Source organism: Mycobacterium sp. 23, assembly GCF_048287075.1.
Taxonomy (GTDB): Bacteria; Actinomycetota; Actinomycetes; order Mycobacteriales; family Mycobacteriaceae; genus Mycobacterium; species Mycobacterium gordonae_B.
The window spans coordinates 4,211,850-4,269,520 of record NZ_JBLVUX010000005.1 but is presented as its reverse complement, the minus strand read 5'-3'; the positions used below and the strand labels follow the sequence as shown (position 1 = coordinate 4,269,520).

The following is a 57,671-nucleotide window of genomic DNA, read 5'->3' as shown; positions in this document are numbered from 1 at the left end:
GGGCGGCACGGCCGGCGCCGGCGGCATCGGCGGTGTCGGTGGCGACGGAAGCAGTGGCGGTGGCCGCGGCGGAGACGGCGGCGCCGGTGGCGACTTGGCCAGAATCGCCAGCGGCACCGCGGGCGCCGGCGGGCAGGGCGGGGACGGCGGTCGCAGCGCCGCCGGCCCCGGTGCCGCCGGCGGCAACGGCGGCAACGGCGGCGACGGCGGCGCTCTCGCCGGCGTGGGCGGAGACGGCGGACACGGAGGCGCCAACGCTGTCGGCAGCGGCGGCGCCGGCGGGCACGGCGGAGCGGGCGGCACCGCGCTGGTCGGCGGCGCCGGCGGCGACGGTGGCATCGGGGGCGACGGAGGCTACAACTTCGGCAACGGTGCCAGTGGCGGCAGCGGTGGTGACGGCGGCAGCGGGGGCACCGGGACCAACGGCCCCGGTGGCGTTGGCGGCGACGGCGGCGACGGCGGCCTCGGCGGACCAACCGCCCGAGGCGACTTCGCCACCGGAGGAACCGGAGGCAACGGCGGCGCAGGAGGCGGGGGCGCAGGAGGGCCGGGCAGCAATGGGGGCCCCGGCGGGACGGGCAGGGGCGGCAGAACCACGGCAGGAGGAACCGGGGGAACCGGGGGCGATCCGGGCCCCGGGGGCATCCCGGTGCCCGGCTGATCGCCCGCACCGCGACCACGCTCAGCAAATTGACGGTAATGCAGGTTTAGCTGCGCAAACGACCGTCAATATCCATTCCGGCAACGGCATTCAGAGTGGAATGGACGGGCAAATGCGAATACTCACCGGGTTCAAGACTGCTGTTTCGACATTGACCGTGCTGAGCGCTGCGACACTGACGCTGGGTACGGGCATGGCCGTCGCAACCGGCCCGGTGCCGATCAGTTCGACACTGCGGAACTGCGACGGCAGCGCCGTCAAGACCGCGGTCCAGGCGCCGCGTGTGGCGCTGGGGCGCGGCGTCGTCATCTTCCGCCCGTCGGGTTCGACGGTTAGCGCGGACGTCAACCTGGTGATCTCCAACCAGCCCGGAATGCACTACGACGTCGGCCTCATCCAGGTGCCGCGGCCGACGTCGGCGACCTGCGGCCCCGGTGACCCGGGCACGACTTTCACCGGCGTCGACACCGACCCGATGGGTCAGGCGAACGTGACCATCAACGCCCCGCTGCAGCAGGGCACCACCGGAGTCTGGGTCATGGTCACCACCCCGAACCCGCATAACCAGGCCCCAGGCGAGTACTACACCTCGGAGTTCGTGGCTCCCGTCTAAATCGGGCGAACGTGTAATACCGTCGCGGCATGACCGATTACGAGCCGGAGGCCGTGGATCGGCTGCCATTCTCGACGCCGGAAAAAGCGCACCGTTACCGGACCGAGGACTACGCCGGTGCCGTCGGCCTCAATTGGTACCGCACCGATCCCACGCTGCAATTCACCATGGCGTACTACCTCACGCCCGATCAGCTGACGACGGTGGAGCCCCATTTGAGCGGGATCGGCGATCTGATGGGCGGACCGGTCGCGCGCTGGGCCGAGGAGACCGACCGCAACCCGCCGCGGCTGGAACGCTACGACCGGTGGGGCCACGACGTCAGCCGGGTGGTGATGCCACCGTCGTTCACGGCGGCCAAGCGCGCGGTGCTCGACGCCCAAGGGGGACTGCGCGATGCGTGTCGAAGCGCGGGTTTCCGTTCGTCGCTGGCGATGTTCGCGTCCAACTATCTGCTCAATCAGGCCGACATCGGAATGGGCTGCGCGCTGGGCACCGGCGGCGGCATGGTGCAGTCGCTGGTGGCCGCGTATGCGCCGGCCGACGTGCGCGATCATGTGCTGGCCAAGTTCGACTCCGGCGAATGGGCCGGCGAGACAGCGCAATTGCTGACCGAACGCACGGGTGGTTCGGATCTGGGCGCGTTGGAGACGACGGCACGACGCTGTGGTGACGCCTGGTTGCTGAACGGGTTCAAGTGGTTCGCGTCGAATTGCGCGGGCGAGGCATTCGTTGTGCTGGCCAAGCCGGAAGGCGCACCCGACTCCACCCGCGGCGTCGCCAACTTCCTGGTCCTGCGCACCCGTCGGGACGGCTCCCGCAACGGGGTGCGGGTGCGGCGCCTCAAGGACAAGCTCGGCACCCGCTCGGTCGCCTCGGGCGAGGTCGAGTTCGTCGACGCGGAAGCGTTCCTGCTCTCCGGTGAGCCCTCGGGAGACTCAGGACCGTCGGACGGCAAGGGGCTGGGCCGGATGATGGAGCTGACCAACGCGGCGCGACTCGGCATCGCGCTGTTCGGGCTGGCCAACGCGCGGCGCGCCCTGGTCGAGTCGCTCTGCTACGCGCGGCAGCGGCGCGCCTTCGGTGGCACGCTGCTCGACAAGCCGCTGATGCGCCGCAAGCTGGCCGAGCTGATCGTCGACGTCGAAGCCGCTCAGGCACTGGTGTTCGATGGCACCGGAGCGGTGAACCACCGGCAGCCGCGCGGCACCCGGCAACGCATCGCGGTGCCGGTCACCAAGCTCAAGGTGGCCCGACTCGGCATCACCGCGGCATCGGACGCGATCGAGATCCACGGCGGCAATGGGTACATCGAAACATGGCCGGTGGCAAGGCTTTTGCGGGACGGTCAGGTCAATACCATCTGGGAGGGACCGGACAACATCCTGTGTCTGGACGTGCGCCGCGGCATCCTGCAGAGCCGGGCTCACGAGGCGTTGTTGACTCGGTTGCGCGACGCGGTGTCGGTCTCCGACGACGACCCGACGACGGGGCTGGTGGCCGACCGGATCGACGACCTGGAAGCGGCCGTCACCGCGTGGGAGAAGCTGGACGGGGCGGTGGCCGAGGCGCGACTGTTTCCGCTCGCCCAGTTCATGGGTGATGTGTACGCCGGCGCGCTGCTGACCGAGCAGGCGGCCTGGGAACGCGAGACGGTTGGCGGTGAGCGCAAGGCACTGGTGGCGCGGCTGTATGCCCAGCGCTACCTCGCCGATCGGGGGCCGCTGCGTGGCATCGACATCGAGGGGGACGAGGCGCTGGACCGCTTCGACGAACTGGCCGAGGGGGCCCTCCACCTTCGCGAGCAGGCTGGCTGAACTACGGCCCCGACCGTGAACTGCCCGACGCTCCACCGGCGTGTCGCGCCGCGGGATGCACAGTCGGCGGTGGTCCCGCTCAGGCCCGCCGCGAGGCGGCATCGATTGCCGAAATCCCCGCCAACGTGGGACTTCGGTCCCTATTGCGCCGCACGGTTCCAATGGTCCGATGAATCGGAATTCGCCAACGGTGTCGGAGGTACGGCGATGAACAGACAGCTAACCGTTCAGGCCGCAGGGGACAACACGCCCCAGGCTCCGGGGGATATCACCACGTCGTGGCGCGCCGACCTCGGAGGCGCGTCGGCGTCCGTCGCCGATGTGCTCTCAGCCGAGGATGTCGAGTCGCTGCCGCCGGGCTACGGCATGCTCGTCGTGACACGGGGTCCCAACACCGGATCGCAGATCCGGTTGGACCGCCCCGTCATGTCGGCCGGTCGGCATCAGCTCAGCGACATCTATCTCGACGACATCACCGTCAGCCGCAGACACGCCGAATTCCGCAGCGAGAAAGGCGAATTCCGCATCGTGGACTGCGGCAGCTTCAACAGCAGCTACGTCAACGGCCAACCGGTGGAGTCAGCGGTGCTCAGCAACGGCGACGAGATCCAGATCGGAAAGTACCGGCTGGTGTTCATCAGGAGCAGCTAGCGGCGGGCGCCTCCCGCAAGCCCCGCCCACCTAGACCGGAATCAGGCCGTGCTTACGCGCCAGCCGCGACCAGTTCTGCTTGTCCCGCAGCAGGTGCATCGACCTGCGCAGCAGCAACCGGGTCTGGTGTGGGTCGATCACCGCGTCGATGAACCCGCGCTCCGCGGCGATCCACGGAATCGCCATGTTGAGGTTGTAGCCCTCGATAAAGTCCTTTTTGATCTGCTGCACTTCGGGCGCGGTGGGGTCCGGGAAGCGCTTCACCAGCAACTGCGCCGCACCCTCGGCGCCAATCACCGCGATGCGCGCGGTGGGCCAGGCGAAGTTGAAGTCGGCGGTCAGCTGCCGCGACCCCATCACCGCGTACGCGCCGCCGTAGGACTTGCGGATCGTGATGGTCACCTTCGGCACGTCGGCCTCGACCACGGAGTACAGGAACCGGCCACCGCGCTTGATGATGCCCCGCTTCTCCTCCTCGGCGCCCGGCAGGAAGCCGGGGGTGTCCACCACGAACACCAGCGGGATCTGGAAGGAGTCGCAGAACCGGATGAACCGGGCCGCCTTGTCGGAGGCCTCGTTGTCGATGGCCCCGGAAAGGTGCATGGGCTGGTTGGCGATCACGCCCACCGGACGCCCGTCGACCCGGGCGTACCCGGTGATGATGGCCGGCCCGTGCTGCGCGGCGACTTCCAGGAAGTCCCCGTCGTCGAAGATGCGCAGCAGGATCTCGTGCATGTCGTAGGCCGCGTTGTCGGAGTCCGGGATGATCGTGTCCAGCTCCAGGTCGGTCGGGGTGACCTCGGGTTCCAGCCCGGGGTTGATGACCGGCGGCTTGGTGAAGCAGTTCGACGGCAGGAACGACAAGAAGTCCCGCACGTACTGGAAGGCCTCGGCCTCGGAGTTCACCACCTGGTGGATGTTGCCGTAGCGGGCCTGCGCGTCGGAGCCGCCGAGTTCGTCGAGGGTGACGTCCTCGCCGGTGACCTCGCGGATCACGTCGGGACCGGTGACGAAGAAGTAGCCCTGGTCGCGCACCGAGACCAGCAAGTCGTCCTGGATCGGCGAATAGACCGCTCCCCCGGCACATTTGCCGAAAATCAGGGAGATCTGCGGCACCACGCCGGACAGCGCCTCGTGCCGCTGGCCCAGCTCCGCGTACCACGCCAGCGAGGTGACCGCGTCCTGGATGCGGGCCCCGCCGGAGTCCTGGATGCCCACGATCGGGCAGCCGACCATGGCGCACCATTCCATCAGGCGGGCGACCTTGCGGCCGAACATCTCGCCGACGGTGCCCTGGAAGACGGTCTGGTCGTGCGAGAACACCCCGACCGGACGGCCGTCGATCAGCGCGTGACCAGTGACCACCCCGTCGCCGTACAGCGCGTTGGGGTCACCCGGGGTCTTGCACAGCGCCCCGATCTCGAAGAAGGTGCCGGGGTCGACCAGTGCGTGCACGCGGGCCCGAGCGCTGGGGATGCCCTTCTTGTCGCGCTTGGCGGCCGCCTTCTCGCCGCCCGGCTCCTTGGCCAGCTCCAGGCGAGCTCGTAGCTCGGCCAGCTTCTCGGCGGTCGAATGCACGACGATCGGAGCCGGCTCCGGAGCCACTTCAGTCACTTACTTCCCCACCTAACGTTTTCCGGCGTCGAGCGTCTGCTGTTCGATGTCGTCCAGCGCGCGGCTCATGTGTTCGCCCACCTTGGCGATGATCGGCTCGTCGATGGCCTGGATGTGCTCACCACCGATCGGCACGACCTCGAGGTCGGCGACGTACTCACCCCAGCCGCCATCCGGTTTGCGGATGCCGTACCGCGGCTCGAACATGATCGCGTCGTCATGGTATCGATCGGCCATGTAGAGGGTGACGTGGCCATCGAACGGCTGGATCTCGGCGGTGTCGATCGCCCGGTTGTCCAGGTACGACGTGCGCTGGTGCTCGATGATCCCGGCCGGGATCTGCACGCCGCTCTGGCTGACGGCGTCCAGCACGAATCGCACCTGGCCGTCGTCGTCGAGTTCCTCGAGCTGCTCGTAGGGGATCGCCGGGATGGTGACGTTGAACGTCTTCTCGGCGAACTTGGCGTAGCGGTCCCAGCGCTTGCGGACCTCTTCCTTGGTCTGCGGGATCTCCTCGCCGGCACGCACCGCGTCGATCAGGCCGACCCAGCGCACGTCCTTGCCGAGGCGCTTGAGCCCGATCGCGCAGGCGTAGGCCAACACCCCGCCCAGCGACCACCCGGCCAGGATGTACGGTCCGTCGCCCTGCAATTCGACCAGTTTCGGAACGTACTGCGCGGCACGTTCTTCGATCGACCCCTCGACACGTTCGAAGCCGTACATTGGCGTGTCCGCCGGCAACCGGTTCAACAACGGCTCGTACACCACCGTGGAGCCGCCGGCGGGGTGGAACACGAAGACCGGCGTCCGCGAGCTGCCCTCCTGGCGCGCCCGCAGGGTGCGCACGAAGCCGTCGATCACGCCGGCCTCCAGGTAGTTCCGCACCTTCTCGGCCAGCGCCTCGATGTTCTCCGAGCTCTGCACGTCCTCAACCGTGATCGGCCCTTCAGCGCGCTCGGAGAGCCGCTCGGCCATCTTGGCGGCCTTCTCGTCGTCGAGCTTGGGCAACGGGTTGAAGATGCCCCCCGCGGATTTGCCGGTGACGATCGCCCAGGTTGCGAAGACGACGCGCTCGGCAGCGTCCCGCGGCGGGACGTCGGAGTTGAGCGCCTTGGCGACCGCCTCCTGACTGAGTGCACCTGCCGTGGGCTTCTCCCCGTTGCCGGCGGCGCCGTTGGTGCCGGGTCCGGTGGGATTGGTCGGCGGCGGGGGGATCGGCACGTCCGACGGCGGGGGTGCCTCGGACACGGGCTCGGCCTGAGTCTGGGGCTCCGCCTGCGGGTCGGGCGCCGGCGCCACCAGGCTGGCCGGCGACGCGCCGCTGAGCAACTCGGCCTGCGCCCGCGCGATCTCCTCGGCGGTCTGCGTCTTCTGGTACTCGTGCAGCTGCTCGACCTCGTCGCGGTGCTCGATCGCGTACTCGATCAGCTTCTCCACGGCGTACAGGTTCGCGTCGCGCACCGCCGTCAGCTGGATCGGCGGCAGGTCGAAGTCGTACTCCACGCGGTTCTTGATCCGCACCGCCATCAGCGAGTCCAGGCCGAGCTCGATCAGCGGCACCTCCCAGGGCAGGTCCTCGGGCTCGTATCCCATGGCCGCCGCCACGATGGTGCCCAGCCGCTCCGCTATCGTCTCGCCGGAATCGGCAGACCACCGGCCGACGTCCGACGGCAGGTACCGGTTGGTCAGGCTGTCGGTCAGCGTCTCGGCGTCGTCCTCTTCGACGACCGCCACCGACGTGGACTCGGAAGCCGCGATCGCGGTGCCGGCGCCCACAGCCACCGGCAGTACCGCCTCGGAGCCACCGCGAGCGACCAGCGCGTCGTAGACCAGCGTGAAGGACTCCTCGATGCGGGCGTGCACCTGCACCGAAGCACCGCCCGGATGACGCGTCAGCGTCGTCACCAACCGGGCGCCCTCGCCCGGCACCGCGCGCTGCTCGGAGGCCGTCAGTACAGCGTCCGGCAGCACCGCCGCAGCGGCTGCTTTGACCAGCGCGACGAGATCCGGCGTCTTTTCCCGCGGGGAGTACTCCCACACGTGGCGACCGTCGGGCAGGGCGACGTGCGCGCCCGGCATCAGTATCGAGCCGTCCCCGGCGAAATGCGCGTCGAGCCAGTGCTCTTTGCGCTTGAACCGGGTCGGCGGGATGTTCGCGTAGTCTTCGGGCCCTTGGGCGCGGGCGAACAGCGTGCGCACGTCCAGGTCGTGGCCGTGCACGTACAGCTGCGCCATGGTCGAGATCATCGACTCGACCTCGTCCTGCTTGCGGGCCAGCGTCGGGATCAGCTGGGCGTCATGCAGACCGGCCGACGCGGTGGTGAGACCGACCTGCATCAGCGCCACCGGGTTGGGCGCCAGCTCCAGGAAGGTGGTGTGCCCGCTGTCGACGGCGTTGCGGATGCCGTGGGTGAAGTAGACGCTGTGCCGCAGCCCCTTCTTCCAGTAGTCGACGTCGTGGATCGGCTCGCTACCGGGCTTGATGTAGCGGCCCTCGTGCACGGTCGAGTAGATGCCGCAGGTCGGGCTCATCGCCTTGATGCCCTGCAACTCGGCGGCCAGTTCGCCCAGCAGCGGGTCCATCTGCTGGGTGTGGCTGGCGCCCTTGGTCTGGAACTTGCGGGCGAACTTGCCCTCGGATTCCGCGCGGGCGATGATCGCGTCCACCTGCTCGGGCGGGCCGCCGATGACGGTCTGGGTGGGTGCGGCGTAGACGCACACTTCGAGATCCGGGAAGTCCGAGAACACCGTCTTGATCTCGTCGGCGGAGTACTCCACCAGCGCCATCAACCGGATGTACTCGCCGAACAGCATCGCCTCGCCCTCACCCATCAGGTGCGAGCGCGAGCAGATGGTCCGGGTCGCGTCGCGCAGCGACAGACCGCCGGCGAAGTACGCCGACGCCGCCTCACCCAGCGACTGTCCGACCACCGCGCCGGGCTTGGCGCCATGGTGCTTGAGCAGCTCGCCGAGGGCGATCTGGATCGCGAAGATGGTGACCTGGGTGGTCTCGATGCCGTAGTCCTGCGAATCGTCCAGGATCAGCTCGAGCACCGAGTAGCCCAATTCGTCCTGAACCAGCGCGTCGACCTTCTCGATCCACTCGGCGAACACCGGATTGCGCAGATAGAGGCTCTTACCCATCTTGCGGTGCTGCGCGCCGAAACCGGCGAGCACCCAGACCGGGCCGTTGGTCACCGGGCCGTCGGTGCTGAACACGTTCGGCCGCTGCTTGCCCTCGGCAATCGCGCGCAGGCCCTTGATGGCCTCTTCGTGGTCGTGAGCCAGCACCACCGCACGGGAGCGGCCGTGGTTGCGGCGCGACAGCGAGCGGCCGATCGACTCCAGCGACGACGCCTGTCCTTCGGGGCTTTCCATCCAGTCCGCCAGCTCGGCGGCGGCGGCCTTCTTGCGCGAGGTCAGGAACGCCGAGATCACCAGCGGGATCGTGGGTGCCGGAAGTTCTTGCGCGGCAAGCTCTTCCAGCGCCGCTTCCTTGAGCGCCAGCGCCTCGTCGGTGACGCCGGGCAGCTCGTACTCGTCCTCGGCGGCGGGGGCGGGGGCGTCGTCGTCGATGATCTCGCCGTACTCGTCGAAGCGCAGCGAGTGCCCGACCCCTTCGGTCAGTTCGCCCCCGGCGGATACCACGGCCGCCTGCGGCGCGGCCGCCAGCTCCTCGGGCTCCCGCTCGATCACGTCACGCGGCAAGACCTCACGCACCACCAGGTGCGCGTTGGCGCCGCCGAAGCCGAAGCTCGACACCCCGGCCAGCGCGTAGCCGCCGTAGCGGGGCCAGTCGGTGGCTTGGTCGACCACCTTCAGCCGCATCGCGTCGAAGTCGATGTAGGGGCTGGGCCCGGCGAAATTGATGGACGGCGGCAACTTGTCGTGCTGCAGCGCCAGCACCACCTTGGCCATGCTTGCCACGCCGGCGGCCGACTCCAGGTGCCCGATGTTGGTTTTGATCGCACCGAGCAACGCGGGCCGGTCGGCGGGACGCCCCTTGCCGACGACACGGCCCAGCGCCTCCGCCTCGATCGGGTCACCGAGGATGGTGCCGGTGCCGTGCGCCTCGATGTAGTCGACGTTGCGTGGGTCGATCCCGGCGTCCTTGTAGGCGCGGCGCAACACCTCGGCCTGCGCGTCCTGGTTGGGGGCGATCAGGCCGTTGGAGCGGCCGTCGTGGTTGACCGCGCTGCCGGCAATGACGGCCAGGATCTGGTCGCCGTCGCGGCGGGCGTCGTCGACCCGCTTGAGCACTAGCATGCCGGCGCCTTCGGAGCGGGTGTAGCCGTCGGCGTCGGCGGAGAAAGACTTGATCCGGCCGTCCGGCGCCAGCACGGCGCCGATCTCGTCGAACCCGAGCGTCACCGCGGGGGTGACCAGCGCGTTGACGCCGCCGGCCACCACGACGTCGGCCTCGCCGTTGCGCAGCGCCTGCACGCCCTGGTGGATCGCCACCAGCGAACTCGAGCAGGCGGTGTCGACCATGACCGACGGACCGCGGAAGTCGAAGAAGTACGACACCCGGTTGGGGATGATGGCACCCGAGTTACCGGTGATCGCGTACGGGTGCGCGACGGTCGGGTCGGAGATGGCCAGGAAGCCGTAGTCGTTATTGGTGACACCGACGTAGACGCCGACGGCCTCGCCGCGCAGGCTGGACGCCGGGATGCGGGCGTTCTCGAGCGCCTCCCAGGTCAGCTCCAGCGCCATCCGCTGCTGCGGGTCGATGTTGTCGGCCTCGGTCTTGGCCACCGCGAAGAACTCGGAGTCGAAGCCCTTGATGTCCTTGAGGTAGCCGCCGCGGGTGCGGGCCTTGGCGACGCGCTCGGCCAGTCGCGGCTCTTCCAGGAATTCCGACCAGCGCCCTTCGGGCAGGTCGGTGATGGCGTCGCGGCCTTCCATCAGCGCCGCCCACGTCTCGTCCGGGGTGTTCATGTCGCCCGGCAGGCGGGTCGACAGGCCGACGATCGCGATGTCGACACGCTCGGCGGGGCCGGTGCGCGTCCAGTCGATACCATCCGAGTCGTCCTCAGCCGCTTCCGGCTCGCCCTCGATGATCCGGGTCGCCAGCGACTCGATGGTCGGGTGCTGGAATGCCACCGCCACCGACAGCGTGACGCCGGTCAGGTCCTCGATGTCGGCGGCCATCGCGACGGCGTCGCGCGAGGCCAGACCGAGCTCCACCATCGGTACCGATTCGTCGATGGAGTCCGGCGACTTCCCGACGGCCTTGCCGACCCACTCGCGCAGCCATTTGCGCATCTCGGGGACCGTCATTGCGGCGTTCTGCGAGGGTGAGTTCTCCTGGCTTACGTCAGACATCAGCTACCTTGTTCAGTCGATCATTCAGAAGTGGCGAAGGTTGTCGCGGAGTTGACGCCACTGCGCAAACTGCCGTCCAGGTAGGCCGTGCGGCAGGCGCGGCGGCCGATCTTGCCACTGGAGGTACGGGGAATCGAGCCGGCCTGGACCAGCAGCACATCGCGCACGGTCACCCCATGCCCGACGGCGATGGCCGCGCGGATGTCGTCGGCGATCGGCTGGTACTCGAGCTTGTGAGTGCCCGCGGCACGCTCGCCGACGATCACCAGCTGCTCGGAGGTGTCTTCGGCGTCGAACTTCAGCCCGGCGTGCGGGTCGTCGTAGACCTTCTGCGGCAACTCGTTGGCCGGTACCGAGAACGCGGCGACATAGCCCACCCGCAACGCCTTGGTGGATTCCTGCGCCGTGAACTCGAGGTCCTGCGGGTAGTGATTGCGGCCGTCGATGATGACGAGGTCCTTGATCCGGCCCGCAATGTAGAGGTGCCCGTTGTGGTAGGTGCCGTAGTCACCGGTGCGCACCCAGAGGCCGTCGTCGGGAGCACCCTCGGCGTGCGACTCGCTGACCCGGGACTTCAGGATGTTCTTGAAGATGTTGGCGGTCTCTTCTTCCTTGCCCCAGTAGCCGATGCCCAGGTTGTTGCCGTGCAGCCAGATCTCGCCGATCTGCCCGTCCGGCAACTCGCTGGCCGTCTCGGGGTCCACGATGACGGCCCACTCGTCGACACCGATCTTGCCCGCGCTGACCTGCGCGACAGCTTTCGGTGAGTCGGCGGACACCTCGACGAAGTGCTGCTTGTTCAGTTCGTCGCGGTCGACGTGGATGACGGTGGGCGACTCGTCCATCGGGGTGGTCGAGACGAACAGCGTCGCCTCCGCCAGGCCGTAGGACGGTTTGACCGCCTCGGGCTTCAGGCCGTAGGGCTCGAAGGCCTTGAAGAACTTGCGCAGCGACGACGGCGACACCGGCTCGCTGCCGTTGAGGATGCCCTTGACGTTGCTCAGGTCCAGGGGCGGCTCGTCGTCGCGGGGCAGACCGCGCACCGCGGCGTGCTCGAAGGCGAAGTTCGGCGCGGCGGAAAACGTTCCGCCGGTTTCCCCGGGCTTACGCGCCAGCTCGCGGATCCAGCGGCCGGGGCGGCGCACGAATGCGGCCGGCGTCATAAAGGTGAAGCTCTGGCCGAGCACCGAGGTGAGCAGCACCGTGATGAGGCCCATGTCGTGGAAGAACGGCAGCCAGCTGACCCCGCGGTCGCCTTCCTGTCCCTCCAGCGCGTTCAGCACCTGCACCACGTTGGTGGGCAGGTTCAGGTGCGTGATCTGCACGCCCGTCGGGGTGCGGGTGGAACCGGAGGTGTACTGCAGGTACGCGGTGGTGGTCTCGTCGGCATCCGGCTCCTGCCAGGTGGAGGCGACCTCGGTGGGCACGGCGTCCACGGCGATGACCCGGGGGCGTTCCTTGGCCGAACGCGCGCGGATGAACTTGCGGACTCCCTCTGCGGATTCGGTGGTGGTCAGGATCGTCGAGGGGGTGCAGTCGTCGAGCACCGCATGCAGGCGGCCGACGTGACCCGGCTCGGAGGGGTCGAACAGCGGGACGGCGATCCGGCCGGAGTACAGGGCGCCGAAGAAGGACACCATGTAGTCCAGGTTCTGCGGGCAGAGGATGGCGATGCGGTCACCCGGCTGGGTGACCTGCTGCAGGCGGGCGCCGACGGCGCGGTTACGGGCGCTGAACTCCGACCACAGGATGTCGCGTTCGATACCGTCGCGCTCGGTGGAGTAGTCCAGGAAGCGGTACGCCAGCTTGTCGCCGCGCACCTTCGCCCACTTCTCGACGTGCCGAACCAGGTTGGTGTTGGACGGAAACCTGATCTTGCCGTTCACGATGAACGGGTTGTGGTACGCCATGACGCCTCTCCTGTCACAAACTCTCTAGGTGCCGGCTTGCGCCGACGGTCTCTCTAAAGTGCCGGCCTGCGCCGACGGTCTCTCTAAAGTGCCGGCTTGCGCCGACGGTAGTCCTCCGGTCGCCGGCCAAGCCGGCTGAAATCTGCGCGCGGCCCAGCTGCGACCCGCGCCCGCTTCGCACCGGCGCCTGTCGCAGCCAACTTTGACCCACCCGGGTCAACCACATGCTCTTAATTTTCTCTTAATGTTAAGGGGCCGGGGGCGGCAGACCAAATCACAAGGTACGCCTGATCGTGGCCACCACCCTCACACCGAGGCCGTGTCTGATAGCCGAGCTATCGAATCGGCCCGAGCCCCTTCAGCTGTGCTTGGGGTGCGGCGCCTTGTCCAGCACGCCCTGGGCCCAATTCAGCGTCCATTGGGTAGCGGACAGGCCGTTGGAATTCCAGAAGTCGGTGGTGGCGTACATCGCATGGATGGGCTGCCCGGCACCTCCGGCCAGCGTGTTCAACGTGGTCGGAAGGTTGGCGGGACTGAACGCCTCTTTGGGGGCGGCACAGATCAGATCGCCCTCGGCGCAGATCTCGTTGGTCCGGCTGTCGAGGTCGCCGAAGCCGCCCGGACGGGCGCCGGTCATCGTCAGGCCGAGCCCGGACAGCACCGGCACCTCGTGCAGGGTGATCTCGGCGCCCACGCCCGGTGGAGTCGGCGGGATGTTGTTGCCCACGCTCTCCTGGCGCCGGCCGTCGGCGATCAACGTCACACCCAGAACCAGGTCTTCGTCGACTGGACCCAGGCCGTTGCCGATGTCACTGGCCACGTCGCCGCCGATCACCGCGCCCTGGGAGAACCCGACGATCACATAACTGGTCAGCGGACAGCGGTTGTTCATGTCGGTCATCGCCTTGACCGTCGCCCGGGTGCCTTCGGCGCGACTGTCGTTGTAGCTCATCTGGCCGTCCGCGCTCAGCGGGTTACGGAACTGGGCCGTGTACGGGACGGTGTACGTCTGCACCCGGCCGCCGCCGAACTGCTGGCCGATCGGTCCGGTCACGTTGAGCAGCAGTGCCTTCGGGAACTGGGTCGGGTTCAGCGGATCGTCGGTCGGCCAGGACTCCCAGGTGCCCGGCACCGAGATCAGCTGCACGTCGGGGCACGAGGCGTCCTGAGAGGCCGGCCGCGGCTTCTTGGGGTGCGAGGTCGTCGGCCCGGGGGGCAGCACGCCAGGGGGCACCGCGCTGGGCGGGACGTCCTGGTGACGCAACAGCATCACCCCGCCGATGATGACGAGGGCCACCACCAGGGCCATCGACCCGGCCGCCGCCCAGGCAAGCCGTCGGTGGCGTTTGCGACGCGCGCTGTTCTTGGCCATCTTCTCCCGCTAACAGAGTCCGTTAGGACGTGCTCATCAGGTAACGCGACGTCGCGACCTAACACACCCGCTCAGCACGCGGCGGACATGCCACCCGCTGCTGCGCTCCCTATACGGTACCGGCCCGCCGGACGGGCTCGGCTCAGCCAATGGCGCCGGACCGCAGCGCCCGCACTAGCCGCCGCGCTAGCGAATGGCGCCGGAGATGTCGCCCGACATGGCGCCCAGCACCCCGGCCCACGAGCCCCAGCCGTTGTCGCCGCCGCCCGGGAAGTCGAAGTGGCCGTTGTGCCCGCCCACGTCGCGGTACTGCTGGTAGAAGGCCTTGCTGTTGCCCATCGCCTCGCCGCCGGCGCCGAGCATGGCGGCGGGGTTGCTGGCACCCGGGTTGGTGGGGGCCCAGACCCAGACGCGGGTGTTGTTCTGGGCCAGCAGCGCGGCGTGCACAAACGGGTCGTGCCACTTCCAGCGGCCCAGCTGCGGGGCTCCCCACATGCCGTTACCGTCCACGCCGCCGAACTGCTGCAGACCGGCCAGGATCGCGCCGTTGGTGAAGGTGTTCGACGGGTACAGGAAGCCAGACATCGAACCGGCGAACCCGAAGCGGTCCGGGTGGAAGGCGGCCAGCGCCAGCGCGGCGTAGCCGCCCTGCGACGCACCGACCACGCCGTGCCCGCCGGGCGCCAGGCCCTTGTTGGCGGCCAGCCAGTCGGGCAGCTCACTGGACAGGAAGGTGTCCCACTGCTTGCTGCCGTCCTGCTCCCAGTTGGTGTACATGCTGAACGCCCCACCCGCCGGTGCGGCCACCGAAACGCCCTTGCCGGCAAGGGTGTTCATCGCGTTGCCCGCGGTCACCCAGTTGCTGACGTCCGGATTGGCGTCGGCCGCGTCGAGCAGGTAGACCGCGTGCGGGCCGCCCGCCATGAAGGCCACCGGGATGTCGCGGCCCATCGCGCCCGACGGCACCATCAGCGTCTCGAAACCGGCCGCCCGGGCCGTGCTCGCCGAACCCAGCGACGCCGTCACGCCCCCGAACGCCACCGACAGCACGGCAACGCACACCAGGCGTAGCACTAACGACAGACCCCTCATGTCCACCCTCCATGGTGTGACGCTGCGCACGACAGAACCTAGCCCGCAAGGTAGCTAACCACACCCGGCTCAGCAGGATAAGGGGGAGGCGGACAAAGGGGAGCTAACGCTGAGGGCGGCGACCCGGATGGGTCGCCGCCCTCAGACGGTTGTTTATCGCAGTCGCGACTAGTTGCCGGCGCCCTGGTTCACACCGACCGCGGCCGCGGTGGCGGGACCAGCGCCGGGGGTCGCACCCAGCGTGCTCTGCAGGTCACCCTTCATGGCGTTGAGCTGCGCGCCCCAGTACGGCCAGTCGTGCGTGCCGTTGGCGTCGAAGTTGAACACCGCGTTGTGGCCACCAGCGCCGTTGTAGGCCTCCTGGAACTTCAGGTTGCTGGTCCGCACGAAGCCCTCCAGGAACTTGGCGGGCAGGTTGTTGCCACCGAGGTCCGACGGCTTACCGTCGCCGCAGTAGATCCACAGGCGGGTGTTGTTGGCGACCAGCTTGCCGACCTGCAGCGACGGGTCGTTGCGCTGCCACGCCGGGTCCTCCTTGGGGCCCCACATGTCGGACGCCTTGTAGCCACCGGCGTCACCCATGGCCAGGCCGATCAGCGACGGGCCCATGGCCTGCGACGGGTCCAGCAGCGCCGACAGCGAGCCGGCGTAGATGAACTGGTCGGGGTGGTAGGCCGCCAGGATCAGGGCCGACGAACCGGCCATTGACAGACCCACCGCGGCGCTGCCGGTCGGCTTCACCTGCTTGCTGCTGGCCAGGTAGGCGGGCAGCTCGCTGGTCAGGAAGGTCTCCCACTTGTAGGTGGTGCAGCCGGCCTTACCGCAGGCCGGGTTGTACCAGTCGCTGTAGAAGCTGGACTGGCCGCCGACCGGCATGACCACGGAAATGCCCGACTGGTTGTACCACTCGAATGCCGGGGTGTTGATGTCCCAACCGTTGTAGTCGTCCTGGGCGCGCATGCCGTCGAGCAGGTACAGCGCCGGCGAGTTGGCTCCACCGCTCTGGAACTGGATCTTGATGCTGCGTCCCATCGCCGCCGAGGGCACCTGCAGGTATTCCACCGGCAGCCCCGGACGCGAGAACGCACTCGCGGTCGCGGAGCCACCGACGAAGCCCACCAGCCCAGACAGCAGCGCCGCACCAACGGCACCCACCATCAGGCGGCGCGGCATACCCGTCACGGCGCCACGAAACCTGTCAACAAGCTTCATCCTTGCTTCCTCATCCTCATCCTTGTGGGCACACCCTTACGCATCGCTGTGCCTGGGGAGCGTCCCGAATTGGGTCAGACTGCACGCACGCGGCGCTGCAGTGCACCCGTAGTCAACCACACCTTGAGGCTCCCGCTCTCCTCCGGGACGCCCCGCACGGCGGTATCCGACGGCGATTCGCGGTCTTACCGGAGCCGCGATCGGCGCCCGAAAATCGTGTTTTCGCATGTGCCAATCGCCGGGTGCACGCTGGTAACGGCTCACATGTGATGTTGCTGTACGTCTTCGCCGGGCGCCGGGTCGGCCGCGCCGACGCGCCGATTAAGGATTCTTAGAAAAATTCTGAGCGGCGGCGTCGCGTGGATGCCGGTTTCGCCTCAGAGAGCACCGTTCACTCGCGTGGCGGCGTCGGCGGCACCTTGGGCACCTCGAGCCCGCACTTGACCAGTTCATAGAGCGGCACCCGGTCGATGCGGTACTGCGTGAACTCATAGGCGTGCAGGAAATTGGACACGAACCGGCGCACGGTCATCGGGGCGCGCACCGAATTGAGCACGGCCTGTGTCGCGGGGCACTTCAGCGCGGCCTCGGCCTCGGCGACCCACTGCTGGTCGAGGTAGGCAGGAATGCCCGGCGGCCACTTCACCCACGGCCCGTCGGCCACCACCCAGTCCGGGAACAGGTTCTTGTCGTGGCCGATGCGGCCGTGCTTGAGCCGCTCGGTGTGCGCCGCCAGCGGGTTCGCCAATCCGATCTGGTCGATCACCCTGACGTCGAGGCCGACGTTCATGCCCAGCATCCCCAGGTTCGTGAAAAACACCGTGTGCTGCGGTTTCTGGTCGGCAGGGATGCCGGGCGCGCTGCCCGGCGGGATCATCGGCACCAGGTCCCATTGCGTGTAGTTGCCCGAAGGCAGCAGCAGCGCACCATCGGGGGTGTTGTTGAGCGCCACCAGCACCGCCGCCATCCGCGGGTAGTCCAGATAGTCCGCGGCGGTCAGCGGGTGCGCGCGGCCGGTCGCCTGCGCGTAGAAGCGCCGCTCGTCGACGATGCCGGAGTAGCTGACGTGCGTGGCGTCGTCACCCATGCCGGGTGAGTTCGCCGCCCACAGCGACCACCCGGCCACCGCCAGCCAGAGCGCGCTCACGCCGCCGGCCAGCCAGAAGCCGGCCTCCCTGGAGTAATCCTTGCCGTCGGGAATCACCACCGGGATGACGGCCACCGGTGCCAGCAAACAGAACAGCGGAGTCAGCAAAACCCGTCCGTGCATGAAGTCGCCGCCCTGACGGATCCAGTAGAGGGCCTGTAGTAGTCCACTGACCACCATCCACGTCACCACCGCGGCGGGACTCTGCACCGCACGGGCCACCCGCCCGTAGCCCGGTGCCAGCGTCGGGCGCATGAACGAGGGCCGGCGCCGGGCCACCAGCAACACGATGCCCAGCGGCACCAGCAGCACGACCGGTATCCAGATGGAATACGGCGCGTTGAAGTTGGCGAGGTAGATCAACCCCTGCGACCACTTGTCCCCGGCCGCGTCCTTGGCCAGGGCGGTGCCCGGCACCAGCAGCCCGTAATAACCCATCCGGAAGATCTGATAGGCGACCGGCAGCAGCCCACCGGCCAGCACGATCAGCCCGCGGCGTGCCCAGGTGCGGGCCGCGATCATCATCATGATCAGCGCGGCGCCGCCGATCAGCGCCAGCTCGGGGCGTACCAGCACGCTGCAGCCGGCGACGAACGCCAGCGCACCGATGAACCACGCGCTTTGCGGACGCACTCGCAGCGGCTGCGCCCAGCAAACCATCATCCACCACAGCAGGCCGACGTAGGCCATCACCAGCCCACTCTCCAGGCCGGATGTCGCGAAGTCACGCGCCGGGGGCACGGCGATGTAGACGAGCGCGCCGGCCGGCAGCACGATCGCGCGCCGGCCACGCAGACTGGGCGCGTACAGCCGCCCCGTCCCCAGCATCAACAGCACGATGCCCAGCACCGAGAGCGTCAGCGCCACCGCCAGCGCCACGTACTCCAGCCGGACCGGCCCGCCCACCCAGCTGCAGACGTAGAGCAGGTAGGTCCAGACGGTCGAGGTGTTGGCCTCCACCCGCTCACCCGCGTTGAACACCGGCCCGTTGCCGGCCAACAGGTTTCGCACGGTGCGCAGCACGATCAGCCCGTCGTCGGCGATCCAGCGGCGCTGCCAGGCACCCCAGCCGAACAACAGCGCGACCAGCGCGACACTCACCCACAGGCTGACGCGCACCGTGGTGGTGTAGGGGAACACCGGCCACTTGACCCGGCGGACGGACGGACGCCGGGCCAGGGCGGCCGCCTGGAGGGCCTTGAATCTTTCGCTAGCCGAAAGCAACAGCAGCACCAACTGTTGCGATCCACGCCAGGGCCAGAAGCTGCAACACGCGGTCGCGCAGCGCTATGTCCTCGGGCTCCCCGGCGAGCCCTCCGTCGACGTCCACGGCGTAACGCAGGATCGCGATGGTGAACGGGATCATCGAGACCGCGAACCAGGAACCCGAGTAGCGGTCGCGCTCGAATGCCCACAAGCCGTAGGACATCACCACCGCGGTCGCCGACAGCGTCCAGACGAACCGCAGATAAGTGCTGGTGTAGCTCTCCAGCGACTTGCGGATCTGGGCGCCGGTGCGTTCGGACAGTTGCAGCTCGGCGTATCGCTTGCCGGCCACCATGAACAGCGACCCGAACGCCGCGGTCAGCAGGAACCACTGGGACAGCGGGATGCCGGTCGCCGCGCCGCCCGCGATGGCACGGATCAGGTACGCCGAGGACACGATGCAGATGTCGATCACCGCTTGGTGTTTGAGGCCGTAGCAGTACCCCAGTTGCATCACCAGGTAGACCGCCATGACCACGGCCAGGTTAGGCGTCAGCCACCAGGACAGTCCCAGCGACGCGGCGCCCAGCACCACGGCCAGCGTGTAGGCCAGCCACGGGGGCACCACGCCGGCGGCGATGGGCCGGAACCGCTTGGTGGGGTGCTCCCGGTCGGCCTCGACGTCGCGCACGTCGTTGATCAGGTAGATGGCCGAGGCGGCCAGGCTGAACACCACGAAGGCGATCGCGACCTTGACGCCCATGGCGCCCCAGTCGTACGGCACGACGTGTCCGGCGGCGTCGCGCCGGCGGGTGTGGTCGCCGCTGCCCGCCGCGGCCAGCGGTGCCGCCAGCACCAGTACGTTCTTGACCCACTGCCGCGGGCGGATCGCCTTGATCACCCCGGTCACCAGGTTTTTCGGGGCCCCGCTGACTTCCATCAGATCGTCGCTCATCGAACCAACCTTCGTCGGGCCGCGCTGTCCACCCGGACGGCTGCGGCGGCAACCCCGGCACCGAGAGCCGCGCCGGCGGCGACGTCGCTGGGATAGTGCACACCCAGCAGTATTCGCGACAGCGCCATGGGCGGTACCAACAGCACCGGCAGCGGCAGGCCGGTAACCCGGCCCAGCAAGATCGCCGCGGCTGTCGTCGACGTCGCGTGCGCCGACGGGAAACTGAGCTGGCTGGGGGTGCCGACGTTGACCATGACGGCCGGGTGATGCGGCCGTTCGCGCCGTACCACCCGCTTGACCACCACGGCGGCGGCGTGCGCGGCGAAGGTGCCGACGCCGGCCACCACCCAGTCGCGGCGCCGGCGCGGGTCGAGGACGGCACCGAGCAGCGCGATCGCCAGCCAGCCGATGCTGTGCTCACCGAAATGCGACATCGCGCGGGTGATCGGGAGTACTCCGGGGCGCTGCGTCAGCACCGACTGGACGGCCACCATCGCTGCGACTTCACCGCGCGGCGGCTCGGCCGGTTCATCCATGGCGGGCGGTGGCGTCGGCCGAGGCGTTCACGGGCAGCACCATCTCCCACTTCTGCTTGCTGGACAGCACGGGCAACGCCTCGCGGTAGACCCGGCGCATCTCGTCGAAGCGGCGCGCCAACTGGCGCTGGCGGCGCAACGAAGCCAGCAGCAGCGAGAACATCTTGGCCCGGTCACGCTGCCGGTAGACCACGCCGCAGCCGTCGGCGGTGGTGACGGTGACGCCGTCGACCGTGCACAACCGGAACCAGCGCGCGTCCTGGGTCGGCACGTTGAACTCGGGGCGCTCGTGGTGCGCCGGGTCGGCGGCCTTGAGGTTGTGCAGGATGCCCCGGGCCAGTCGATAGCTGATCACTACCGGGTTCACCGGCGGCTTCATCACCTTGTTCTTGTGCAGTGGCGCGGGCAGCTCGCTGGCCGCCGGCAGCACCACCGCATCCGGGTAGGCGGTGCGCATCTGGCGGATTTCCGGCAGCGCCGATTCCAGGATGGAGAAGATGTGCTCGGGGCCGGCCAGGAAGTCGTCGATCGCCCGGTTCTGAATCTCGACCGTCGAATACTCGAGGCAGGCAAGGTGCTTCAGCGTCGCCTTGAGGTGGCTGCGGACCAGGCCGGAAACGTCACCGTCCCAGTGCATCGCGGCGACCACCAACCGGTTGCGCAGATGGAAATAGGCCTGCCAGTCGATGGCGTCGTCCTTGTCGCTCCAGGCCATATGCCAGATCGCGGCGCCGGGCAGCGTGACGGTCGGATAGCCGTGCTCGGCGGCCCGCAGGCCGTAGTCCGCGTCGTCCCATTTGATGAACAGCGGCAGCGGCTGACCCAACTCCTCGGCGACCTGGCGCGGGATCATGCACGTCCACCAGCCGTTGTAGTCGACGTCGATGCGGCGGTGCAGTAGCTTGCTCTTGTCCTCGCTGTCGTAGAGCGGGTACTCGGCGAAGTCGTGGTCGTACTCGGCGTGCGGCGCGGCGGTCCACATGAAGTTCGACCGGTCCACCACCTCGCCCATGATGTGCAGGTGTGACGGCTCCTGCAGATTGAGCATCTGCCCGCCGACCAGCATCGGGGTTCTGGCGAACCGGCTCATCGCCAGCACCCGCAGGATCGAGTCCGGCTCGATGCGGATGTCGTCGTCCATGAACAGGATCTGTTGGCAGTCGGTGTTTTTCAGCGCCTCGTACATCACCCGGCTGTAACCGCCGGAACCACCCAGGTTGGGCTGGTCATGGATGGACAGCCGCGCGCCCAGTCCCTCGGCCGCTGCCGCGAAGTCCGGGTGGTCGCGCACCTTGCGGGCACCCTGATCCGGCACGATCACCGCGCCGATCACCTGGTCGACCAACGGGTCGGCGGTGAGTTCGCGCAGCGCGTTGACGCAGTCCGCGGGCCGGTTGAAGGTCGGGATGCCGACGGCGACGTTGGCCGTCCCCGGTGCCGGGGTGGGCGCGTACCAGCCGCCGTTGAGCAGGGTGACCTTGGAGTCGGTGGTGATGTCGAACCAGATCCAGCCGCCGTCCTCGAACGGCTGCAGGCTGACCTCGATCTCGAGCACGGCGGGGTTGTCATCGGAGCCGCTGAAGCCGCGTCCCTCGATGAAGATCCGGGCACCGGTGGCCTTGGTGCGGTACAGGTCGACGCGCCCGGTGCCCGCCAGCTCGACGCGCAGCACCACCGACGTGCAGGTCGACCAGCGCCGCCAGTAGCTGGCCGGGAACGCGTTGAAGTAGGTCGCGAACGACACCTCGGACTCGCCGCCGATCTGCAGCGAGGTGCGGCTGGTGGCGTGGGCCCGGCGGGCGTTGGTGGTCGACTCCTCGAGGTACAGCTTTCGCACGTCGAGGGGCTCGCCGGGACGCGGCAGGATGATGCGCGACAGCAGGCTGACGGCGGTCATGAAGCAGCCTCCGCCACCAGGGGGGCGCCGTCGCGCAGGTGCGGCGCGAGGACGTTGTCGTACATGCTCAAAGCGCTGGCAATGGCCATATGCATATCCAGATACTGGTAGGTGCCCAAGCGCCCCCCGAACAGCACCTTGGCTGTCGCGGTCTCGGACTTCGCCCTGTTCCGGTAGGCGGCCAACAGGGCGCGGTCGGCCTCGGTATTGATCGGATAGTAGGGCTCGTCGTCGTCTTCGGCGAACCGGGAGTACTCGCGCATGATCACCGTCTTGTCGGTCGGGTAGTCACGCTCGGTGTGGAAGTGGCGGAACTCGTGAATGCGGGTGTAGGGCACGTCGGGGTCGTTGTAATTCATCACCGGGGTGCCCTGGAAATCCCCGATCGGAAGAACTTCGAGTTCGAAGTCCAGTGTCCGCCAGCCCAGCCGTCCCTCGGCGTAGTCGAAGTAGCGGTCCATCGGTCCGGTGTAGATCACCGGGGCGTCGGGGTTGGCCGCGCGCAGCTCGTCGCGGACGTCGAACCAGTCGGTGTCCAGTCGCACCTCGATGCGGTCGTCGGCGGCCATGTTCTGCAACCAGGCGGTGTAGCCGTCGACCGGCAGGCCCTCGTAGGTGTCGCTGAAGTAGCGGTTGTCGAAGGTGTAGCGCACCGGCAGGCGGGTGATGTTGGCCGCGGGCAACTCTTTGGGGTCGGTCTGCCACTGCTTGGCGGTGTAGCCCTTGACGAAGGCCTCGTACAGCGGCCGGCCGATCAGTGAGATGGCCTTCTCTTCCAGGTTCTGCGCATCGGCGGTGTCGATCTCCGACGCCTGCTCGGCGATGAGGGCGCGTGCCTCTTCAGGGCTGAAATACCTTCCGAAGAACTGCGACACCAGGCCCAGGCCCATCGGGAACTGGTAGGCCTGGCCGTTGTGCATGGCGAAAACGCGGTGCTGGTAGCCGGTGAAGTCGGTGAACTGCCGCACGTAGTCCCACACCTTCTTATTGGAGGTGTGGAACAGGTGCGCGCCGTACCTGTGGACTTCGATCCCGGTCTGCGGTTCCGGTTCGGAATAGGCGTTTCCGCCGAGGTGCGGGCGCCGCTCGACAACAAGAACGCGCTTGTCGAGTTGGGTGGCCACGCGCTCGGCGATCGTCAGGCCGAAAAATCCGGAGCCGACGACATATAGGTCATAACGTGCGGTCATCGGTTGCCTAGGGTATCCGACCTTGCTGCCAAAACCCGACTTGGCGGGTCGGCCCGGCCCGGGTTTTCCCAGGTGCCGGCCAGAAGAGCGGCGCGCCGCCGGGTCAACGTCACACCTTCGAACCACTCCCCTCACGATTCGATATCGCCACAGTAGTCACACCATTCTCACTCGTACCATCGGTCATGTGGGTCTCCGACCCCGCTCCACATAATCCAGATTGAGGAGACTTCCGTGCCGAACCGACGCCGACGCAAGCTCTCGAAGACTATGAGCGCGGTCGCCGCCCTGGCCGTCGCAAGTCCGTGTGCTTACTTTCTTGTCTACGAATCGACCGCCGACGTCAAGCCGGTGGAACACCACGAGTTCAAGCGGGCGGCCAGTGTCGCCGACCTGCCCAACGAGCTGATCTCCGCCCTGTCCCAGGGCCTGTCGCAGTTCGGAGTCAACCTGCCGCCGGTCCCCGCGCTCGGCGGTACCGGCGGAGCGAGTACCGGCCTGGGCACCACCGGATTGGGGACCACTCCCGGTCTGGCCAGCCCGGGCCTGGGCACCACCGGGCTGGGGACGACTCCCGGCCTGGCCAGCCCGGGTCTGACGCCGACGACGCCCGGCGCCCTGCCGGGGCTGACCCCTCCGACGGCTGCCACCGGCACGGGTGTCAACCCTGCGCTGACCAGCCCCACCGGCGTGGCCCCCGGCCTGACGAGCCCGTCGGCGCTGAGCCCGGCCACCGCCACCGGTGAGGTCCCGATCAGCGCGCCAGTCGGGCTGGACCCGGGGGCCGACGGCACCTACCCGATCCTGGGCGACACCTCCGGGCTCGGCGGTGGCGGCACCGGCCTGTCGCCGGTCTCGCCGGTCGGCACCGGAAGCAGCGGCGGCGGCGGACTGGTCAGCGACTTGATGCAGGCGGCCAACCAGCTGGGCGCGAGCCAGGCCATCGACCTGCTCAAGGGTCTGATCATGCCGGCGATCATGCAGCAGGTGCAGGGTGGCGCAGCCGGGGCTCCGGCGGCCGCCGGTGCGGCACCGGCGCTGCCCGGCGCGGCCGGCCTGGCGCCGGTCCTGCCTACCGCGGGCGCGCCCGGGGTACCCGCCGTGCCGGCCCTACCCGCGGCGGGGGCACCCGCCGCCGCGGTGCCGGCAATACCGGCCGCAGCGGTGGCGGGGGCGCCACCGGTTTAACGAAGCCTGTCACGTGACGGCACCGCAGAGTCGGCTCTGGATCGGGTCCCGGCAACTCGCCCAGTCCAAATCCTCTGCGGTGTCGTCGACAGCTTGGGGCACTTTCTCCCCGCGAGCTCCCCGCGAGCAGACACAAAATCGCCCTTGGAGCGCATGCTCCGGGGTGATTTTATGTCTGCTCGTCGGAAAGGCCGTGTCGCCTCAGAAGAAACATTAGGCACACACGTAACATCGCCTGGTGTCCCGCGGTCGCGCACCCACGATGTTGCTCACCGCCGCCCTGGCGACGGTCGTCATCGTGTCATGGGTGCTGATGCGCCCGCCCGCCGCGAGCCACGCCCCGCCCCCGGCGCGCGACACTCAACTCGCCGAGCAGCCGCTGGTCGGCCTCGGTGGCGGCGTCACCGTCCGTGAACTGACCCAGGACACGCCGTTCTCGCTGGTCGCACTCACCGGCGACCTGGCCGGCACGTCGGCCCGCGTGCGCGCCAAGAAGCCCGACGGGTCGTGGGGGCCGTGGTACCAGACCGAGTATCAGACGTCCGCACCCAACGGTGTGACGGCGGAGCCGCGCAGTACCGACCCGGTGTTCGTCGGCACCACCACGGCGGTGGAAATCGCCGTCACCAGACCGGTCGACGCCCCGGTGACGCAGGCGCCTCCGACGCCGTCGCACGCCGGTGATCTGGGCTACCGGCCGGCCACCAAGGAACAGCCGTTCGGCCAGAACATCAACGCGATCCTCATCTCGCCGCCGCAGGCGCCCGCGGAGACCCACTGGACGCCGCCGACCGGGGTCACCATGCCGGGCCAGGCGCCGCAGATCATCAGCCGGGCGGAATGGGGTGCCGACGAGTCGCTGCGCTGCGGCAGTCCGGAATACGACCGCAGTGTCCGGGCGGCGGTGATCCACCACACCGCGGGCAGCAACGACTACTCGCCGCTGGAATCGGCCGGCATCGTCAAGGCGATCTACACCTATCACAGCAAGACCCTGGGCTGGTGCGACATCGCGTACAACGCGCTGGTCGACAAGTACGGACAGGTATTCGAAGGCAGCGCCGGCGGGCTCACCAAGCCGGTCGAGGCGTTCCACACCGGCGGATTCAACCGGGAGACCTGGGGCGTGGCCATGCTCGGCAACTTCGACGACGTGGCGCCCACCCCGGTGCAGATCCGCACCGTCGGACGGCTGTTGGGGTGGCGCCTCGGGCTGGCCGAGGTCGACCCGAAGGGCATGGTGGAACTGGTCTCCGCCGGCAGCTCCTACACCACCTACCCGGGCGGCGCGATAGCCAAGTTGCCGACCATCTTCACCCACCGCGACGTCGGCAACACCGACTGCCCGGGCAACGCCGCCTACGCGCTGATGGACGAGATCCGAGACATCGCAGCGCATTTCAACGACCCGCCGGAGGAGTTGATAAAGGCGCTGGAGGGCGGCGCGATCTACGAGCACTGGCAGGCGATGGGCGGGATGACCAGCGTGCTGGGCGCCCCCACGTCGCCGGAGGCCGACGGCGCCGACGGATCGCGGTTCGTCACCTTCGCCAAGGGCGCCATGTACTGGTCGCCGGCCACCGGCGTGCAACCCATCACCGGCGCCATCTACGACGCCTGGGCGGCGCAGAGCTACGAGCACGGCCCGCTCGGGCTGCCGACCAGCGCGGAGATCCAGGAGCCGCTGCGGATCAGCCAGAACTTCGTGCACGGGACGCTGAACTTCGAACGGCTGACCGGCAACATGACCCAGGTTCTCGACGGCGTCACGACGCCGCTCTCGACGCAGCCCCCCAGCGGCCCGAACGTGCCGCCGGAACACTTCTCGTTGCCGTCGCACCCGCCCAACTAGTCTGCTGGGGTGCCCGAAACGCCCTATCTGAGGATGGATCTCGATCGGGTGCGCGACAATTTCCGGACGCTGCGGTCGGCGCTGCCGGATGCGAGCATCCGCTATGCGGTCAAGTCGAACCCCGCCGAACCCATCCTGCGACTGCTGGCCGCCGAGGGATCCGCTTTCGACGTCGCCTCGGTGGGCGAGGTCGATGCCTGCCTCGCCGCGGGGATCGACGGTGATCGGCTGGCGTTCGGCAACACCGTCAAAAAACCGCAGGCGGTGGCGGCGGCCTATGCGCGGGGGGTGCGACTGTTCGCCTTCGACACCGAACACGATTTGGCCGTACTGGCCGAACATGCGCCCGGAGCCGGGGTGGAATGCCGGATAGCCCCGGTGTTTCCATCGTCGGTGACTCCCTTCGGCCACAAATTCGGGTGCGCTCCCGCCCACGCCGCCCAACTGCTCGCCCGCGCCCGGTCCTGGGGCCTGGTCGCTGGGGGCGTGAGCTTTCACGTCGGCTCGCAGCAACTCGACGTCTCCGCGTGGGAACTCGGTATCGCCAGTGCCGCTTCGGTATTCGATGCGGTGGGCGGGCTGGCGACGGTCAACGCCGGCGGCGGTTTCCCCCTTCCGTACGCCGGCGCCGCACCCAATCTCGAGGTGATCGCCGAACTCATCACATCGGCGATGATTCGGCATTTCGGTTCGCAGCCACCACGATTGGCCGTGGAACCGGGTCGGGTGATCGTCGGCTCCGCCGGCACCATTGCGTGCGAGGTGGTGGCGGTGCGCACCGGAACCGACGGCCGGCGCTGGGTGTACCTCGACGTCGGCCGCTACAGCGGTCTGGCCGAAACCGAGAACGAGTACATCCGTTACCGACTGCGGACCCGGCGCGACGGCGATGCGGTCGCAGACGCCGTGCTCGCCGGACCGACGTGCGACGGTGACGACGTGCTGTATCAGGGCTGTGCGCTGCCGGTCACGCTGCGCCCGGGCGACGGGGTCGAGATCTGCGACACCGGCGCGTACACCGGAAGTTATGCCTCCATCTGGTTCAACGGGTTCCCGCCGCTGCCAACATATTTCGATCCGCCCTGCGGTCTGGGCCGCACGATAGTGGAACCGCTGGCACCGGGGCTCACCCGGAACTGGACGCTGTCCGAGGTCATCTGTGACGTGCGCACCCCTTACCAGGAGCTGGTGATCGGCCGCACCGAGCAGGGCGTGGCGCTGTTCAGCGACGGCGAACGCCAGAGCACTGAGTTCAGTCAGCTGGTCTACCACGAAGCACTGCTGGTGCCTGCGTTGTTGCTCGCCGGTCACATCGAGCGGGTGCTGATCATCGGCTCCGGGGAGGGCGTGGTGAGTCAGATGGCCGTCGCTGCCGGAGCCACCCACGTCGACCACGTCGACATCGATCGTGACGCGGTGCGGTTGTGCGCCGAGCACCTGCCCTACGGATACTCCCCCGACGAATTACGCAGGGCGGAAGAGGGACTCGGACCGATCACCATGCACTACCGGGACGGTTGGGACTTCGTGGACCGGTCCACGACGCCCTACGACATCGTGGTGGTGGATCTGCCCGACGAACGCTCGGAGCCCGCGCAGCACAACCGCCTGTACGACACCGGCTTCCTGCGGAAGTGCCGCGAAATCGGTCGCGTGGTGGTCGACCAGGCGGGTTGCCCCACGCTGTGGCGTAATGCGACATTGCTGTCGTCCTGGCATCGATTCCGCGAAACCTTCGACGCCGTCGTCTATTTCGGCAGTGACGAGCACGAGTGGGCATTCCTGTCCGGCCTTTCGGATGCCGTCGCCGACCCGGTGGCTGTGATGTCCGAACGGCTGGCCGCGCTGGGCTACCTCCCCCGGACCATCGACGGCGCCTCGCTGATTTCGAGCACCGTTGCGCCAAAGACGTTGCGGGACAGTATGTCAGCGTACGATGGTGGCGCGCTTGCGCAGTCCGCGGAGCATGCCGCGTTCCATCACGAAGTGCGGGATGTCGAAGAAGGCCATCCCGGCCACGCCCCCGGTGCCACGGGCTAGCAGGCGGGTGGCGCCATTCTGCGGGCGCAGATAGAACGCCCAGGACGCGACGGCCTTCTCGCCGCGCTGCACCCGCTCGAAGTCCGCACGCGACATCAACACCAGATGCGACTCGGGTTCGACCGCCGCGACCACTTGGCACCCGTTGCTGCCGTAGCGGCGGGCCAGCCAGACCGGGTCGCCGACATTCAGGTTCTGCCACTCCGGGTGGACGGTGTCGGCGTTGTGAATCCGGGTGCCCACCAGGCGTTCCAGCCAGTCGTAGCTGTAGAAGCCGCCGCGGTCCTCGCCGATCTGTGCCAGCCACGGCCAGATCGCCGCCGGCGGCGCGGCCACGGTGATCCCGCGGGTGGTGCGCACCGCCCCCGGCTGGACAAGTTCCTCGCCGGGCAGTTCGGCGACGACTTCGTCGTCGGTGGCGCCCCAGTTGTACATCACCGGGCGTCCCACCCAGTTGTACAAGCCCGCGAGGCCGCCCGCCGCCATCAGCGCGCCGAGCAGCGGCCTGCGGTTACCCATGGCGCTGAGGCTAGTCACGCCCGCGGCAGCCGGGCAGAGGCTTAAGTCACCGGCGCCGGCTGGGCGGATGCCCGTTCCACCGGATGTGGGCGCGGGTGAAGGCGGCCGTCTCGGAGTATCCGAGCCGCTGTGCGGTCTCCTCGACGGTCAGTCCGGATTTCAAGAGTTCGCCGGCCAGTGCGGCGCGGACCTCGTCGAGCAGCGCGCGATAGCTGGTGCCTTCGCCGGCCAGCCGGCGGTGCAGGGTGCGCTCGGTGATACACAGCTCTTTCGCGACCGTCGTCATCGACGGAATCTCCGCCGAGTCCTGGATCAACCGGGTCCGGACGGTCGCCGAGAACCCGCGCCGGGTGCGTCGCCGGTTCAGCAACTCTTCGCACTGGCGGATGCAGATCGCCGCCGTCTGCGCGTCGGCTGCCGGCATGCTCCGCTCGACGAGGTCGGACGGCAGGATCAGCGCGTTGCGCGGCCCGGTGCCGACGACGACGGTCAAGTTGTCCAACGTCACGGTGTCGACCGGCATTTCCAGGTCCGCCAACTCCATCCGCACCGTCACCGGGGTGGTGTTGGCGCCCAACAGCAGCGGCAGCAGCCGCAGCATGATCGCGAAATCGCGTTCGCTGACGAACCGCCGGATGTCGCGTGGAATCTGACTGTCGTCGAAGATGATGACGGCTTCGGGGGCGGTCACTTCGGGAGCTTCCAGGCACACATAGGAGTCCGCCAGGGCGGCGTAACGGCAGGCGACGTCGATGGCGTCACCGAAGGTGGGGCTGGCCATCAGCGCGTATCCGAAGATCCCGGTGTCGGCGAGGTTGTACTGCATCCCGGTTTCCATGCCGAGACCCGGTTGGTCGCCGAGGCGGCCGATCAGGTTGCGGATCATCGTCAGCTCCTGGCTGGCGTAGATCTCGGTGGCCGGGTCCTGCAGTTGCTCCGCCGTCATGCCGGTTCCTGCCAGGCACACCGTCGGGTCGAGGCCATGCCGCCGGGCGGTTTCCAGAATGTGCCGGCCGGTTGCCGAGGACAGCGCGACGTCCCACATGGGGGCCACGGCGCCAGGCATGCGTCCGAAAATATCAAATGTCTGTCTGGATCGGCCATTACCAGGCCGCGACCCGGCCTTTAACGTCGTTGCATGGCGACCGACTTGCTCCGGCCCGCACCACTGGCGCTCGTCTCGGCGGCCCGCAGTTCGGTGGCCGACCTGTGGCGTCCAGTCGCCACCGGGGGGTACCGGGATCTGCGCCGGCCCCGTCCTAACTCCGCCCCCGCCTCGATACCGCGCACGACGTTCGACCCCACACTCGTCCGCAACATCGCCGATCCCTTTCCCGACTATCGGCGAATTCGGGAGAACCCCGTGGTGATCAACGAACGTCTCGGCGTCTGGATGTTGGGGCGCTACGACGATGTCCATTCCGCGGTCCGCGACAACGCCACCTTCACCTCGCGAGACGGCATCGCGCTGCGATCGTTCGTGGCGAACATGGTGGTCTTCACCGACCCGCCGGATCACACGCGGTTGCGCCACATCGTGGCACCCGTGTTCACCAAGCGTGCCGTCCAGGCGTGGACGACGGACATCCGCGCGCTGGCCGACGAGGCAATCGCCGGGCTCAGGCGAGGTGACGTCGTGGATCTCGTTCCGGCGCTGACCATCCCGATGCCCATCAACGTCATCGCCAACATCCTGGGTATCCCGCGGGATCAGTGGCCGGGGTTTCGCGCGGTCTCAGAGAAGTTCGCGCAGGTATTCGCCCCGCGGTCGCTGCCACAGATCGTGCGCATGATGGGCTCGGCGATGCAGGCCTACCTGCGGCTGCGCAGTTTCTCCGACACCGAAATTCGAACGCGTGCAACAGAACCCGCCGACGACCTGCTGACTCGCCTGCAGGTGGCCGTTGCTGCGGGAGAACTGACCGACAATGAGGCGTTTCTCTATGTGCTCGTCCTGCTGGTGGCAGGCAACGAGACGACCACCAACCTGCTGGGCATGCTGCTGATCAGACTCGCCGAGGACGCGGAGTTGTTCGCCGAACTGAAGGCGGACCGCCGCCGTCTGTATGCAGCGGTCGAAGAGACGGCGCGGTGGGGTTCGCCGGTGCAGTGGGTGACCCGGACGGCTACCGCTGAATACCCAGTCGGCGACACGGTAATCCCCAAGGGCGCAAGGGCTTTGCTGTTCTACGGGGCGGCCAACCGGGATCCCGCCAAGTTCGACGACCCGGACCGCTTCGACATCCACCGCAACACCACCGGACATCTCGCGTTCGGGCACGGACTGCACTTCTGTCTGGGAGCTCATCTGGCGCGGCTCGAAACGGCCACGGCCATCGATTGCCTCCTGGACGAGGTGGACGGATTGGAACTGGCCGGGCCCGTCAGGTGGAGCATCACGCCGTCGCTGCGCGGACCCGTTTCGGTGCCGGTGCGGCTGACCCGCCGCTGAGTTCGGCGAATCTCCCGCGCTCGGGCTGCGCCTGGGATTACGCTCGGATCGGCGGGGAAGTCATTTGAGGGGATTCGGCCATGTCTTACTTGGTCACTACGCCGGACTGGGTCGCGGCTGCCGCCGAAGATCTGGCGGGTATCGGCTCGTCACTGCGGACGGCGACGACGGCCGCAACGATGCCCACCACCGGGATCGCGGCCGCCGCCGCAGACGAGGTTTCGGCGGCCATCGCGCAAGCGTTCGGCGGTTTCGGTCAGGAGTTTCAAGCCGTCAGCGCGCAGGTGTCCTCGTATCACGCCGACTTCCTGCGCCTGCTGAACGGTAGCGCGGCAGCTTATGTGAGCGCCGAAATGGCCAACGCCGCAGCCGTTCTCGGGAACGCACCCAGCGCGGCCCCGGCCGTTCCGGGTGGCGCCTACGGGCAGCTCATCACCAACACCACTGCCAACCTGCAAGCCCTGGGCAGCGCCTGGGCGGCGAACCCGTTCCCGTTCTTCCGTCAATTCCTGGCCAACCAGGTGGGCTACGCACAGCAGATCGCGACTGCTGTCGCGAACATCCCCGCCACCTTGCCGAACCTGCCGGCGGCTATCCAGGCCGCGATCCAGCAGTTCGCGACATTCCCCGCGGCGCAGTACATCCAGCAGTTCATCGCCACCCAGATCGGCTTCGCGCAGACGTTCTTCACCTCGGCGAACAACGGTTTGAGCACGCTGGTGGCCGGTCTGCCGCAATTCGGCGCCGAAATGCAGGTCGCCTTCGGTGCGTTATTGGCCGGCGATTACACCGGCGCGGTATCCGACGTAGGGCTGGCGTTTGAACACCTCTTGGTGACCGGATTCGACCCCGGCCCGGTGACCGTCACCGCGAACCTACCCATCGGGTTCACCGCGACCCTGAGTCCCAAGGTGCTGGGCCCGCTCGGCGACTTTTTCACCATCATGAACCTGCCCAGCCAGGAGGCGCAATTCCTGACCGGCCTGACCAGCCCACCGTTGCTGCGTCACATCGGGCAGAACTTCACCAACGTACTCAATACCCTCACCTTGCCCAGCATTACGGCGGTTCTCAACCAACCGCTGACCGCAACCGGAACGCTGAGCGCATACTTCGGGTTGCCGCTGGTGTTCACCTATGCGGCGGCCGGCGCGCCGTTCTCAGCACTGAACGCACTGGCGAGCAGCTTGCAGACCTTCGAAGGCGCTTTAGCGACAGGCGATTTCGTGGGAGCTGCCAGCACCCTTGTCGATGCCCCCGCCAACATACTGAATGGGTTCCTCAACGCGCACAGTACCGTTGACAGCGTGATCCAGGTCCCGACGAACCTTCCATTCGGGTTGCCTCCGCAGAGCGTGACAATCACGCTGCATCTGCCCGTCGACGGAATTCTCGTTGCCCCACACCCGGTTACCGCCACGGTCGACCCACATCTACCGGGCATCGTTAACCCGTTCGATGTCACCGTCTTCGGCACGCCATTCATGGGACTCGCGCCCTTGATGATCAACTACCTGCCCCAGCAGTTGGCCCTGGCGATCAACGCCGCGGCATGACATCCGATGGAATGTGATATCGCCCGCGATATCACATTCCCGAGCCATGTGCGTCCGGCTTCCAGGGGCCAAAGTGGCTCCTGTGACAGGCCACCCGCTCAGAGGATCGCTACCGACACCACGATCCCGAGCGCGAACTGCGCCGCGGCCACCATGAGGGCGTGGTAGGCGAATTCGTCCGAGTGGAACAACGCATCCATGTCGATGCCGATCACCACGGTCGCAATCCGCATCATCACCACCTGCGCGGCGATGCCGACCAGGCCGAAGACCGCCGAGGCCAGCAGCCCCTCCCGCAAGTTGCCCGACGACGAGTAAATAGCAATGACCACGATGAAAGCCATGCTGACCATCCCGGCCGCCGTCACCAGGATGGCGTTCGGCTTGCCGGCGTTGACCATCTTGCGCAGCGGGCCCGGCGTGGTCAGATCGATGGCGTAGAAGCCGATGATCATCAGCACGAGGCCCAGGATCGAGTAGAGCACGATCGCGCCGGCGCCGCGCCCCAACCAACTCCAGTAATCCGAATGCGGCAGCGCAACAATCGTCGTCGTCATCGAAGATCAGCTCCGTTCATCTCAAAAGGAAGGTTCATCTCAGGGGAATTCGGTGTGGAACGAACGCCGCGCCATCATCGGTGATGAGTCCGGCCGTCTCTCGGATACCGAGACCCGCGGCAGTGTCGCCGACCACCCAGGCCCCCAAAGCAGGCCGCATGTCGTCGAACTCGGGCAACGGGTCCAACAACTGATAGACGAATCCCTCTTCGCCGTAGAAGCCGCCCGTCGCGGTCTCCAAACCGGCGCCGACGACGGTGACGTTCGCGCCTTCGCGTCCGAGCTTCGGCTTGCGCACGTACTCGGTGAGTTCGTGCGGGTCGTCAAGATAGGCGGGCAACAGGTTCGGGTGCCCCGGATACATCTCCCACAGCACGGCCAGGATCGCCTTGTTGGACAACAGCGTCTTCCACAACGGCTCGATCCACATGGTCTGCGGCAGCGTCTGCACCACGTACTTGCCGAACTGATCGTCGAGCACCCACTCCCATGGGTGCAGCTTGAAGATCGCCCGGATCGGGTCCTCCTCGAGGTCGACGAAGCGCTCCAGCGCGGAGTCCCAGCCGACGTCCTCGATCAACAGCCCGACCGTCTGAAAACCGGCCTCGGCCGCGGTCTCCTGCAGATAGGTGGTCGTGATCTGGTCTTCGCCGGTGGCCTCCACGCCCGACCAGGCAAAATGTAACTCGTTGCTGGGCAACAGATCCCGCACCATCTTCCAGCGATCGACCAGCTGTTCGTGCAACGAGTTCCACTGATCGTCGTCGGGGAACTTGTCCTTCAGCCAATACCATTGCAGGATCGCGGCTTCCAACAGCGTGGTCGGCGTATCGGCGTTGTATTCCAGCAGCACCGCGGGGCGCCTGCCGTCATAGCGTAAGTCGAAGCGGCCGTACACATGTGGATCCGAGCGGCGCCATGATTCGGCGACGTGCGGCCAACTCCATTCCGGCAGGCCGAAATCCGCGTACCGCTCCATCAGGACGACTTGTTCGACGGCATTCAGGCACATCGAGTGCAGCAGCTCGACGTCGGCTTCCAGTGCCAGGATCTCGTCCATTTCGAACTCGTAATAGACCGACTCGTCCCAGTACGGCCGGTCGGCGCCGCTGGCGTCGCGCGCCGGAGTCCCGTAGACCAGCCCCTGTGATTCGACGATCGACTGCCAATTCGGCCGCGGCTGGGACCTGACGCGTTTCACGAGCCGCCGCTCCCGCCCTTGCCGCCACTGCCCCCGATGCCGCCGCGCTGGATGGTGGTGCCCGACTTCGTGGTGACGTTGGCGCCCTTCGGGATGCTGGTCGATCCCCCGATCGGCCGCTGACCGACCGAACCCGAGCTGCCGTAGTAGTAGCGGTAGGAATGCCCGCCCCAGAAGAAGAAGCCGTTCATGCCCGGCGTGTGGCCGGTGCAGTAGCTGTCCGGCACGATCACCGGCTGGCCATTGGGATCGTCCTGGACGCACTGCGCCGTCACGTTGTCGGGCCTCAGCAACCAGTACCCGACACCCGCCACCAGACCCACCACCCCGACGGCGGCCGCGGAACCCATCAGGATGCGCTTCTGCTTCTGGCGCTTGGCTTCCGCGGCCTCACGCGCCTCTTCGAGCTCGCGCTGCTTTTCTTCGTGCTTCTTGCGGGCGCGCAACTCGGCCGGCGTCGGGGGCCTCGGCTTGGTCGTCGCCGCGTCCTGGAACTGAATACTGCCCAGCGGTTTCAGCAGCGGCGTGCCGTCCGGCACCTTGTCCGGCGGCTCCTTGAACGGACGGTTCGCACCCAGGGAACTCCGGCGCGGACGATCCGGAGCCGGTTCGCTCGGCTCGGGCTTGGTCTCTTCGGGCTTGCTCTCCTCCGACGCGCCGTCCTCGGGCGGGTCTGATTCGGAATCCATTAGCGTCCCCTCCGGCCGCCCGCATTCCTGAACACGCGGGCAGTCTCCCACATCTTCCCGGCCGCCGTGACTAAGACCACCAGCGCTCCAGCACGCGCGCCACACCGTCCTCGCTGTTGGGCGTCGTCACCTCATCGGCAGCGGCCAGCGCTTCGGGGTGCGCGTTCCCCATTGCCACGCCGAGCCCGGCCTGCAGCAGCATCGGCACATCGTTCGGCATGTCACCGAACGCGATCACCTCCGCCTCGGTGATGCCCAGCGGTTCGGCGACCTCGCGCAGGCCGGTGGCCTTGCTGATGCCCCTCGGCAGGATCTCCAGCAGACCGTTGTTGGTGGAGTAGGTCAGATCGCCTTCCTCGCCGAGGTGCCCGGCCAGCGCCGCAGCCATATCCGCGCTGACGGCTCCGGCCTTGCGGATCAGCAACTTGATCGCCGGCGCACTCAGCAGGTCGTCGAACGACACCTCGGTGTTGTCCGGGTTCAGCCAGGCGTGCTCGTAGCCGGGAGAGCTGATGAACTGCGGGGTGGCGGTGTCGTGGGCGCGCTCGCCGATCCGCTCGACCGCAAGCCCTACCCCCGGGATGACCCGCCGCGCGATGTCAGCCAGGGCCGCCAAGGTGTCGACGGACAGCGTCTGCGCCGACAACACCTTGTCGTGTTCGGGGTCGTAGATGACCGCGCCGTTCGCGCAGACCGCCATCGGCGCGAACCCGAGGGCCTCCACCACCGGCCTGATCCAGCGCGGCGGACGGCCGGTGGCCAGCACGAAGTGGGTGCCCCCGGCCACCGCGGCCTGAACCGCGGCACGCGTGCGCGCGCTGAGCGCTTCTTCCTCATTGAGCAGGGTGCCGTCGACGTCGCACCCGATGAGCGCGGGTTTGTTCGGCGATGAGGGCGAGGTCGGCTCAGGCATCGGATCCCTGGGCCGGGGCGTGGTTACGGGCGGCCGGGGTTGTCAGTGGGTCCCGCCTTCTGTCGCTTCTTCGCCGCATCGTCGTACTGCGCCCGCTTGCGGGCTCGTTCGGCCAGCTCGGCGATACGGAATTCTTTGGACTCGTCCGGGGTCGGCGCGCTCCCGCCCAACCGGCGCGGCACCCAGGGCTCCCCCGGCGGGTGCGGATAATTCTCCTGCGCCCAATAGAGCATCGCCTGCATCGCTTGGCGGAGAGTGGCATTGAGCGCTTCGTGGTCGCCTCCCGGAGCCAACGGCGGCCCGATTGCCGCGGTGATGGGAATCTTGCTGCGCACCAGCTTTTTCGGATGGTCCTTCGGCCAGATCCGGTGTGCGCCCCACACGATCATCGGAATGATCGGCACCTGCGCCTCCACCGCCATCCGCGCGGCGCCGGTCTTGAACTCCCGGAGTTCGAAGCTCCGGCTGATCGTCGCCTCAGGATGCACCCCGATCAGTTCGCCCTCCCGCAGCCGCTGCACGGCGACCGCGTAGGCATCGGCACCCATGCTGCGGTCCACCGGGATCAGCTGGATGTGCTTGATCACATAGTTGACCGCCTTCACCTCCTGCATTTCGGCCTTGATCATGAACCGCAACCGGCGCTTGCGTTCCTTGGCCGCAAGCGACGCGGGGATCCAGTCCACATAACTGGTGTGATTGAGCGCGATGATGCCGCCGCCCTGCGACGGGATGTTCTCCAGACCGTGGTACGTAATCTTGTTTCCGTTCAACGCCATAGCGGTCGGAACGAGATACTCCAGCATCCGGAAGACTGGCTCGGCCATCTTTGGGTCTCCTTTTTCCCTACCGTGACTGACGCGGTGTCCGGCGTGCGGCCCTCGCCGCCGTCTCCTCAGCGTCCATTCGCGCGGCCTCGTCCAATGTTGGCGCCCCGCCGCCAAGCCGGCGCGGCAGCCAAAGCTCTCCGGCCGGACGAGGATAATCCTGCTGCACCTCTTCCAGCAGAACGGTCATCGACTCGCGCAACACATCGTTGGTGCGCGCGACGTCCGAGGCGGCCTGCAGCGGTGGGCCGACGGCTACGGTGACCGGGACCTTCTTGCGCCCCAATTGTCTTGGCAGCCCCTTGGTCCAGATTCGTTGCGCGCCCCAGACGATCAGCGGGACGATCGGCACGCCGGCCTCGATTGCCATCCGTGCGGCGCCCGTCTTGAAGTCCTTGAGTTCGAAGCTGCGGCTGATCGTGGCTTCCGGATAGACCGCGACCAGCTCCCCCTCCTGCAACGCGTGCACCGCTGAGACGTAGGCGTCGGCGCCGGAACTGCGATCCACCGGAATCGCACCGTTCTGCTTGATGAGGAAGTTGACGATCTTCACCCGCTGCATCTCGGCCTTGATCATGAACCGCAGCCGACGGTGCCGCCGGCGCATGGCCAGGCCGGCCGGCAGAAAGTCGACGTAACTGGTGTGGTTGATGGCGACCACGGCGCCGCCCTGCGCGGGAATGTTCTGCTCGCCCATGAACGTGATCCGCGTCCCGGTGGCCCGGACCAGGAACTGGGCCAGGACCTCGCAGGCGCGGTAAATGGGCTCCGCCATCGATCACTGCTCCGCGGCCCCGGTGGGGTGGGCCCGCTCCGCGCGACGCGCCGCCTTGGCCGCCGCCTCCTCCGCGTCCATACGGGCCGCCTCGGCCAGCGACGGCGCGCCGCCGCCCAGCCGCCGCGGCACCCAGAATTCCCCGGCCGGGTGCGGCCCGTACTGCTCCTGCGCGCGAACCAGCAGGTGCTGCATCCGGGAGTGCAACAGGGTGGTCAGTTCATTGGTGGACAGCGTCGGTTCGATCGGCTCACCGACGATCACCTGAATCGGCACCTTGGGCCGGAAGATCTTCTTGGGGTGGCCCTTGGTCCAGATCCGCTGAGCGCCCCAGACGATGTGCGGAACGATCGGCACACCGGCTTCGATCGCCATCCGCGCGGCGCCGGTCTTGAACTCCTTGATCTCGAAGCTGCGGCTGATCGTCGCCTCTGGGTACACACCCACCAGCTCACCGGCCTTGAGGTTATCCACGGCCGCCGCGTACGACGCGGCGCCGCTGTCCCGGTCCACCGGGATATGCCGGAAGGACCGCATCAGCGGGCCCGAGATCTTGTGGTCGAACACCTCCTGCTTGGCCATGAATCGCACTTTGCGGCCCAGGCCCTGCTTGTAGGCCGGCAAACCCGCCAGGGTGAAGTCGAGATAACCCGTGTGGTTGATCGCGACGACGGCGCCACCACTTCTCGGCAAGTTCTCCACGCCGGTCACGGTGATCTTGAGACCCTGCAGGCGGAAGATCATTCGGGCGAGGGTGATGGCTGTGCCGTATGCAGGTTCCACAGCAATTCAGCCTAGTGCTCCGGGCTACCGGATACCCCAAGTGGGCAAAATGCGCAGTCAGAGAGGTGGGCACCGTGTCCTTCCCCGTGACGCCGCCGCCGGTTCCCGATGTGGTGCGGCGGCTGGCAGCCGGCCGACCGGTGCTCGCGGTGTGGCGCAACGAGCTCGGCGACCTCACCTTCCGGGTGGCTGACGGCGCCGAATTCGTCAAAGTGGGTGGTGTCCACTCGCCCGATTTCACCAGCGAGGTGCGGCGGTTGCGCTGGGCCGCGCCCTACCTTCCGGTGCCGGCCGTGATCGATTTCGGGGTCGATGAGGGTGTCGCCTGGCTGCGCACCGCCGGGCTGCCCGGGGTGTCCGCCGTGCACCCCCGCTGGCAGGCCGACCCCGCCACCGCGGTCGCCGCGATCGCTATGGGGTTGCGCACAATGCACGACCGCCTGCCGGTTACCTCGTGCCCGTTCGACTGGTCGGTGGCCGCCCGGCTGCCGGTGCTGCATCCCGCGCACCGGGCCAACCTGGGGGATCCGCCGCCGATCGACCGGCTGGTGGTCTGCCACGGTGACGCCTGCGCCCCCAACACCCTGATCGACGACGTCGGCCGCTATTGCGGGCATGTGGACCTGGGCGAACTCGGCGTCGCCGACCGGTGGGCCGACCTGGCCGTGGCAACACTGTCGCTGGGCTGGAACTACCCCGGCCGGAACTGGGAGGCGGAGTTCTTCGCCGCCTACGGCGTCGACCCGGACCCCCTGCGCATCGACTACTACCGGCGCTTGTGGGAGGACCCGGACCTCTGACGCAAGCTAAACTCGAGGCGTCTCCGATACGGTCCGGGAAGGTATTTGTGCAGGTTACCAGCGTCGGCCACGCCGGCTTTCTGATCCAGACCCGGGCGGGCAACATCCTGTGCGACCCCTGGGTGAACCCCGCCTACTTCGCGTCGTGGTTCCCGTTCCCGGACAACAGCAACCTGGACTGGGACGCCCTGGGCGACTGTGACTACCTGTACGTCTCGCACCTGCACAAGGATCACTTCGACGCCGCGTTACTGGATGCCCACGTCAACAAGGACGCGGTGGTGCTGCTGCCCGACTTCCCGGTGCCGGATCTGCGGCACGAGTTCGAGAAGTTGGGATTCCACCGGTTCTTCGAGACGACGGACTCGGTGTCTCACCAGGTGTCCGGGCCCAAGGGCGACCTCGAGATCATGATCATCGCGCTGCGGGCACCGGCCGACGGCCCGATCGGTGACTCGGCGCTGGTGGTCTCCGACGGTGAGACCACGGTGTTCAACATGAACGACGCGCGTCCGGTCGACCTGGACGTGCTCGCCGCCGACTTCGGCCACATCGACGTCCACCTGCTGCAGTACTCGGGTGCGATCTGGTACCCGATGGTCTACGACATGCCGGCCCGCGCCAAGGAGGCGTTCGCCACCCAGAAGCGCCAGCGGGGCATGGACCGGGCGCGGCAGTACATCGCACAGGTGGGCGCGACGTGGGTGGTGCCGTCGGCCGGACCGCCGGCCTTCCTGGACCCCGACCTGCGTCAGCTCAACGACGACCGCCACGACCCGGCGAACATCTTCCCCGATCAGATGGTGTTCCTGGACCAGATGCGCCGCCACGGCCACGACCGCGGGCTGCTCATGATGCCCGGCTCCGTCGCCGATTTCACCGGCCCGCAACTGAATTCGCTGCAGCACCCGCTGCCCACCGAAGAGGTGGAAGCGATCTTCACCACCGGCAAGGCCGACTACATCGCCGACTATGCCGCGCGGATGGCCCCGGTGCTGGCCGCCGAGAAAGCCGGCTGGGCACCGGCCACCGGCGAACCGCTGCTGGAGCCGTTGCGGGCGCTGTTCGAGCCGATCATGTTGCAGAGCAACGAGATCTGTGACGGCATCGGGTATCCGGTGGAACTGGTGATCGGTCCGGAGACGGTGATCCTGGACTTTCCCAAACGGGCGGTGCGGGAGGCCATCCCGGACGAGAAGTTCCGCTACGGGTTCGAGATCGCGCCGGAGCTGGTGCGCACGGTGCTGCGCGACAACGAGCCGGACTGGGTCAACACAATCTTCCTGTCGACCCGGTTCCGGGCCTGGCGCGTCGGTGGCTACAACGAATACCTCTACACGTTCTTCAAGTGCCTGACCGACGAACGGATCGCCTACGCCGACGGCTGGTTCGCGGAGAGCCACGACGATTCGGCCTCGATCACGCTGGACGGCTGGGAGATTCAGCGGCGTTGCCCCCACCTCAAGGCTGATCTGTCGAAATTCGGTGTGGTCGAAGGCAATACGCTGACGTGCAACCTACACGGCTGGCAATGGCGACTGGAGGATGGCCGCTGCCTGACCACCCGTGGCCACGAGTTGCGGAGCAGCCGGGCATGAGCACCGTCTCGGATTTGTGCTACGACGACGGCGCCGTCCAGCTGGACCAGATGGCGATCACGTTGCGCCGCTACCACTTTCCCTCCGGTACCGCGAAAGTCATCGGGCTGGACCAGATCCGCGGATACAAGGCCGAGCCGCTCGGCCTGCTCACGGTCCGGTTCAATGTCTGGGGCAGCCCCGACCTGCGCCGCTGGCTGCCGCTGGATCTCTACCGGCCGCTGAAGTCGACGCTGATCACCCTCGACATACCGGGCTCACAACCCGCCTTCACCCCCGCGCGTCCCGACGAGTTCCTCGCCTGCCTGGACGAACTGCTCGACAAGCGCGGCTGACCTTCGCCGAGCGTGCGGCCAGCTTCACGCTCGGCATCGAACGTGCGGCCAGCTTCACGCTCGGCGCGACGGCTGAACGGCTAGCGGTCTTCCAGCGCCGCGCGCCCGGCGTTGTAGCCCGGGGTGAACGTGATTCCCGGGCCACCGTGACATCCGGCACTGCCCAGATACAGACCCTGCACCGGAATCGGCTGTCCGATATAGCCTTTGGGGCCCGGCCGATTCTGCCCGATCTGATCGGAGCTGAGCAGGCCGTGGCAGTAGTCACCGCCGGGGGCGCCGAACATCACGCCCATGTGCTTGGGCGTGAAGGTGGTGTGCCGGATGATGCTGCGCTCGAAATTCGGCGCCAACCGGGTGATCTTGTCGATGACCCGTTGCCCCATCTCGACTTTGGCCTGACCGTAGTCGGCGCCCCCTTCGATGGGGAACCACAGCGCGAACGCTGATGCCGCGTGCTTGCCTTCGGGCGCGAGGTCCGGATCGTGCACCGACGGGATCTGCAGCACCAGCGTCGGGTCCGCCGGCACGATGCCGCGGCGGCAGTCCTCCCACTGCTGCTGGACTTCCTCCGGTGTGCAGAAGATGCCGATCGACGCCTGCATGGTCGGGTCGTTGAGCGCCTCGTAGGGAGCGCTGAACTGCGGCGCCTCCTCCAGTGCGAAGTGCATCTGGAGGTAGCTGCCGCGGTGGTCGATGCGTCCGTAGCGTTCCCGGATCTCGGCGGGCAATACCGACGGATCGATCAGGTCGTTGACCGTGACGTCGGGCGCCACGGAGGAGACGACGATCGGTGCGGTCAGGGTCTCCCCGCCCTCGGTGCGCACCCCGGCCACCTTGCCGTCAGCCACCAGGATCTCGGTGACCTTGGACCGCAACCGCACCTCACCGCCGTTATCCTCCAGCACCTGAGCCAGATGCGCGGTCAGCGCGCCGATACCGCCGCGCAGCTTCTTCATCTGAACGAAGTCGCCTTCGGGGATGCCGAGCCCGAACGCAAGCGCGGCGGCGCTACCGGGCGTGGACGGACCGCGGTAGAGGGTGTTGACGGCCAGCACCGTCATCGATCCCCGTATCGCGCCGTGCTTGTCGCGGTCCGGGAAGTAGCGGTCCAGCACGTCGGTGACCGAGCCGAATAGCATGTCGTCTATCGCTGAGCGCTCGAATTCGTTGGTGGCGCAGGCATACATCTCGTCGAAGGTCTTGGGCAGCGTCCCCGCCTCGAAGCGGCCCAGCGCTCGGGTGGGTGCCTGGGCCCACATCAGCAGACCACCCATCCCGGCCACCGCGTCGGCGCCGTGCACCTCGTTGAGGTGGGCGAACATCTTCATCGGGTCGCTGTACTGGACCAGCGGATCGTCGCCGACTCCGCGCAGCGCCACCGACATCACCTCGAGGTCCACCGTCGGCAGCGCGTCCAGGCCGAGTTCGCTGATGACCTCCGCCGAAGTGGGGAACTGCACCGAGCCGGCGATCTCGAAGTGATAGCCGTCGAACAGTTCCACGGTGGAGGCCATGCCGCCCGCGTAGAGCTTGCCGTCCAGGCAGACCGTCCGTAGCCCTGCCCGTTGCAGCAGCACTGCCGCGGTCAACCCGTTGTGGCCCGCTCCGATGACGATCGCGTCGAACTCGTTCCCAGTTTCAGACATGCCGACCTCCTGAGTGGGAGGCTGGCACGCTCACGAAGTTTTGTCAATTATGACGAAACTTGCCCGGTTGCCCAGGTGGCCCAGCAGTCGCTCAGCCCGGACCGCAGCGACTCCAGAGCCACGTGACTCATCCTGGCCAGCTCGCCGAGCGATCGGTCGGCACCCAGCATCCAGGCCTCCATCGCCCCGAAGATCGCCGCCGCGATACACCGGGCGATCACCGTGCTGCGCAGCCTCGCATCACCCGTATGACCATTGGTGCAGCCGCGACGGAGTAGCTGTTCCTGAATGGCGTCCGCCAGGTCAGCCTGGACGTCGCGGATATGCCGGACGATGCGGCCGGGATCCAGTTCACCGCCGCGCAACGTCGCGATCTTGGTGACGGCTTCGACGTCGTAGGGGAAAGCGAAGACCGCCGCCTGCACCGAGTCGATCACCGCCTCGTCGACGGGACGGGCGTCCAGCGCGGCCCGGAACCAGTTCAATCCGGTGTAGTCGGCGAATAGCAGGTCGTGCTTGGAGCTGAAGTGGCGGTAGAAGGTCCGCAGCGAAACTCCGGCATCGGCAGCGATCTGCTCGGCCGACGTGTCCTCCACGCCCTGGGCCAGGAATCGCACCACCGCCGCCTGACGCAGCGCCTCCCGCGTGCGTTCGCTGCGCGCCGTCTGAGCCGGCCTGACCATGGCAGTAAGGTACCGCAGCAACTCAAGAATTAGTTATGACAATATTGACAAAACTTCGCTTGCCGGACCAGACTGCGGCCATGGTGTCTCTCATCGCGCACGCCGTCCTCGGTATCGCCGTCGTCTTCTGGATCGTCTCCTCCAACCGGCAGGTCTACGCGCGGCCGGCCGTCGGGCCGGCGTTCTCGCCGCTGGAAGTCGTGTACTACGTCGTCGGCGTCGCGTCGATCGCGCTCGGCTGGTACTTCAACATCCGCTTCGTGCAGGAGTACGCCCACATGGGCGTACACAACCCACTCTGGGGCCCGGGCAGCTGGACGCAGTACATCCAGCTGATGTTCACCAACCCGGCCGCCGGCTCGGCCAGCCAGGACTACACGATCGCCAACGTGATCCTGTTGCCACTGTTCTCCATCACCGACGGCTACCGGCGCGGTTTCAAGCGGCCGTGGCTGTTCTTCGTCAGCAGCCTGTTCACCAGCTTCGCGTTCGCGTTCGCGTTCTACTTCGCCACCATCGAGCGCCAGCACCGGCACGAACGGGCCACCGCCGTACCGGCACCGAAGGTTGCGGCCTGAGCGACCGGCTAGGCGCTGACCCCGTCGCTGCGGTAATCGCTCTCGTGGTGCCAGGTCTGGTTGCCGCCGCGGCGTTTCGCTACGTACATCGCGGCGTCGGCCGCGCAGATCAGCTCGTCGAGTGAGGTGCGAGCGTCGAGTGCAAAGCCCGGCTGCCGATCGATCACGGCGGTGCCGACGCTGGCCGTGAGCTCGAACGGCAGCGCGGCGATGGCGTCGCACAGCCGCTGCGCCCGCAGACGGACCTCGTCGGGGTCGCAGACGTCCGCGATCACGAACTCCTCCCCACCCACCCGGGCCAGCAGTGCGGTGTCGTCGGTGCACTCCCGCAGCGCCCGCGCAACCGCAACCAGCGCGGCGTCGCCGGTGCTGTGGCCGTGCCGATCGTTGAGCTGCTTGAAGCGGTCGAGATCGATCACGGTCACCACCAGTTGATCCCGCAGGGCCGGGTCGCGCTGCAGATGCCGCGATGCGCGCCGGTGGAACGCCCGCCGGTTGAGCAACCCGGTGAGCTGGTCCCGCTCGGCCCGCATGGCGTCGACGCCGAGCATCTGGGCCACCGCCTGGATGCCGAACGGCACCGAGAGGTTCAGCGTCAGGACCACGGTGTAGGCGCAGAGCGCGCTGACCACGCCCGATCCGACCGAGATGCGCATGGCCTGTACCGCTCCCGCCAGTGCTGCGATGGCGAGGTTGAAGAGCATCAGCGGCGGCCCGTGGAACACGGCGATGTATCCGGCCATCGTCGCCAGGATCGTGCACGCGAGGATGGCCACCAGGGGATCGCCCTGCGCCATCGCGGCCAGCCCGATGCTGGACGAGGAGAGCACCGAGAAGCCCACGGCCTGCGCCCGGGTAGGCCAGCGCAGCGTCCACAGCAGCGCGCCCAGCGCGGCTCCGGCGGCCGCGGCGAGCGCACAGACCAGCTGCGCAGGCCCGCGAGGTCCGGTCTGACTCCAGATCGTCGCCAGGATGAGGACGGCCAGCGAGGCGCCGATCAGCGCGATCGTGGCGCGGGTCCGGCCTGCCATACCCCGGGACTGCAACAGCGACGCCAGGTGATCGAAGTGATCAGGCTGCCGCCACCACACGCCGAGCCTCCCCATCGCGCTCCCCCCACTGAAGGCTCCGGGGAGTCGCAGCGCCGCCGCCGGCCCGGTTCAGCAAATGACAGTCGGGACAGAATGCCCAAAATTGCCATTTGTTATTGCTCAGCCGGCCGGTTCCAGTAACTCGGTGCCCACGAACGGCGCCAGCGCCGCCGGAACGCGCACGCTGCCGTCGGGCTGTTGGTGGTTCTCCAGGATCGACACCAGCCATCGCGTGGTGCCCAGCGTGCCGTTCAGCGTGGCTGCGGTCTGCGGCTTGCCGTTGGCGTCCCGGTAGCGCGTGGCCAGCCGGCGTGCCTGGAAGGTGGTGCAATTCGATGTCGAGGTCAGCTCGCGATACGTCGCCTGGGTCGGCACCCAGGCTTCGCAGTCGAACTTGCGCGCGGCCGACGAGCCGAGGTCGCCCGCGGCCACATCGATCACCCGATACGGCACCTCGATCAGCCCCAGCATTTCGCGCTGCCAGCCCAGCAGCCGTTGATGTTCGGCCTCGGCCTCCTCCGGCCGGCAGTAGACGAAGCCCTCCACCTTGTCGAACTGGTGCACCCGGATGATGCCGCGGGTGTCCTTGCCGTAACTCCCCGCTTCGCGACGGAAGCACGACGACCAGCCGGCGTACCGCAGCGGCCCGCCCGCCAGGTCCAGGATCTCGCCCGAGTGATAGCCGGCGAGCGGCACCTCCGAAGTACCGACCAGGTAAAGGTCGTCCGCCTCGAGCCGGTACACCTCGTCGGCGTGAGCGCCCAGGAAGCCGGTGCCCGCCATCACCTCGGGGCGCACCAGGACCGGCGGGATCATCGGGATGAAACCGTTCTCCACGGCCACCCGCAGCGCCAGTTGCAGCAGTCCCAACTGCAGGAGCGCACCGCGGCCGGTCAGAAAGTAGAAGCGGGAACCCGACACCTTGGCGCCGCGCTGCATGTCGATCAAGCCCAGCGATTCGCCGAGCTCCAGGTGGTCCTTCGGGTCGGGGAGCGTGGGCGGCTCACCGACCATTTCCAGGACGGCGTAGTCGTCCTCTCCCCCGGCCGGGACCCCCTCGATGATGACGTTGGAGATCGCCATGTGCGCCGCGGTGAACGCCGCCTCGGCAGCGGCCTGGTCCGCCTCGGCGGCTTTGACCTGCTCGGCGAGGTCCTTCGCGCGCTGCAACAGCGCCGGGCGTTCCTCCGGGGAGGCCTTGCCCACGCTCTTGCTCGCGGCTTTCTGTTCGGCACGCAGCGAATCGGCGGCCGAGATCGCCGCGCGCCGCGCCGTGTCCGCGGTCAACAACGCGTCTACCAGGGCCGGGTCCTCACCGCGGCTGAGTTGCGAGCGTCGTACGGCATCGGGCTCCTCCCGGAGGAGCTTGAGGTCGATCACGGCCGCAAGACTACTTCCCGGGTCTCCGCCCGATCTCACATGCGCAACGATTTTCACGCCTCACAGTCGGCCCTGTCAGAATGGACCCGATGTTGGACGCGCCCGAGAAAGAACCGGCACCCGAGCCTGCCGCCGACGAAGCGGCAGAGTCGTCGGCTGCCGAGGAACCGCAGGCGGCCGGCGCGTCCGAGCCGTCGTCGGAAGGGTTCCGCTGGCCGCGCTCTCTGCAGGCCTCCGCAACCAGGCGTGGCCTGCTGCTCACCGCACTGGGTGGCCTGCTGATCGCCGGCCTGGTGACCGCGCTGCCCGCCGTGGGTACCGGCCCCGGACGGTTGGCCGGCTTCATCGACAGCAACCCGGTGCCCAGCACCGGAAGCAAGGGCAACGCCGCATTCGCCCGGGCCACCAGCGGCGACTGCCTGAATTGGCCGGACGGCACGCCGGAGTCGGCCAGCATCGTCAACTGCGCCGACGACCACCGCTTCGAGGTCGCCGAGTCCGTCGATATGCGCACCTTCCCCGGCTCGGAGTACGGCCCCAGTGCTGCGCCCCCGTCGCCGGCCCGCATCCAGCAGATCAACGCCGAACAGTGCGATCCGGCCGTGCGCCGGTATCTCGGCCCGAAGTTCGACCCCAACAGCAAGTTCACCGTCAGCATGCTGTGGTCGGGCGACCGGGCCTGGCGCCAGAACGGCGAGCGCCGCATGCTCTGCGGCCTGCAGTTGCCCGGCCCCAACAACGAACAGGTGGCCTTCAAGGGCAAGATCGCCGACATCGACCAGTCCAAAGTCTGGCCGGCGGGCACCTGCCTGGGCATCGATCCGACCACCAACCAGCCGGTCGATGTGCCGGTGGACTGCTCGGCCCCGCATGCCATGGAGGTCACCGGCACCGTCAACCTGGCCGAGAAGTTCCCCAACGCGCTGCCCCCGGAGGCCGAGCAGGACGGTTTCATCAAGGACGCCTGCACGAAGATGACGGACGCCTACCTCGCGCCCATCAAGCTGCGGACGACCACGCTGACCCTGATCTACCCCACGATCTCGCTGCCCAGTTGGTCGGCGGGCAGCCGCGAGGTCGCATGCAACATCGGCGCCACCCTGGGCAACGGTGGCTGGGCCACGCTGCTCAACAGCGCCAAGGGGCCGTTGCTGATCAACGGCCAGGCGCCGGTCCCCCCACCTGACATCCCGCAGGAGCGGCTCACGCTCCCGCAGATCCCGGTGCAGCTGCCCGCTCAGCAGCCGCAGCAGCAACAACCTCGGCAGCAGACCCCGGCGACCCCGCCCGGCGACCAGCACCTGCCCAACCAACAGCCGGTGGTGACGCCCACGCGCGCACCGTCGTCCCCGGCGAGCCAGGCGCCTTCGGCAACCCAGCCGGCCCAGGCGCCACCACCGGCTGACGGCGGTGCCCCGGCACCGGCGCAGGCACCCGAGGGTGCGCCGGCCAACGAGCCACCACCGGGTTAGCCGGTGGCCGTGCGGATGGACCCGCGGCGGTTCGACGAGTTGGTCTCCGATGCACTGGACCTGATCCCGACGGAACTGACGGCCGCCATGGATAACGTCGTGGTGCTGGTCGCCGACCGTCATGCCCACGAGGGCGACCTGCTCGGGCTCTACGAAGGGGTGGCGCTGACCGAGCGAGACTCCGACTACGCCGGAGCACTGCCGGACACCATCACCATCTACCGAGACGCCCTCCTGGATGTCTGCGAGTCTGACACCGACGTGGTCGAGCAGGTCGCGATCACGGTGATCCACGAGATCGCGCATCACTTCGGCATCGACGACGACCGGCTCGACGAGCTGGGCTGGGCGTGATCGCCGCCTTTTACCGGGCCTGAACCAGGCGCGGCAACCCTGTTCTGTCGGCACCCGGTGCTATGAACGGCTTATGAGCACAGGCTGCCGCGACTGCCGGGCAGGCTTAGATCACTGCCACGGCACTGTTATTCGTCACTGGCTGGGCAGGCCGGAATGCACCGACCCGGACTGCGTCGCCCCGGAGTTGTTCACCCACGAGTTCGTCGTCGACTGCGACGTGATCGGTTGCGCCTGCGCGGAATCGTCCGGCGAGGTCATCAGGTCAGCGCATGGGATCGGTGCTTGACGCGACGGGGTCTTTCCCGGCGTCCTGCGCCGGGTCCATAGCGCCGGGTTCCGGGTAGAACGGCGGCGTCAACGCACCCCAGCGCACACAACTCCACCGCCCGTCGGTGATCGGGGCCAGCGCCACCGATTCGGCGTTGTCCAAGGGGTTGTCCAGCACGAAGGCGCCGTCCACTCCCGCCAGCACCGCCGCCGCAAGCCGGATCGCCGCGCCGTGGCTGACCACCACGATGTCGCCGTCGAAACGATCGTCGTCCAGGTAGCGCATTCGCAGCTCGGTGAGCACGGGCACGTACCGCTCCAAGACGTCGTTGGCGGTCTCACCGCCGGGTAGCGCCACATCCCGTTCGCCGAGGTGCCACCGCTTGTAGATGGACTGGAACGCGGCGACCGCTTCGTCGTCGTTGCGGTTTTCCAGCTCACCGACCTGCACCTCGTGGATGCCGGCCACCTCCTGCGCCGGAAGATCGAGTTCCGTGGCGATGACCGCCGCCGTTTGCGACGCGCGGACGGCCACGGAGTGCGCCAGGATGGTCGGGCGACTGTGCCCGCCCCGGGCGAACGCCCGTGCCTGATCACGACCCAGCGGCGTCAGGGCCGCTCCGGGCGGCAGGGTGTCCAACCGGCGTTCGACGTTGCCGAAGGATTGCCCGTGCCGCACCAACACCAACCGGCCGCTCATCGCTGTATCTCCCCGTTTCGCAGCCCCGCCAGCCAGCTCGACGCCTCGTCAGCAGACGGCGGAAGTACCCCGCAGCCTGGCCCGTCGGCCAGGAACCCAAGTAACGCACATCGGCACAACGTCGGTGCAACGCCATGAGTGCCTCGGCGACGGCATCGTCGTCGACATGGCCGACGCAGTCCACGAAGAACATGTAGGTGCCCAGCCCGGTTCGGGTGGGCCGGGACTCGATGCGGGTCAGGTCGATGCCGCGCATGGCGAACTCGGTCAGCGCCTGCAGTAGCGCGCCGGGGACATTCTCGATCCGCAGCACCGCTGCCGTGCGATCGGCGCCGGTTCGCGCCGGGGGCGGGCCGGGGCGGCCGATCAGCACGAACCGGGTGCGTGCGTTGGATTCGTCGACCACACCCGCGGCGATCGCCTGCAGCCCGCGCTGGGCCGCGGCCAGCGGCGAAGTGACGGCGGCGTCGACCAGGCCGTCGGCCACCTGTTGCGCGGCGTCGGCGTTGGAGTAGGCCGGTTTGAGTTCGGCGCCGGGCAGATTGGCCGTGAGCCAGCGGCGGACCTGCGCCGCAGCCACGCCGAAGGCGGCCACCGTGTGCACGTCGGCGGCGGTGCGGCCGGGCCGGACGACGATGTCGAATGCCACATCCAGGGTTGTCTCGGCGTAGATCTGCAGCGGTGAGCCGATGGCGAGGCTGTCCAGGGTGGGTGCCAGCGACCCGTCGATCGAGTTCTCGATCGGTGCGCAGGCGTAATCCGCGACGCCGTCGCGCACGGCATCCAAGGCCGCGGGCGTGCTGTCCACCGGCACCGGCTGTAGCGACTGCGGGTCGGAGTCGGGGACGAGCCCGTCGGCGGTCATCTTCAGCAGTGCAGCCTCGGTGAACGTCCCCTCCGGACCGAGGTAAGCGATGCGGGCCACGCCCACAACCCTAACGGCGTGGCCGCGTCGCCCGCCCTTGCTCCAACCGGCACGCTAAGTTATCTTAGGCTTACCTAACTAGCATGGAGGTACCGGTGCTCGCAGTCGCACATCCGACACCCACCACCGCGGAGCGCATACGCAGCGCCTGCTCACGCGCCGACGGCGCCCTGCTGGCGATCGAGGGCCGCGAGCCGATGGCCACGCCCGTGCACCACCTGCTGTACGACGGCTCCTTCGCGGTGGCAGTCCCCCGCGCCGGTGCCGACGGTCTGGAGTGTGGGACTCAGAGTTTGCTGGAATTGACCGACTATGCGCCGCTTCCGGTGCGCGAACCCGTCCGTTCGCTGGTGTGGGTGCGCGGTCGGCTGCATCGGATCCCCCCTGGCGCGGTGGCCAAAGTTCTGGACCTGATCGCCACCGAGGACCCGGACCCGACGCTGCTCCAGGTGGATAGACCCAGTTCTGCGCCGTCGGATGTCGATGAACCTCGTTACACCCTGTTGCGCCTCATCATCGACTCCGTGGTGGTGACCGACGCGACCGGCGCCGAGCCGGTCTCGGTCCGCGACCTGCTCGCCGCTCGGCCCGACCCCTTCTGCGAAATTGAGTCGACGTTGCTGTGGCACCTCGCCACCGCGCACGACGACGTGATCGCCCGGCTGGTGTCCCGGCTGCCCGCGCCGCTGCGCCGCGGTCACGTACGCCCCCTCGGGCTGGACCGCTACGGCGTGCGCTTCCGGGTAGAGGGCAACGACGGCGACCGCGACATCCGGCTGCCGTTCCACAAGCCGGTCGACGACATGCACGGCCTGCGCCAGGCCATCCGCGTTCTGATGGGATGCCCGTTCGTCAATGGACTGCGCGCACGCCGATAAAGCGCCGCCGGCGACGTAAGTTAGCCGGGTGAACGGCGATCGACCACCCGAACCGCCCCGATTGCGCAGGCCGATCCCGCCCCCGCCGGGGCCGGCCGTCCCGCCGGAACCCTCCCAGGTCATTCGCCGGGTCCCATCGCCGCCGCGCGCGCCGAGCGCACCACGACGAGACGCGGCCCATCCGCCGCCCCGCCCCACCCCGACGCCGCAGCGCACCGCCGCTGCGCCGCCCCCGCCCGCCCCGCCCAAACCCCGCCGGTCGAAGCGCGCCAAGCGCCGCCGGCTCCGCACCATCGCCCTCGGCCTGGTCATACTGCTGCTGCTGGCGACCGCGGGCGTGCTGGGCGGCATGCTGTGGTTCGACTCCGCCGTGCACCGCCAGCCGGTGCTCTCCGACTACGCAGACCGTCCCGCTCCCGGTCGTGGGACCAACTGGTTGCTCGTCGGGTCGGACAGCCGCCAGGACCTGACCCCCGAGCAGCAGGAGCAGCTGGCCACCGGGGGCGACGTCGGCACCGGCCGTACCGACACGATGATGCTGGTGCACGTGCCGGGGATCGGGTCCAACGCACGGACCACGCTGGTGTCGATACCCCGCGACTCTTACGTGCCGATCCCCGGGCACGGCCGCGACAAGATCAACGCCGCCTTCACGATGGGTGGTGCGCCATTGCTGGCGCAGACCGTCGAGCAGGCCACCGGCCTGCGCCTGGACCACTACGCCGAGGTCGGGTTCGGCGGCTTCGCCGGTCTCGTCGACGCGCTGGGCGGGGTGACGGTGTGCCCTACCGAGCCGATGCGCGATCCCCTGGCGGGCCTGGACCTGCCCGCCGGATGCCAGCAACTGGACGGGCGCAGTGCACTGGGTTACGTCAGGACTCGGGCCACCCCGCGCGCGGATCTGGACCGGATGATCAACCAGCGGCAGTTCATGTCGGCGCTGCTGCACCGGGCGGGCAGTCCGGCGGTGTGGCTCAACCCGTGGCGTTGGTACTCGGTCCCGCACGCGGCGGCCGATGCGCTCACCGTCGATCGCGGAGACCACGCCTGGGACCTGGCCCGGCTCGGCTGGGCGTTGCACGGCGCCACCACACCGATGACGGTTCCGATCGGGGAGTTCACCGACACCGGCGTGGGCTCGGTTGTGGTGTGGAATCACGACGCCGCAAGCGCTCTGTTCGAGGCACTGGCCGCGGACGCGCCGGTGCCTCCCGGCGCGCTGCAGGACCAGCCGTAACGAGCCGGGACCGCGCGGTTCAACCGCTGCTCTCGCTCGCCTTCCGCTTCTCCAGCCACGCCTTGGTGCGGCCAGGATGGTTGGTGGCGATCCACGCCACCCCCACCTCGCGGCAGAAGTCGATGTCGTCGTACTCGTCGACAGTCCAGCAGTAGACCGACCTGCCCTGCGCGGCCGAGCGGTCCACCAGTTGCGGGTAATCCCGCAGGGCGGCCAGCGAAGGACCCACCGCGGTGGCCCCGACGGCGGTGGCGGCGCTGCTGGTCAGGTACCGGCCGGTTTTGCCGAGCAACACCGTGGGCAACATCGGCGCTGCCCGGCGAACGCGCCACACCGCCGCGGCCGAGAACGACATCACCACCGCGCGCGATCGGTCGGCGGACGGCGGAGCGGCGATGCCGAAGCGGTGCAACAGCGCCAGCAGCTTGCTCTCCACCAGTGAGCCGTACCTGACCGGATGCTTGGTCTCGACGAAGATCTTCACCGGCCGGTGCCAGTCCAGCACCATCGCCACGAGCGCGTCGAGTGTCAACAGGCCGGTGTCACCGTGCGCGCCGTCCGACCGCCAGCTGTCATGCCACACGCCGTATTCCAGTTCGCGCAGCTCGGCCAGCGTCGTGGTGCTGACCAGCCCCTCGCCGGTCGAGGTGCGGTCCAACCGGCGGTCATGGACGCACACCAGGTGACCGTCGCGGGACAGCCGGACGTCACATTCCACGCCGTCGGCGCCCTCTTTCAGCGCCAGGTCATAGGCGGCCAGGGTGTGCTCGGGGCGCGACGACGACGCACCCCGGTGGGCCACCACGAAAGGGTGCCCGGCGAGGACCTCATCCGCCCGCGTCATAGGCCTATGCTGCCGGTTCCTGTCCCTCCGGCTCAACCGGAGCAGGTGCTGACAACGGCGCGGCTGACGACGGCGCGGGTTGATCGGCCGGAACGACGAGCCACCGGTGCGCGGGCCGCTCCACGGGCTTGCGCTCGAATCCTTCGAAGACGCGGGCGACCCCGGTGATGGTGACCGCTGCAGCCAGGTAGGCGAACACCACCATCACGGTGTTGTTGGCGATGCCCTGCGCGTCGCTGGACAAGCTCGTCGCGATGGCGAACAGAGACACCAGGTAACTGACGACCCACGCGAGCCACCACAGGTAGATCGGCCTTCGCACCCGCTCGTAGTGATCTTCGACGAGGGCCAGTTCGATCACGTAGACGGGCGCCATCACGAGGTTGGCGAAGGGCAGCAGGCAGCCGGCCCATAACCGTCGGGCCGAACGATGTTCGGGCAGACCGTGGTAGCTGAATGCGGCGGCACGCCGGGCGATCAACCACTTCACGAGTACCACGAAGCACCACAGCAGGGCCGCCATCGCCGCCACACTGGCGGCGATTCCCAGCCAGTCCGCGGCGAGCGCGACCAGCGAATTCAGCAGCGAATTGCGGTTGTAGATCAGCAGCCCGTAGCGCACCGCGTACACCAGCGCGGCGCCGGCGAGCACCAACTGGGTCGCGAACATCAGCACACGCACGATCTCGGGGCTCGGCCCGGCCTTCACGGCGGCCGCCGGCGACGTGGCCGTAGCCGGACTTACGCGATCCACCAGGCCCCAGCGAGGAATCACGGTGTAACGCGGGGTCGGCCCCAGCGGGCGTCGTGTCCGCCGGATCGGCGGCGCAGCCCCGGGACGCACGGCGATCCACCGGAAACCCGGCGGGAGGCGCGGCGGGGTGCGCTGTGCGGGCACCGGCTGCGGACCGGCCTGAGCACTCCACCGGGGATCGCCTGGGGGCGTCTCGGCCAGCGGCGCCATCAGCGCGCCTCGGCAGCGGGGGCACCAGGTGCGCTGGCGTTCGCGCACATTCCACCGCGTGCCGCACTGGGAGCACACCTGAATCACCGGACCAGCCTAATAGGTGACGGTCGACATCCCACGGAGCGGCGGTTGCATAGCACAGGCACTGGGGTGGTCAACAGGCGCCACGCGACAACTAGGCGTGACGTAGGACACAGCTAAATGGGCTATCCACAATTTCCACAGGTTTATCCACAGTTGGGATGGGTGGTGGAGACAGCCTCTATCGGCCAGATTTCGGTGCAACTGTGGATAACACTGCGGTAACGGGACGTGTCGATCGACAGCCTCACGGTGCCCCGAGCGAATGGATCGCCGCGCTGACTCGCAGGAATACCCGGTCACTCCAGCCGCAAAACGTTCGATTTACGCACAACGATATTGGCGCCGCGGCAGCCTCCCCACCACCGCAAAGGCGCGCCGCCGTCCGGTTTTCCAAGCTGAGTTTCTAGGGTTATGATCGCGGACGCGGAGCTTCATTGTGACTCACCTCACTCGACTCTTTGGCGCGGCGAGGTGGACGTGCAGTTTGGAAGGCATTTGATGGCCACTCATTCGTTCGGTCCGGGTTCGACGCCGTCGAACTCGTACTCGGGGTCCCCCGCCTGGAACCAGGCCTATGTCGTCGCCGCGCTGCGTGCCGGTCTGATCGCTCTGGCGCTGCTGGCGGTGCTCGCCCTGATCGCGTTGTCCTGATCCCAGCTTGATTCGCGCCGGCACGGGGTACTCGGGGCGGGTGTTGCGGGGGGCGTCCTTGCGGCACGAGCGGTCATGGAGCAGGGTTGAACATGCCAGGTTGCCGCGTGGCGGGACCCCGCGAATGACACGTCAGACGATCCGCTCATCGAAGGAAGGAAAGCCGTGGCTGAATACACCCTGCCCGACTTGGACTGGGACTACGCAGCACTAGAGCCGCACATCTCTGGTCAGATCAACGAGATCCACCACAGCAAGCACCACGCCACCTACGTCAAAGGCGTCAACGACGCGGTCGCGAAGCTCGAAGAGGCACGCGCCAAGGGCGACCACTCGGCCATCTTCTTGAACGAGAAGAACCTGGCTTTCCACCTGGGCGGACACGTCAACCACTCCATCTGGTGGAAGAACCTCTCGCCGGACGGCGGCGACAAGCCGACTGGTGACCTGGCCGCCGCGATCGACGACCAGTTCGGCTCGTTCGACAAGTTCCAGGCTCAGTTCAGTGCGGCTGCCAACGGCCTGCAGGGTTCCGGCTGGGCCGTATTGGGCTACGACACCCTGGGCGGCAGGCTGCTGACGTTCCAGCTCTACGACCAGCAGGCCAACGTCCCGCTCGGCGTCATTCCGCTGTTGCAGGTCGACATGTGGGAGCACGCTTTCTACCTGCAGTACAAGAACGTCAAGGCGGACTACGTCAAGGCGTTCTGGAACGTGGTCAACTGGGCGGACGTGCAGTCCCGCTACGAAGCTGCCACTTCGAAGACCTCGGGGTTGATCTTCCCCTGACCGTCCGTCTCGAGGACCGGGGCGTCGCGCGACATCGCGCGGCGCCCTTGTCTTTTGGCGTCACGCGCCAGGGCCTGCAGGTTGCTGATTCGTAACATGGCCATCCGTCGGCCGTGTCGAGTTGCACGGGGCCAAAACCCCGCGCATGCTTGATCATTCGAGCTAACATTTGTTCGAGCTACCAGCGTGGTTACTTCGGATGAAGGCGTCACGGAGGGCAAGATGGATGCTGGGTCTGGCCGGCCTATAGGGGTGTCTCCCTTTCATGCTCGCGGTGCCCTGAAAGGGTTTGTGATCTCTGGGCGTTGGCCCGATTCCACCAAGGAATGGGCGCAGCTGCTGATGGTCGCCGTCCGGGTCGCGTCACTGCCCGGATTGCTTTCCACCACAACGGTGTTCGGCGCCCGTGAAGAACTTCCGGAGGAGCCCGAGCCCGGGACCGTCGGGCTCGTCCTCGCGGAGGGCACAGTGTTCGGCGAAACGGCCATTCAGCCAGGGTATTTCGCCGACCATCAGCCTCCCGCACTGCTGATGCTGCACCCGCCCTCGGAGACGACACCGTCCCTACCGGAGTGCACCGGCGCCGCCTCGGGCTGCGTGCTGCTGCCCGGCTTGCCGTACCTGGGACTGGAACACCGGGCCGCGTGGGTGGAAGCCGAGGCCGACGGCACCATCACCTCGATGGTGAGCCGCGTCGGCGTGGACCCGATCAGCCATCCGGATACCGCGATTCTGGCGATGCTGCTCGCCGCCTGAGGCCTTCGCGGCCGGGTATCCGGGGGTCGCCACCTTGCTGCGGGACCACTTCTGAGCGCGGCCTCTGCGTGTTCACGGTGACGGTGCCGGTGGTCGCGGCGCAAACTCTCACACCAGCCGCGCGGCCGGAATCGCCCAGGCGCCGGACGCGCCGTCCGGACACCGCACGGCACCCCGACCGTGCCGGGCGTGCGACTCGGGCGGCGGGCGGTTCGGCAGCCCCCGCCTAACCACTCAGCGCCCCGCCGCGCCGCGCCGACGGTGCGTCGACGCAGCGGCACACGCGCCGAGCAGCAAAGTGACCAGCGGTCGCTTTTCCGCCGGCCACTCGTTGCCCAGAGCCCTCCGTCCGCGGCTCGCGAAAGGCGTCGAGAACGGCCGTCAGCGGCGCCGACGGCGACTCACGGCACCTCCCGGAACCGTGTATTCTGCGGATAACCTGTGAAATCCGGTCAATTCGTGGACACTCGGTCAATTCGTTTGAATGCTCATCGGGGGTGCCGAGCCCGGTCGCCCCATATGTAGGAACCGGCTACGATCAGGTTTGCACTTGGTGGCGGACAAGATCAGTCGCTACCATGATCAGCAAATACCTATTGATACCGTTTGCTCTTATAGCCCCGGTGGAGGTCATATCGATGAGCACGACGTTCGCTGCCCGCCTGAACCGCCTGTTTGACACGGTTTATCCACCGGGTAGGGGCCCGCACACCTCGGCGGAGGTGATCGCCGCGCTCAAGGCGGAGGGCGTCACGATGTCGGCTCCCTATTTGTCGCAGCTACGTTCCGGCAACCGCACGAACCCGTCGTCAGCAACCATGGCCGCCCTCGCCAACTTCTTCCGGATCAAGTCCTCGTACTTCACCGACGACGATTACTACGAGAAGCTCGACAAGGAGTTGCAGTTCTACGCGACCGTGCGCGACGACGGCGTGCGCCGTATCGCCGCGAAGGCACACGGACTATCCCCGGAAGCCCAGCAGAAGGCGCTGGACCGGATCGACGAGTTGCGCCGCGCCGAAGGCCTCGACGCCTGAGACCGGTTGGCCGGTCGGTCCAGACCTGACCTGGCGACCT

At 67.9% G+C, this 57,671-nt stretch carries 48 protein-coding genes and 2 pseudogenes (1 of these 50 only partly in view); 22 read left to right on the top strand and 28 right to left on the bottom strand.

All coding sequences use genetic code 11. The features are described from left to right. From ACNQS7_RS20960 to ACNQS7_RS20945, 4 genes are all read left to right on the top strand, one after another. On the top strand, nt 1–661 hold the 3' end of the coding sequence (locus tag ACNQS7_RS20960; protein ID WP_418014071.1) for a PE family protein. It extends 1,787 nt beyond the left edge of the window; 661 of the gene's 2,448 nt are visible here — the last part of the coding sequence; its start codon lies off the left edge, out of view; the stop codon is at nt 659–661. A 112-nt stretch (nt 662–773) separates the two neighbouring features. After that, complete coding sequence (locus tag ACNQS7_RS20955; protein WP_418014070.1) at nt 774–1,274, top strand: hypothetical protein; 501 nt, start codon at nt 774–776, stop codon at nt 1,272–1,274. Nucleotides 1,275–1,303: 29 nt separating this feature from the next. After that, the gene (locus tag ACNQS7_RS20950; RefSeq protein WP_418014069.1) at nt 1,304–3,091 is read left to right on the top strand and encodes an acyl-CoA dehydrogenase family protein; all 1,788 of its coding nucleotides are present in this window, start codon (nt 1,304–1,306) and stop codon (nt 3,089–3,091) included. A 207-nt stretch (nt 3,092–3,298) separates the two neighbouring features. Further along, nucleotides 3,299–3,742: an FHA domain-containing protein gene (locus ACNQS7_RS20945; RefSeq protein ID WP_418014068.1), complete on the top strand. Its 444-nt coding sequence runs from the start codon at nt 3,299–3,301 to the stop codon at nt 3,740–3,742. Nucleotides 3,743–3,772: 30 nt separating this feature from the next. On the opposite strand, the gene ACNQS7_RS20940 is transcribed toward ACNQS7_RS20945, so the two are convergent. The 11 genes from ACNQS7_RS20940 to glf form a co-directional block, all read right to left on the bottom strand. Beyond that, the gene (locus ACNQS7_RS20940) at nt 3,773–5,356 is read right to left on the bottom strand and encodes an acyl-CoA carboxylase subunit beta (RefSeq protein WP_310777269.1); all 1,584 of its coding nucleotides are present in this window, start codon (nt 5,354–5,356) and stop codon (nt 3,773–3,775) included. A 12-nt stretch (nt 5,357–5,368) separates the two neighbouring features. Further along, nucleotides 5,369–10,684 (bottom strand): polyketide synthase Pks13, encoded by a 5,316-nt coding sequence (gene pks13 / locus ACNQS7_RS20935; RefSeq protein ID WP_418014067.1) that lies wholly within the window; start codon nt 10,682–10,684, stop codon nt 5,369–5,371. Between the two features lie 20 nt (nt 10,685–10,704). Further along, nucleotides 10,705–12,594, bottom strand: coding sequence for a long-chain-fatty-acid--AMP ligase FadD32 (gene fadD32 / locus ACNQS7_RS20930; protein WP_055579283.1), 1,890 nt, complete (start codon nt 12,592–12,594; stop codon nt 10,705–10,707). Between the two features lie 358 nt (nt 12,595–12,952). Continuing rightward, a complete protein-coding gene (locus ACNQS7_RS20925; RefSeq protein ID WP_418014066.1) occupies nt 12,953–13,966 on the bottom strand; it encodes a cutinase family protein in 1,014 nt (337 codons plus the stop codon). Nucleotides 13,967–14,152: 186 nt separating this feature from the next. Beyond that, entirely contained in the window at nt 14,153–15,058 is a 906-nt protein-coding gene (locus ACNQS7_RS20920; protein WP_418014065.1) for an alpha/beta hydrolase-fold protein, read from the bottom strand. Between the two features lie 168 nt (nt 15,059–15,226). Then, nucleotides 15,227–16,270 (bottom strand): diacylglycerol acyltransferase/mycolyltransferase Ag85A, encoded by a 1,044-nt coding sequence (ag85A, locus tag ACNQS7_RS20915; protein ID WP_418014064.1) that lies wholly within the window; start codon nt 16,268–16,270, stop codon nt 15,227–15,229. 391 nt (nt 16,271–16,661) lie between these two features. Continuing rightward, nucleotides 16,662–18,641: a terminal beta-(1->2)-arabinofuranosyltransferase gene (gene aftB / locus ACNQS7_RS20910; RefSeq protein WP_418016076.1), complete on the bottom strand. Its 1,980-nt coding sequence runs from the start codon at nt 18,639–18,641 to the stop codon at nt 16,662–16,664. Then, nucleotides 18,628–19,578 (bottom strand): decaprenyl-phosphate phosphoribosyltransferase, encoded by a 951-nt coding sequence (locus ACNQS7_RS20905; RefSeq protein WP_418014063.1) that lies wholly within the window; start codon nt 19,576–19,578, stop codon nt 18,628–18,630. The genes aftB and ACNQS7_RS20905 overlap by 14 nt, the downstream gene beginning before the upstream one ends. After that, nucleotides 19,575–20,114, bottom strand: coding sequence for a phosphatase PAP2 family protein (locus ACNQS7_RS20900; RefSeq protein WP_418014062.1), 540 nt, complete (start codon nt 20,112–20,114; stop codon nt 19,575–19,577). The genes ACNQS7_RS20905 and ACNQS7_RS20900 overlap by 4 nt, the downstream gene beginning before the upstream one ends. Continuing rightward, nucleotides 20,107–22,011 (bottom strand): glycosyltransferase, encoded by a 1,905-nt coding sequence (locus tag ACNQS7_RS20895; protein WP_418014061.1) that lies wholly within the window; start codon nt 22,009–22,011, stop codon nt 20,107–20,109. Before ACNQS7_RS20895 ends, ACNQS7_RS20900 begins: the two co-directional genes overlap by 8 nt. Next, nucleotides 22,008–23,201 (bottom strand): UDP-galactopyranose mutase, encoded by a 1,194-nt coding sequence (gene glf / locus ACNQS7_RS20890; protein WP_418014060.1) that lies wholly within the window; start codon nt 23,199–23,201, stop codon nt 22,008–22,010. The genes ACNQS7_RS20895 and glf overlap by 4 nt, the downstream gene beginning before the upstream one ends. Before the next feature lie 234 nt (nt 23,202–23,435). Here glf and ACNQS7_RS20885 point away from each other — a divergent pair, with 234 nt between their 5' ends. From ACNQS7_RS20885 to ACNQS7_RS20875, 3 genes are all read left to right on the top strand, one after another. Continuing rightward, complete coding sequence (locus ACNQS7_RS20885) at nt 23,436–24,389, top strand: hypothetical protein (protein WP_418014059.1); 954 nt, start codon at nt 23,436–23,438, stop codon at nt 24,387–24,389. Between the two features lie 235 nt (nt 24,390–24,624). Further along, entirely contained in the window at nt 24,625–26,241 is a 1,617-nt protein-coding gene (locus ACNQS7_RS20880; protein WP_310787275.1) for an LGFP repeat-containing protein, read from the top strand. Between the two features lie 9 nt (nt 26,242–26,250). Then, on the top strand, nt 26,251–28,281 hold the full coding sequence (locus tag ACNQS7_RS20875) for an alanine racemase (protein WP_418014058.1): 2,031 nt from the start codon (nt 26,251–26,253) through the stop codon (nt 28,279–28,281). Here ACNQS7_RS20875 and ACNQS7_RS20870 read toward each other — a convergent pair. Further along, on the bottom strand, nt 28,168–28,800 hold the full coding sequence (locus ACNQS7_RS20870; RefSeq protein WP_418014057.1) for a hypothetical protein: 633 nt from the start codon (nt 28,798–28,800) through the stop codon (nt 28,168–28,170). The two genes, ACNQS7_RS20875 and ACNQS7_RS20870, sit on opposite strands and share 114 nt — an antisense overlap. 46 nt (nt 28,801–28,846) lie before the next feature. Further along, nucleotides 28,847–29,866 carry an AraC family transcriptional regulator ligand-binding domain-containing protein gene (locus ACNQS7_RS20865; RefSeq protein ID WP_418014056.1) on the bottom strand — a complete coding sequence of 340 codons (1,020 nt, stop codon included), beginning with the start codon at nt 29,864–29,866 and terminating at the stop codon, nt 28,847–28,849. Between the two features lie 72 nt (nt 29,867–29,938). On the opposite strand from ACNQS7_RS20865, the gene ACNQS7_RS20860 reads away from it, so the two are divergent. After that, nucleotides 29,939–31,252 carry a cytochrome P450 gene (locus ACNQS7_RS20860; protein WP_418014055.1) on the top strand — a complete coding sequence of 438 codons (1,314 nt, stop codon included), beginning with the start codon at nt 29,939–29,941 and terminating at the stop codon, nt 31,250–31,252. An 80-nt stretch (nt 31,253–31,332) separates the two neighbouring features. Further along, a complete protein-coding gene (locus ACNQS7_RS20855) occupies nt 31,333–32,808 on the top strand; it encodes a PE family protein (RefSeq protein ID WP_418014054.1) in 1,476 nt (491 codons plus the stop codon). 98 nt (nt 32,809–32,906) lie between these two features. Here the strand turns inward: ACNQS7_RS20855 and ACNQS7_RS20850 are convergent, their stop codons facing one another. From ACNQS7_RS20850 to ACNQS7_RS20820, 7 genes are all read right to left on the bottom strand, one after another. Then, nucleotides 32,907–33,365 (bottom strand): DUF350 domain-containing protein, encoded by a 459-nt coding sequence (locus ACNQS7_RS20850; protein WP_418014053.1) that lies wholly within the window; start codon nt 33,363–33,365, stop codon nt 32,907–32,909. Nucleotides 33,366–33,399: 34 nt separating this feature from the next. After that, the gene (locus tag ACNQS7_RS20845; protein ID WP_418014052.1) at nt 33,400–34,566 is read right to left on the bottom strand and encodes a glutathionylspermidine synthase family protein; all 1,167 of its coding nucleotides are present in this window, start codon (nt 34,564–34,566) and stop codon (nt 33,400–33,402) included. Next, nucleotides 34,563–35,255, bottom strand: coding sequence for a hypothetical protein (locus ACNQS7_RS20840; protein ID WP_418014051.1), 693 nt, complete (start codon nt 35,253–35,255; stop codon nt 34,563–34,565). Before ACNQS7_RS20840 ends, ACNQS7_RS20845 begins: the two co-directional genes overlap by 4 nt. Before the next feature lie 70 nt (nt 35,256–35,325). Further along, a complete protein-coding gene (locus ACNQS7_RS20835; RefSeq protein WP_055579299.1) occupies nt 35,326–36,168 on the bottom strand; it encodes a Cof-type HAD-IIB family hydrolase in 843 nt (280 codons plus the stop codon). Between the two features lie 23 nt (nt 36,169–36,191). After that, entirely contained in the window at nt 36,192–36,995 is an 804-nt protein-coding gene (locus ACNQS7_RS20830) for a lysophospholipid acyltransferase family protein (RefSeq protein ID WP_418014050.1), read from the bottom strand. Nucleotides 36,996–37,014: 19 nt separating this feature from the next. Beyond that, complete coding sequence (locus ACNQS7_RS20825) at nt 37,015–37,770, bottom strand: lysophospholipid acyltransferase family protein (protein WP_418014049.1); 756 nt, start codon at nt 37,768–37,770, stop codon at nt 37,015–37,017. Between the two features lie 3 nt (nt 37,771–37,773). Beyond that, the gene (locus tag ACNQS7_RS20820; protein WP_418014048.1) at nt 37,774–38,553 is read right to left on the bottom strand and encodes a lysophospholipid acyltransferase family protein; all 780 of its coding nucleotides are present in this window, start codon (nt 38,551–38,553) and stop codon (nt 37,774–37,776) included. 74 nt (nt 38,554–38,627) lie between these two features. Here ACNQS7_RS20820 and ACNQS7_RS20815 point away from each other — a divergent pair, with 74 nt between their 5' ends. From ACNQS7_RS20815 to ACNQS7_RS20805, 3 genes are read left to right on the top strand one after another with little or no spacing between them, the layout of a single operon-like run. Beyond that, nucleotides 38,628–39,353, top strand: coding sequence for a phosphotransferase (locus ACNQS7_RS20815; protein WP_418014047.1), 726 nt, complete (start codon nt 38,628–38,630; stop codon nt 39,351–39,353). A 47-nt stretch (nt 39,354–39,400) separates the two neighbouring features. Continuing rightward, entirely contained in the window at nt 39,401–40,951 is a 1,551-nt protein-coding gene (locus ACNQS7_RS20810) for a Rieske 2Fe-2S domain-containing protein (RefSeq protein ID WP_418014045.1), read from the top strand. After that, entirely contained in the window at nt 40,948–41,286 is a 339-nt protein-coding gene (locus ACNQS7_RS20805) for a hypothetical protein (RefSeq protein WP_055579305.1), read from the top strand. The genes ACNQS7_RS20810 and ACNQS7_RS20805 overlap by 4 nt, the downstream gene beginning before the upstream one ends. 80 nt (nt 41,287–41,366) lie before the next feature. Here the strand turns inward: ACNQS7_RS20805 and ACNQS7_RS20800 are convergent, their stop codons facing one another. Continuing rightward, nucleotides 41,367–42,935, bottom strand: coding sequence for a phytoene desaturase family protein (locus ACNQS7_RS20800; RefSeq protein ID WP_418014044.1), 1,569 nt, complete (start codon nt 42,933–42,935; stop codon nt 41,367–41,369). Between the two features lie 47 nt (nt 42,936–42,982). Then, complete coding sequence (locus ACNQS7_RS20795) at nt 42,983–43,618, bottom strand: TetR/AcrR family transcriptional regulator (protein WP_055579307.1); 636 nt, start codon at nt 43,616–43,618, stop codon at nt 42,983–42,985. Between the two features lie 80 nt (nt 43,619–43,698). On the opposite strand from ACNQS7_RS20795, the gene ACNQS7_RS20790 reads away from it, so the two are divergent. Continuing rightward, on the top strand, nt 43,699–44,196 hold the full coding sequence (locus ACNQS7_RS20790; protein WP_418014043.1) for a DUF2834 domain-containing protein: 498 nt from the start codon (nt 43,699–43,701) through the stop codon (nt 44,194–44,196). 8 nt (nt 44,197–44,204) lie between these two features. Here ACNQS7_RS20790 and ACNQS7_RS20785 read toward each other — a convergent pair whose 3' ends face one another. Then, nucleotides 44,205–45,302, bottom strand: coding sequence for a diguanylate cyclase domain-containing protein (locus ACNQS7_RS20785; protein ID WP_418014042.1), 1,098 nt, complete (start codon nt 45,300–45,302; stop codon nt 44,205–44,207). A gap of 105 nt (nt 45,303–45,407) precedes the next feature. Further along, a complete protein-coding gene (gene serS / locus ACNQS7_RS20780) occupies nt 45,408–46,667 on the bottom strand; it encodes a serine--tRNA ligase (protein ID WP_418014041.1) in 1,260 nt (419 codons plus the stop codon). 80 nt (nt 46,668–46,747) lie between these two features. Here serS and ACNQS7_RS20775 point away from each other — a divergent pair, with 80 nt between their 5' ends. The 3 genes and pseudogenes from ACNQS7_RS20775 (at nt 46,748) to ACNQS7_RS20765 (ending at nt 48,782) form a co-directional block, all read left to right on the top strand. After that, nucleotides 46,748–48,139, top strand: coding sequence for a septum formation family protein (locus tag ACNQS7_RS20775; protein ID WP_418014040.1), 1,392 nt, complete (start codon nt 46,748–46,750; stop codon nt 48,137–48,139). A 3-nt stretch (nt 48,140–48,142) separates the two neighbouring features. Next, a pseudogene (locus ACNQS7_RS20770) lies at nt 48,143–48,570 on the top strand (metallopeptidase family protein). After that, entirely contained in the window at nt 48,567–48,782 is a 216-nt protein-coding gene (locus tag ACNQS7_RS20765; protein ID WP_082658733.1) for a hypothetical protein, read from the top strand. The pseudogene ACNQS7_RS20770 and the gene ACNQS7_RS20765 overlap by 4 nt, the downstream one beginning before the upstream one ends. Here ACNQS7_RS20765 and ACNQS7_RS20760 read toward each other — a convergent pair. After that, on the bottom strand, nt 48,759–49,463 hold the full coding sequence (locus tag ACNQS7_RS20760; protein WP_418014039.1) for a histidine phosphatase family protein: 705 nt from the start codon (nt 49,461–49,463) through the stop codon (nt 48,759–48,761). The two genes, ACNQS7_RS20765 and ACNQS7_RS20760, sit on opposite strands and share 24 nt — an antisense overlap. Further along, nucleotides 49,460–50,388 (bottom strand): annotated as a pseudogene (gene pheA, locus ACNQS7_RS20755) (prephenate dehydratase). Before pheA ends, ACNQS7_RS20760 begins: the two are co-directional and overlap by 4 nt. Nucleotides 50,389–50,483: 95 nt before the next feature. Here pheA and ACNQS7_RS20750 point away from each other — a divergent pair. Together ACNQS7_RS20750 and ACNQS7_RS20745 are read left to right on the top strand one after the other, a co-directional pair. After that, entirely contained in the window at nt 50,484–51,266 is a 783-nt protein-coding gene (locus ACNQS7_RS20750) for a DUF2470 domain-containing protein (protein ID WP_418014038.1), read from the top strand. A gap of 28 nt (nt 51,267–51,294) precedes the next feature. Continuing rightward, nucleotides 51,295–52,503, top strand: a complete 1,209-nt coding sequence (locus ACNQS7_RS20745) for an LCP family protein (RefSeq protein WP_418014037.1) — start codon at nt 51,295–51,297, stop codon at nt 52,501–52,503. 19 nt (nt 52,504–52,522) lie between these two features. Here the strand turns inward: ACNQS7_RS20745 and ACNQS7_RS20740 are convergent, their stop codons facing one another. Together ACNQS7_RS20740 and ACNQS7_RS20735 are read right to left on the bottom strand one after the other, a co-directional pair. Then, nucleotides 52,523–53,347, bottom strand: a complete 825-nt coding sequence (locus ACNQS7_RS20740) for a glycerophosphodiester phosphodiesterase (protein ID WP_055576930.1) — start codon at nt 53,345–53,347, stop codon at nt 52,523–52,525. A 4-nt stretch (nt 53,348–53,351) separates the two neighbouring features. Then, nucleotides 53,352–54,398, bottom strand: coding sequence for a DUF4328 domain-containing protein (locus ACNQS7_RS20735; protein WP_418014036.1), 1,047 nt, complete (start codon nt 54,396–54,398; stop codon nt 53,352–53,354). A gap of 498 nt (nt 54,399–54,896) precedes the next feature. Between ACNQS7_RS20735 and ACNQS7_RS20730 the strand changes: the two genes are divergently transcribed. From ACNQS7_RS20730 to ACNQS7_RS20715, 4 genes are all read left to right on the top strand, one after another. Next, on the top strand, nt 54,897–55,049 hold the full coding sequence (locus ACNQS7_RS20730) for a hypothetical protein (protein ID WP_162951590.1): 153 nt from the start codon (nt 54,897–54,899) through the stop codon (nt 55,047–55,049). A gap of 165 nt (nt 55,050–55,214) precedes the next feature. Continuing rightward, nucleotides 55,215–55,838, top strand: coding sequence for a superoxide dismutase (locus ACNQS7_RS20725; RefSeq protein ID WP_055576932.1), 624 nt, complete (start codon nt 55,215–55,217; stop codon nt 55,836–55,838). A 222-nt stretch (nt 55,839–56,060) separates the two neighbouring features. Continuing rightward, the gene (locus tag ACNQS7_RS20720; RefSeq protein WP_418014035.1) at nt 56,061–56,594 is read left to right on the top strand and encodes a peptidase; all 534 of its coding nucleotides are present in this window, start codon (nt 56,061–56,063) and stop codon (nt 56,592–56,594) included. Between the two features lie 638 nt (nt 56,595–57,232). Beyond that, a complete protein-coding gene (locus ACNQS7_RS20715; RefSeq protein ID WP_418014034.1) occupies nt 57,233–57,631 on the top strand; it encodes a transcriptional regulator in 399 nt (132 codons plus the stop codon). Nucleotides 57,632–57,671: the final 40 nt, after the last annotated feature.

Bases quoted from the DNA above. Each gene is read 5' to 3' on its own strand.
- ACNQS7_RS20950 (WP_418014069.1), top strand. From the start codon at position 1,304: ATGACCGATTACGAGCCGGAGGCCGTGGATCGGCTGCCATTCTCGACG.
- ACNQS7_RS20835 (WP_055579299.1), bottom strand. From the start codon at position 36,168: ATGCCTGAGCCGACCTCGCCCTCATCGCCGAACAAACCCGCGCTCATC.
- ACNQS7_RS20800 (WP_418014044.1), bottom strand. From the start codon at position 42,935: ATGTCTGAAACTGGGAACGAGTTCGACGCGATCGTCATCGGAGCGGGC.
- ACNQS7_RS20925 (WP_418014066.1), bottom strand. From the start codon at position 13,966: ATGGCCAAGAACAGCGCGCGTCGCAAACGCCACCGACGGCTTGCCTGG.
- ACNQS7_RS20865 (WP_418014056.1), bottom strand. From the start codon at position 29,866: ATGCCTGGCGCCGTGGCCCCCATGTGGGACGTCGCGCTGTCCTCGGCA.
- ACNQS7_RS20795 (WP_055579307.1), bottom strand. From the start codon at position 43,618: ATGGTCAGGCCGGCTCAGACGGCGCGCAGCGAACGCACGCGGGAGGCG.
- ACNQS7_RS20855 (WP_418014054.1), top strand. From the start codon at position 31,333: ATGTCTTACTTGGTCACTACGCCGGACTGGGTCGCGGCTGCCGCCGAA.
- ACNQS7_RS20830 (WP_418014050.1), bottom strand. From the start codon at position 36,995: ATGGCCGAGCCAGTCTTCCGGATGCTGGAGTATCTCGTTCCGACCGCT.
- ACNQS7_RS20790 (WP_418014043.1), top strand. From the start codon at position 43,699: ATGGTGTCTCTCATCGCGCACGCCGTCCTCGGTATCGCCGTCGTCTTC.
- ag85A (WP_418014064.1), bottom strand. From the start codon at position 16,270: ATGAAGCTTGTTGACAGGTTTCGTGGCGCCGTGACGGGTATGCCGCGC.
- ACNQS7_RS20905 (WP_418014063.1), bottom strand. From the start codon at position 19,578: ATGAGCGACGATCTGATGGAAGTCAGCGGGGCCCCGAAAAACCTGGTG.
- ACNQS7_RS20765 (WP_082658733.1), top strand. From the start codon at position 48,567: ATGAGCACAGGCTGCCGCGACTGCCGGGCAGGCTTAGATCACTGCCAC.
- glf (WP_418014060.1), bottom strand. From the start codon at position 23,201: ATGACCGCACGTTATGACCTATATGTCGTCGGCTCCGGATTTTTCGGC.
- ACNQS7_RS20955 (WP_418014070.1), top strand. From the start codon at position 774: ATGCGAATACTCACCGGGTTCAAGACTGCTGTTTCGACATTGACCGTG.
- ACNQS7_RS20715 (WP_418014034.1), top strand. From the start codon at position 57,233: ATGAGCACGACGTTCGCTGCCCGCCTGAACCGCCTGTTTGACACGGTT.
- ACNQS7_RS20720 (WP_418014035.1), top strand. From the start codon at position 56,061: ATGGATGCTGGGTCTGGCCGGCCTATAGGGGTGTCTCCCTTTCATGCT.
- ACNQS7_RS20860 (WP_418014055.1), top strand. From the start codon at position 29,939: ATGGCGACCGACTTGCTCCGGCCCGCACCACTGGCGCTCGTCTCGGCG.
- ACNQS7_RS20840 (WP_418014051.1), bottom strand. From the start codon at position 35,255: ATGGATTCCGAATCAGACCCGCCCGAGGACGGCGCGTCGGAGGAGAGC.
- ACNQS7_RS20895 (WP_418014061.1), bottom strand. From the start codon at position 22,011: ATGACCGCCGTCAGCCTGCTGTCGCGCATCATCCTGCCGCGTCCCGGC.
- pks13 (WP_418014067.1), bottom strand. From the start codon at position 10,684: ATGTCTGACGTAAGCCAGGAGAACTCACCCTCGCAGAACGCCGCAATG.
- ACNQS7_RS20825 (WP_418014049.1), bottom strand. From the start codon at position 37,770: ATGGCGGAGCCCATTTACCGCGCCTGCGAGGTCCTGGCCCAGTTCCTG.
- ACNQS7_RS20920 (WP_418014065.1), bottom strand. From the start codon at position 15,058: ATGAGGGGTCTGTCGTTAGTGCTACGCCTGGTGTGCGTTGCCGTGCTG.
- ACNQS7_RS20870 (WP_418014057.1), bottom strand. From the start codon at position 28,800: ATGGGTAACCGCAGGCCGCTGCTCGGCGCGCTGATGGCGGCGGGCGGC.
- fadD32 (WP_055579283.1), bottom strand. From the start codon at position 12,594: ATGGCGTACCACAACCCGTTCATCGTGAACGGCAAGATCAGGTTTCCG.
- ACNQS7_RS20805 (WP_055579305.1), top strand. From the start codon at position 40,948: ATGAGCACCGTCTCGGATTTGTGCTACGACGACGGCGCCGTCCAGCTG.
- ACNQS7_RS20775 (WP_418014040.1), top strand. From the start codon at position 46,748: ATGGACCCGATGTTGGACGCGCCCGAGAAAGAACCGGCACCCGAGCCT.
- ACNQS7_RS20785 (WP_418014042.1), bottom strand. From the start codon at position 45,302: ATGGGGAGGCTCGGCGTGTGGTGGCGGCAGCCTGATCACTTCGATCAC.
- ACNQS7_RS20900 (WP_418014062.1), bottom strand. From the start codon at position 20,114: ATGGATGAACCGGCCGAGCCGCCGCGCGGTGAAGTCGCAGCGATGGTG.
- ACNQS7_RS20850 (WP_418014053.1), bottom strand. From the start codon at position 33,365: ATGACGACGACGATTGTTGCGCTGCCGCATTCGGATTACTGGAGTTGG.
- ACNQS7_RS20945 (WP_418014068.1), top strand. From the start codon at position 3,299: ATGAACAGACAGCTAACCGTTCAGGCCGCAGGGGACAACACGCCCCAG.
- ACNQS7_RS20730 (WP_162951590.1), top strand. From the start codon at position 54,897: ATGGCCACTCATTCGTTCGGTCCGGGTTCGACGCCGTCGAACTCGTAC.
- ACNQS7_RS20760 (WP_418014039.1), bottom strand. From the start codon at position 49,463: ATGAGCGGCCGGTTGGTGTTGGTGCGGCACGGGCAATCCTTCGGCAAC.
- ACNQS7_RS20740 (WP_055576930.1), bottom strand. From the start codon at position 53,347: ATGACGCGGGCGGATGAGGTCCTCGCCGGGCACCCTTTCGTGGTGGCC.